Below are 56,773 nucleotides of genomic sequence, written 5' to 3'. Positions count from 1 at the left end.
ACATCCTCCTGTTACTGGGCGATGCCGGCAAACAGCAAGGCAGGCGAGCATCTGACCGACCCGCAAAAGGCGGCGCTGCGCTTCAATGAACAAGCCGAATACCTGAAAAAGACACAGCTCTATCCGATCCCGTCGACCGAACTCGATCAGCAGTTCCAGGATGCCTGGACCGAGATGCTGCAGCAATAACGCCGGATGGCCGGGGGACGCATGCAGCGTTCGCCGGCCCTTCAGCCTGATCGCCGCCCGCCAGGCCGCGGGACGGTGGACTGCGCCCAACACTCGGTCGCGGCACGCAAATCTGGAGCCTTCATGACTGCGACAACCCTTGAAGATGCCGACCGTCGAAAGGCCTGGGGCTTTGCAGCGCCGGCGCTGTTGTGGACGCTCGCCTTCTTCGTCGTCCCCTTCCTGTTCATGGCGGCGATGAGCCTGTGGAAGCGCGAGGGGCGGGAGATCGTCCGCGTCTGGAACCTCGACAATTATCTGCGTTTCTTTTCTGAAAGCGCGTTGTTGCAGGGGCTCATCAATTCCCTCGAAATCACCGTCATCGTCACGGTGCTTTCGGTGCTGCTTGCCTATCCGCTCGCGTGGATCATCGCCGAGCGCGTGCCCAAGCGGTTTCAGCGCATGGCGCTGATCCTGGCGATCCTGCCGTTCTGGACCTCCTATGTCGTTCGCTCCTACTCCTGGCTCCTGGTGCTGTCGAAGAACGGCGTCATCAACCAGATGCTGACCAGCGCCGGGCTGATTGCCGAGCAGCTCGCGATCGCCAGCACGCGGACGGCAACCGTGATCGGCTTCGTGCATTTCTTCGTCATGCTGTTGACGCTGACCATCTATTCAAACCTGATCCAGCTCTCGCCGAATTATCGTCGCGCGGCCGCCGATTTAGGCGCCAACGCCTTTCAGACCTTCTGGCATGTGGTCTTGCCGCTGACGTTGCCCGGCATCATGACCGGCGCGTTCCTGACCTTCGTGCTGTGCATCGGCGACTACGTGACCCCGCAGATCCTGGGCGGCAACAACGAGCTGGTTCTGCCGCAGATCATCATGCTGCAACTCGGCAGGCGTGCCGATTTCCCGATGGCCGCGGCGCTTTCGATCATCCTGATGCTGGCCGTCACCGTCGCTTACGTGCTCTGTGCCCGTTGGCTGAAGATCGAGAGGGCGTGATGCTGCGCAGAGTTTTCATCGGCAGCGTGTCCTGGGCCTACCTTGCCCTCGTTTACGCCTTCATCTTCCTTCCGGTCGCGGTGCTGGTGCTGTTCTCCTTCCAGGACGGGCGGCTGCCGGTGCCGCCGTTCAACGGCTTTTCCACGCAATGGTACGAGGCCGTTTTCGCCGACCGCAAGCTGATGGCAGCGCTCGGCAATTCGATGCTGGTCGCCATTTCGTCCTCCATGGTCTCCTGCGTGCTCGGTTTTCTCGCCGCCTATTCGCTGGCGCGCTACAAGCTGCCGGGCTCGGCCCTGCAAAGGGGCCTGCTGATTGCGCCGATGACGGTCAGCTATCTGATCATCGCGCTCGGGCTGCTGGCGCTGCTCAACGCGCTGCATATGCCGCTGTCTCTCCTGACGGTCGGCATCGGCCACGTTGTGATCAACCTGCCGCTCTGCTTTGCCATCATCTATGCCTCGATGGGCGATCACCAGATCAACATCGAGCGGGCAGCGCGCGATCTCGGCGCCAGTGATTTCAAGGTGATGGCCCTGGTGACGGCACCGATGCTGATGCCATCCATATTGGCGGCCTTCTTCCTGTCGGTCACCTTCAGCTGGGACGAGTTCATCATCGCCTTCCTGCTGTCGCGCTTCGACGTGACCTTGCCCGTCGAGATCTGGAGCATGCTGCGCTCCGGCCTCAACCCCAAGACCAATGCCATCGGCTCGCTGGTTTTCCTCGCGTCGGTGGCGCTGCTGCTGATCCTCGAGTTTTCCCTGTTCGGAAGGACGAAGAAACAATGACCGCTCCCGTCTCGATCGAAAACGTCAGCAAAACGTTCGGCCACTTCACGGCGCTCGACAAGGTTTCGCTCGATATCCGGGCAGGGGAATTCATCGTGCTGCTCGGCCCCTCGGGTTGCGGCAAGACCACGCTTCTTTCCATTCTCGGCGGGTTCCTGTCGCCAAGCTCGGGCCGCGTCGTCATCGGCGATCGCGACATGACCTTCGTGACGCCGGCCAAGCGCCCGACGACGACGATGTTTCAGGACTATGCGCTGTTTCCGCATATGCGCCTCGTCGACAATGTCGGCTTCGGGCTCCGCATGCGCGGCCTCGGCAAGGCGGAGCGGGACGAAAAGGCGCTCGGCTTTCTCGACCTCGTCGGTCTCAAGGCGTCCGCCGGCAAGCGGCCGCACGAGCTTTCCGGCGGCCAGCGTCAGCGCGTGGCGCTTGCCCGGGCGCTGGCGGTCGACCCGGAAGTGCTGCTGCTCGACGAACCGCTCGGCGCCTTGGACCTGAAGCTTCGCCGCCAGATGCAGGACGAGCTGAAGGCGATCCAGAAGCGGGTCGGCACGACCTTCGTGCATGTGACCCACGACCAGGAAGAGGCGATGGCGATCGCCGACCGCATCGTCGTTATGAACCAGGGCCGGATCGAGGATTTCGGCCCGCCGTCACAGATCTACATGCGGCCGCGCTCGCTGTTTTCGGCGGGTTTCATGGGTGAGGTCAATTTCGTTCCCGGTCGCGTGCGCGCCGCCGACGCATCGTCGGCCGAGGTCGAAACCACGCTCGGAAGCCTGGCGCTTCCCGCGGCCAATTTCACCGCGAAGGCACCCAAGGCCGGTGACGCGATCACGCTCACCATCCGGCCGGAGCATTTTCGCGGTGCGGAGAAATCGGACGATCCGATGTTCGCCCTCGGCGATGCCCGAGTTGCCGGCAGCGCCTTTTTCGGCACGCACTACCGTTGCCACCTCCAGCCCTGCGCCACCGACGGCGATGCGCTGGTGGCGCACCTGCCGCAATCCTCTGATGTCCGCGACGGCGAGATCGTCCCCCTTGCGGTGCGGGCCGCCGACGTCGTAGCCTTGCCGGCCGCAAGCGCAACCCTGTAGCAAAATGCGGCGAATTGCTTCGAAAGACTGGTATCAGGTGAAGCGTCTCGGCGCCGATGTCACCTACATCTGCGAACCCTTCATCCAGGAGTTCTATCGCTGCAACATCTGGCATGTGCGCGGACGCGACCGTGACATGCTGGTCGACAGCGGCATGGGCGTGGTGTCGCTGCGCGAATGGGTGCCGCTGGTCACCGAACGCCCCCTGACGGCCGTCGCCAGCCACACGCATTTCGACCATATCGGCTGCCACCACGAATTCGAGTGCCGCTGCGTGCACGCGGCCGAGGCGGATTTGCTGGCGCATCCGACGCGCCGGAACACGCTGGCCGACCCCTATGTTGCCGACGAGATCTTCGACGCGCTCCCGCCGGAACCCTACGTCTCGACCAGCTATGCCGTGAAGGCGGCGCCGGCGACGCGGCTGCTCGAAGACGGCGATCATATCGATCTTGGCGACCGGACCTTCGAAGTGATCCACACGCCCGGCCATTCGCCCGGCGGCATCGCTCTCTGGGAGGAGAAGACCGGTGTGCTCTTTTCCGGCGACATCCTCTACGACGGGCCGTTGATCGAGGACACCTACCACGCCAATGCCGACGACTATCTGGCGTCGATGGAACGGTTGCTGCGCATTCCGGCGCGTATCGTCCACGGCGGACATTTTCCGAGCTTTTCCGGCGAGCGCTATCACGCGCTCATCAAGGACTGGCTCGCGGAGAAAGAAAAGACAATCTGACGGGAAGGAGGAGCGCATGCTCGACAAGAGGAAGTTTTACATCGATGGCCAATGGGTTGATCCGATCACGCCCAACGATCTGGAGGTGCTGAACCCGGCGACCGAGAAACCTGTTGCGGTGATCTCGATGGGCACAGCTGCGGACATCGATCATGCGGTTGCCGCTGCGAAAAAGGCGTTTGCCACCTATAGCCGCACCAGCGTCGACGAGCGGCTGGCGCTGCTCGAAAAGCTGCTTTCGATCTACAAGCGCCGCTATGACGAGATGGTCGCTACCATCACCATGGAACTCGGTGCGCCCAAGACGATGACGCGCGAACAGCAGGCGGATGTCGGCGTCGGCCATCTTCAGGGCTTCATCGATGCGTTGAAGCGGCTGAAGACACGCGACACGTTGCCGAACGGCGATGTGATCCTGCGCGAGCCGATCGGTGTGTGCGGCCTGATCACGCCTTGGAATTGGCCGATCAACCAGATCGCGCTCAAGGTCGTGCCAGCCCTTGCGACCGGCTCGACCTGCGTCCTGAAGCCGAGCGAATTCACGCCGCTCAACGCCATGCTCTATGCCGAGATGATCGACGAGGCAGGCTTTCCCGCCGGCGTCTTTAACCTCGTCAATGGCGACGGCATCCATGCCGGCGCGGCGCTGTCTAAGCACCGCGATATCGACATGATGTCGTTCACCGGCTCGACGCGCGCCGGCATCGCCGTCAGCAAGGATGCGGCCGAAACGGTCAAGCGCGTGACGCTGGAACTCGGCGGCAAGTCGCCGAACATCGTCTTTGCCGATGCCGACCTCGAAGATCGTGTCGCCGGCAGCGTGCTCGAATGCTTCAACAATTCCGGGCAGTCCTGCGACGCCCCGACGCGCATGCTGGTCGAGCGTAGCGTCTACGACAAGGTCGTCGAGATCGCTGGCCGTGTCGGCCGCGAGGCCGCGGTCGGTGATCCCACCAAGGAGGGCAGCCACATCGGTCCGCTCGTCAGCGACGTGCAATTCGGCCGGGTGCAGACGCTGATCGAGGCGGGCATCGCCGAGGGCGCGCGTCTTGTCGTCGGTGGTGCCGGCAAGCCGGAGGGTTTCGAGACCGGCTACTTCGTCAAGCCGACGATCTTTGCCGACGTCAACAACACCATGCGCATCGCCCGCGAGGAGGTGTTCGGACCGGTGCTGGCGATCATCCCCTTCGATACCGAGGAGGAGGCGATCGCGATCGCCAACGACACCAATTACGGCCTTGCCGCCTATGTGCAGACCGGCGACCCGAAGCGGGCCGAACGGGTGGCGTCGCGCCTGCGCGCCGGCATGGTCCACATCAATGGCGGGCCGCATCGCTACGGCAGCCCGTTCGGCGGCTACAAGCAATCCGGCAACGGTCGTGAAGGTGGCATGTTCGGCCTTGAGGATTTCCTCGAGGTCAAGACCGTGCACATTCCCGACGCTGCCTGACACGGCGAAGCATCGCGCCGGAAGGCGCGAGATGAAGCAAGTTTGCGGCTGCCGGTGCTTCTGCACGGCGGCCGCGTTTGTTGCATCGGGTGATTTCTAGCGACTGTCGCCGATGCCGGTCTTCTGCTAGCTGCCTTTCTAAGGGCCTTGATCGCCCGCCAGCAGAATAGCGACATTGCCGTGACCCCAGTATCCGCCACCGCCTCATCCCATAACCGTCTTGCCATGGCCGCTCTGCTGATCGGCGGGGCTGCGATCGGCGGCTCGCCGATCTTCGTGCGTCTGTCCGAGGTCGGGCCGATGGCGACGGCTTTCTGGCGCGTGGCGCTGGCGCTGATCCCCCTTCTTGCCTGGTCCTGGTTTCGCGGCGCGCCCGCGTCGGATCGGCGGCCCGAGAAGCTCTCGGAATATGCGCTGCTGGTGCTGCCCGGCGTATTCCTGGCGATCGATCTTGCCGCCTGGCACTATGCGCTGACCAAGACGTCGGTCGCCAATGCCACGCTGCTTGCCAATCTTGCCCCTGTGTTCGTGACGCTTGTGAGCTGGCTGCTTTTCCGCGCCCGCATCAGCGCCGTCTTTGCCATCGGGCTTGTGACGGCGGTTGTCGGCGTCATCACGCTGAAGGGCGGGCCGATGGCGCTTGGCGACGGCAACCTGCTCGGCGACGGCGTCGCCGTTATCGCGGCCATGTTCTATGCCGGCTATATCCTGGCGATCGGCCGGCTGCGCAGCCTCTTCAGCACCATCCGCATCATGGTCTGGAGCACGGCCTCGGCCGCCATCTGCATGCTGCCGATCGTGCTTTTGTCCGAACCGACGCTGATACCGCCGACGCTCTTCGGCTGGTCGATGCTGTTCGGCCTTGCCTTCGTCAGCCACGCGGGCGGGCAGGTGGCGATCACCTATGCGCTCGCCTATCTGCCGCCGGCGTTTTCGTCGCTGACGCTGTTGCTGCAGCCGGTGGTCGCAGCCATCCTCGCCTGGATCCTGCTGTCCGAGCCGGTCGGGCTGATGCAGGCAATCGGCGGGGCGATCGTGCTCATCGGCATCCTGATCGCCCGCCGGGGCTAGTCCCTGTTACAATCCGGGCAGGTTGAAGCCGGCGAGCCGTTCTTCCAATTGGCGGATCGTGTCCGCATCGGCGTTGGCAAAGGCGAAGCGCAGATAGTTTTCCTGGCCCTCGCCAAAATAGTCGCCCGGCAGGCAGACGACGCCGGCGAGTTTCGCCAGCTTCTCGGCCACGAACTGCGAATCGATATCCGGGAAGGGATGGCGAATATAGGCGAAGTACGCGCCGATCGCCTGCAGCTTCCATTGCGGCAGCCGGCTCATGACGTCGCGCAGCGCATCGGCACGTGTGGCGATCTCGGCACGATTGCCAAGGCGCCAATCGGCAAGTGCCGGAATGGCTTTTGCGACCGCGGCCTGGGCCGAGCGCGGCGCGCATATCTGCAGATTGTCCATGATCTTGGTGACCTGGTCGACGAGTGCCGACCCGGCCGTGATCGCGCCGAGCCTATGGCCCGGAATGCAGAAGGATTTGGAGAAGCTGTAGAGGCCGATGAAGCTGTCCTGCCAGCCTTCCGTCTGCAGCAGACCGTGCGGTGCCGCGCCGGCGTCGGGCAGGAAGTCGCGATAGGTTTCGTCGAGGATCAGCCATGTACCGTTGGTGCGGCAGGCCTGGTGGATGCGCGACAGAAGCTCCGGCGGATAGATCGCGCCGGTCGGATTGTTCGGCGAGACCAGCGCAAGCGCGCGAATACCCGGCCGCAGCGCAGCAGCAATCGCGTCTACCTCCGGCAGGAAGCCGTGACCGGCGTCGCACGGCACCAGCTCGACATTGATGCCGAGCATGGAAAGCGTTGTTTCCTGGTTGAAGTAGTAGGGGTTGGTCATCAGGATCGTGTCGCCGGCCGAGGCAATTGCCATCGCGGTACAGATGAAGGCCTGGTTGCAGCCCGAGGTGACGTGGATGTTGTCGGCGGTGATCGCTGCCCCATAGAGGCCTGCCACATGTTCGGCATACGCCTCACGCAGCACCGCTTCGCCCTCGATCGCGCCATAGCCGGTATAGGCGGTCGAGGCGGCCGCTTCGCCGAGCCAGGCCAGCATGTCCGGATGCGCAGGATAGCCGGGTACCGCCTGCGACAGGTCGATCAGCGGCCCACGGGAGCCATCATAGCTTTTCGCCCAGGCGAGCACCGAGGGGACGGGCGGCGGCGAGAGCTTTTCGACGAGCGGATTGAAATGCGGCATGGCGGAGTTCCTATGGCTCAGGCTTTGTTCTTGCGTTTCTGGGGGCGTTCCATACGCCGGCCGCGGGCCGGAGCTGAAACCGGCTGAAAGCCGTCCTGCACCGATTTACGATCTGTCGGCTCGGATTTCGAGGCTCGGCTGCGAATAATCGTGCGCGCCGAGGTCTGCAGTTCCGGCATCGGGTCGTTTTCGAGCGCCGAGAACATCCAGTCGATGAAGATGCGCACGATCGGGGCGGCCAGCACTTCGTTGCGACAGGCGACGTAGAAGGCATCGTTGGCCGGAACCGTCAGGTCGAAGGGGGCGATCAGTTCGCCGCGGGCGATCAGGCTTCCGGCGGTGATGGTGTCGCCAAGGGCGACGCCCTGATTGTGAAGGGCCGCCTCGGTCGAAAGCCGGGCGTCGCTCATGAAGTGCTGGCGGCCGCGCTGCAGGTCGCTGGCGTCGGCGGCTGCCAGCCAGGTGTTCCATTCGCGTCCGTCGTCGCCGTGCAGCATCACGTGGTCGCGCAAGTCGCGCACGGAGCGCAGCGGTCGCATGTTAAGCAAAGTCGGGCTGACCACCGGGAAGAGGGCGAGACGGCTCCAGAGTTTCGACCAGCAGCCCGGCCAGTTGCCGTCGCCATAGATCAGGCAGACGTCGACATCCGACGCATCGAGATAGGCTGCGTCGTTGGAAGCGATCAGCGTCAGGCGCACGTCGGGAAACTGCTCGGTGAAGAGATGCAGGCGCGGGATCAGCCAGAACGAGAGAAGGGCGGGCACGCAGGTGATGCGCAACTCGCCGCTGGTGGTCGGTCGCGTCATGGCGGCGGTCGCCGCCGCGATCTCGGCAAAGGCGTGGGTGACGGCCGGCAGCAGCAGTGCGCCCTGCGGCGTCAGCTTCAACCGCTTGCCGCCGCGTTCGAACAGCGTGGCATTGATCGACAGTTCGAGCGCGCGGATCTGGTGGCTGATGGCGCCGTGCGTCACATTGAGTTCGCGGGCGGCCGCCGACACCGAACCACGGCGCGCCGTCGCCTCGAAGGCACGCAAGGGGTTCAGGGGTGGCAGGCGGCTGGACAAATCTGCGGGTTCCGGCGAGGTCAAGTGATGTGAATTTTTCTCACACGAAACGCTATAACAATGTCAATTGATTTTCCAGCGGATTTGTCACCTAATGGTGTTCAACAAAGGCAAAAAGCCTGGGGAACTTGATAGCGCCGGACAGAACCGGCCCCATCCGCAGATGCTGATCTGTGGCGCCTTTGCGCGCATTCCCCGGCTGACATGACGGAGGATTGTGGATGGCCTGGGACGATAAGAAGCTTGGCGAACTCAAGGCGAAATACGGCGAAAGCCATGGCGGCGAGCTGTTCGACCCGACTTTCCGCCGCGTTGCCGACAAGATCTTCACCAAGAGCGGCACCCGCCTTGCGCCCTATTCCGGCATTCCGACCTTCCTGACCGCCCCGCACATGGCCATCGATGCCGACGAGCCCGATTTCGGCAATCTGCAGGTCGCGATCGTCGGCATTCCCATGGATCTCGGCGTCACAAACCGCCCGGGCTCGCGCTTCGGACCGCGGGCGCTGCGCTCGATCGAGCGGATCGGCCCCTACAATCATGTGCTCGGCTGCGCGCCGGTTCATGAATTGCGCGTCGCCGATATCGGTGACGTGCCCTTCCAGAGCCGCTACCGGCTGGAGCTCAGCCATGACGATATCGAGAAGCGCATCAACCAGATCGTCGATGCCGGCGTCATCCCGTTGTCTGTCGGTGGCGACCATTCGATCACCCACCCGATCCTGAAGGCCGTCGGCAAGAAAAAGCCTGTCGGCATGATCCACATCGATGCCCATTGCGACACTGGCGGCGCCTACGACCTCACAAAATTCCACCATGGCGGCCCGTTCCGCAACGCGGTGCTCGACGGTGTGCTCGATCCGACCCGCGTCGTGCAGATCGGTATCCGCGGCTCGGCCGAGTATCTCTGGGAGTTCTCCTACGAGTCCGGCATGACCGTGATCCATGCGGAGGAAGTGACCGGTCTCGGCATCCCGGCCATCATCGAGAAGGCGAAGAAGATCGTCGGCGACGGCCCGACCTATCTCTCCTTCGACATCGACAGCCTCGACCCGAGCTTTGCGCCCGGCACCGGCACGCCTGAAGTCGGCGGCCTCACCACCCGCGAAGTGCTGGAACTGATCCGCGGCTTCAAGGGCGTCAATCTTGTCGGCGGTGATGTCGTCGAGGTCGCGCCGCAATATGATGCGACGACCAACACGGCGCATGCTGGCGCCCAGGTACTGTTCGAGATCCTCAGCCTCATGGTGTTCAGCCCTGCCGTGACCGGCAAGTCGGCCTGACACATAAGAGAAAGATTCGTCGGCTGCCGGACTGGAAGCGGCAGCCGGCCAGAAAATGCCCACAATCAACAATGCTTCCAGACAGGGGAACGACAATGACACTTCAGAAAACAATGAAAACAGCCTTCGCCGCCGCCCTGATGCTGGGCGCCGCAACCGGTATCGCGCGTGCCGACGCGCTCGCCGACATCAAATCGGCCGGCGAGATCAAGGTCGGCATCTTCTCGGATTTCCCGCCCTTCTCCTCGGCCAGCGCCGACATGAGCATCAAGGGTTATGACGTGGACGTTGCCCAGCAGATCGCCGACGGCCTCGGCGTCAAGCTGAACCTCGTCAGCGTTACCGGCCAGAACCGCATTCCCTATCTCAACGACAAGCGCGTCGACATCCTGATGAGCGTCGGCTTCTCCAAGGAGCGCGCCGAAGTGATCGACTTCGCAGCCGCCTACGCGCCTTACTACATCGCCGTCATCGGCCCGGCGGACCTCAAGGTCGCCGGCAAGGAAGATCTTGCCGACAAGACCATTGCCGTCAACCGCGGCACGCTGGAAGATACTTCGTTGACCGAGGCCGCGCCGTCGAGCGCTGCGATCCAGCGCTTCGACAACTACAATGCCGTGATCCAGGCGTTCATCTCCGGCCAGACCCAGCTGATGGTCGTCGGCAACGACGTCGGCGCGCAGGTGCTTGCCCGCCAGGAAGCGCTGAAGCCGGAGCAGAAGTTCCAGCTCCTGACCTCGCCGTCGCATATCGGCCTCAACAAGAACGAGGAAGCGCTGAAGACGGCCGTCAACGACGCCGTTGCCAAGATGCTGGCCGACGGCAAGCTGAACGCCAGCTCCGAGGCCTGGCTGAAGACGCCGCTCAACCCCGAAAACCTCAAGGACTAATCCGCTCTTGACGCCCACGGGGACTTGGCGTCTCCGTGGGCCTTTCGGGGAAAGGTTGCGACGATGGGTTACAGCCTCGATTTCGGGTGGCTTCGGGATGCCGCGGGCGCAATTGCCCACGGCGCCGCGATGACGCTCTTCCTGATCGCCTGCACCACGGTGTTCGGCATCGTGATCAGCATTCTCTTCGCTGCCGCCCGCCGCAGTCGCTACGGCATCCTGCGCAAGGCGGTTGCCGTCTATGTCGAAGTGATCCGCAACACGCCGTTTCTGGTGCAGCTGTTCTTCATCTACTTCGGTCTGCCGAGCATCGGCATCAGGCTCGATCCGGTCGTTGCCGCGATCCTGGCGATGACGCTCAACATGGCGGCCTACACCACCGAGATCGTCGGTGCCGGCCTCGACGCCGTGCCGAAGGGCCAGGGCGAGGCGGCCTTTGCGCTCGGCCTCAGGCCACGTCAGGTGTTCGTCAAGATCATCCTGCCGCAGGCGCTGAAGGTCATCTTTCCGGCCCTCATCAGCCAGGTGATCATCATGATGCTGGAATCGGCCGTCGTGTCGCAGATCGCGGTGCGCGAGCTTGCCCATGAGGCCGACCTCTTGCAGGCACGCACTTTCCGTTCCTTCGAGACCTATTTCGTCGTCACGCTGATCTATCTCGCTTTGTCGATGGCGATCCGGCGCCTGTTTGTCGCCGGCGGCAGGCGCGTGCTGGGAGCGGGCGTGTCATGATCGAATTCACCTTCTGGGACATCCTGCGCAACCTGGTGTTCGCCACCCGCTGGACGGTGCTTCTGTCGGCTGTCGCCTTTGCCGGCGGCGCTGCGGTCGGCCTGCTGATCCTGTTTGCCCGCATCTCGAAACAGAAGTGGCTGCGCCGCTTCGGCTCGGGCTACATCGCGCTGTTTCAGGGCACGCCCTTGTTGATGCAGCTGTTCCTGATGTTCTTCGGCCTGCCGATGCTCGGCTTTCGCATCGAGCCGTGGACGGCTGCGGCCCTGGGGCTGACCTTCTATGCCAGCGCCTATCTCGCCGAGATCTGGCGCGGTGGCGTCGAGGCACTGCCGCTCGGCCAGTGGGATGCCGGCGCCAGCCTCGGCCTGCACCGCCTGCAGGAACTGCGGCTCGTGATCCTGCCGCAGGCGTTTGCGATCACCCGGCCGCCGATCGTGGGCTTTCTCGTCCAGCTCATCAAGAGCACGGCGCTGACGTCGATCATCGGCTTCGAGGAGCTTCTCAGAACCGCGAATGCGATCAATAATGCAACCTTCGAACCTTTCACGGTCTATGGGCTGGTCGCGGTGATCTTCTTCGTGCTGTGTTATCCGCTGACACAATATGCACGCATGCTGGAGCGCAAAATACCCGCGCACTGAGACCGAAAATGTGCAAGAAATCAACGAGAACAGGGAACAAGGCGGATCACCGCCGAAACAAAGGAGACAGACGATGATCACAACTTCCATCAAGCGCCGCACGCTGCTTGGCGCAGGCCTTGCCGGCGCCTCGATGCTGGCGATGCCCTCGGTGCTGCGCGCTCAGGACAAGTCGCTGAAGGTCGGCGTTTACGGCGGCTACTTCAAAACCTCGTTCGACAAGAACATCTTCCCGGAATTCACCAAGGCGACAGGCATCGCTGTCGAATCGATCGCCGAGCCGACCGGCGAAGCCTGGCTCGTTCAGCTGGAACAGGCCGCTCGCGCCGGCCAGGCGCCTGCCGACGTTTCTATGATGTCGCAAGTGGCGATGCTGAAGGGCCAGTCGACCGAGCTGTGGACGCCGATCGACATGGCGAAGATCAAGAACGCTTCGAACCTGCTCGACCGCTTCGTCAACAAGTACCCTGACGGACGCGTTGCCGGCATCGGCGCCGTCTCCTGGTACATCACGCTCGTCACCAACACCGACGTCTACAAGGAAGCGCCGACCTCCTGGGCCGCGTTCTGGGATCCGGCAAACGCCGACAAGCTCGGCCTGCTGGCGCTCGTTTCCAACTCGTTCCTGCTCGAAGTGACGGCCAAGACCTTCTTCGGCGGCACCAATGCGCTCGATACCGAAGAAGGAATCCTCAAGGTCTTCGAAAAGCTCGCCGAGGTGAAGCCGAACGTCCGGCTCTGGTATCGCGACGAAGCGCAGTTCGAGCAGTCGCTGAAGTCGGGCGAAATCCCGATGGGCCAGTATTACCACGACGTGACAGGTCTTGCGGCTGCCGACGGCAATCCGGTGCGCTCGACTTTCCCGAAGGAGGGCGGCATACAGGATTCCGGTTGCTGGGCGCTGTCGCGCGCTTCCCAGAAGTCCGAGGAAGCCCATATCTTCATCGACTACATGTGCCAGCCGTCGATCCAGGCGACACTCTCGCGCAAGGTCGGCACGTCGCCGACCGTCAAGCGCGAAGTCACCGACCTGACGGACAAGGAGTTCGCAGCCGTTTCGTCGGATATCGAGCCGATCGTGCCGCGCTACGACCTCTACCAGTCCAAGTCTGACTGGCTGAACCAGAAGTGGACCGAGCTGATCGTCGGCTGATTGCAACGGTCAACCTCCTCGCTTCACGGGGAGGATGCATGATTAACGACGGGGAGGGCCCAACCGGCAACTCCCCGCCCTTACCCCTCCCATGATGAGGCGGGGACTATTGCGCGGAGAAACAATGTCCGGACTTGCCCTTCAAAACGTCGTCAAGGAATTCGGGTCCTTCAGAGCCGTCAACAATGTCGACCTCAACGTGCCGCACGGGACGTTCGTCTGCATGCTCGGCCCGTCCGGCTGTGGCAAGACCACGCTTCTGCGCATGATCGCCGGCCTTGACCTGCCGACTGGCGGGGCGATCCGGCTCGATGGCGATGACATCACCCATGTGCCGACGCACAAGCGCAACCTCGGCATGGTGTTTCAGTCGCTGGCGCTGTTTCCGCATCTGACCGTCGGCGAGAACATCGCCTATCCCTTGCGCATTCGCGGTGCTGCAAAGGAAGACCAGAAGAAGCGGGTCGACGAGCTGCTGTCGATGATCCATCTCACCGGCTATGCCGACAGGCCTGTTGCCAAGCTCTCCGGCGGCCAACGTCAGCGCGTGGCCATCGCACGGGCGCTTGCGATCTCGCCCAAGCTTTTCCTGCTCGACGAGCCGCTTTCCGCACTCGATGCCAAGCTGCGCGAGGCGATGCAGGTGGAACTGCGCCAGCTGCAGCAGAAGCTCGGGATCACCACCATCGTCGTTACCCACGACCAGCGCGAGGCGATGACCATGGCCGATACGGTCGTCGTCATGAACGGGGGCGAAATCCGCCAGGCCGCATCGCCGATCGAGATCTATCGTCGACCGGCCGACAGTTTCGTCGCCGACTTCATCGGCCAGACCAATCTTCTGGAGGTGCAGGCCGATAGCGCCGGCCGCGTCGAGGTGCTGGGCCAGCCGATTGCGGGCCTCGCCTTGCCTGCGGGTTCCTCCAAGGGAACGCTGTCGGTTCGCCCCGAAGATGTGCATCTGACGGCGCCCGGTGCCGGTTCGCTTTCCGGCAAGGTCACCTTCGTGCGCGATCTCGGCGGCACGATCGAAACCTTTGTCGACATTGCCGGCCGGCAGATCGTGGCTGTCTCGACGCCACGTGCACGGCCAGACGTTACGGTCGGCCAGGAGGTCGGTATCGCGCTCACCCCTGACGTCTGCGTGGTCCTGAAGAAATGAGACGCGAACCGCCCCAAACCCTTGGCGACTATGCGCCGCTCCTCTTTCCCGCAGCGATGCTGACGATCTTCTTCGTCGTGCCCTTCGGTACGATGATAGCCGTCAGCTTCTTCCAGCGCCAGCAGGGTGGCTTCTATACGCCTGCCTTCGTCTTCGACAATTATGCCCGCTTCCTTTCCGCCTTCTTCGGCGGTGTGCTCGGCTTCTCGCTGCTGCTCGCCATCACCGTGGCGATCTGCTGCGTCGTGCTGGCGCTGCCTTTCACCTACATGCTGACACGCATGGGGCGAAAGGTGCAGGTGGTCTGGCTGGTGGCACTGCTGTCGATCCTGTCGCTATCGGAAGTCATCATCGGCTTTGCCTGGTCGACGCTGTTTTCGCGGACTGCAGGGATCACCAACATTCTGGTCGCGCTCGGCATCATGTCGGAAGCCAAGGCGCTGACCCCAAGCTTCGGCGCGGTTCTGACCGGCATGGTCTATCAGGCTTTCCCCTATACGGTGCTGGTGCTTTTCCCGGCGCTCGTGCGGCTTGACCCGACGCTGACGGAGGCAGCCCGGACGCTTGGCGCGTCGCCGCTCAAAGCCTTCTTCACCGTCGTCGTTCCGGCACTCAGAAACACCATTACGGCCACGCTGATCATGGTCTTCATCTTCGCGCTCGGCTCCTACTTGCTTCCGCAGTTGCTCGGGCGACCGCAGCATTGGACCCTGTCGGTGCTGATCACCGACCAGGCGATCTACCAGTCGAACATGCCTTTTGCCGCGGCGATGGCGGTGTTCCTGGTGCTGGTGACACTCGGGCTCGTGGCGCTGACCGTGATTGCCGGACGCAAGGGAGAAGCGGCATGAGTTCGATCTTCCGCAAGGCTTATTTCTTCCTGATCGGACTGTTCCTGGCGCTGCCGCTGATCGTCGTTGCCGGCGTCTCGGTCAATCAAAAGCAGACGCTCGCCTTTCCGCCCCAGGGCTTTTCGCTGTCCTGGTACGGAGAGATCTTCTTCAATCCGGAATGGCGCAGCGCGCTTTTTGCCTCGGTCACGCTGGCATTGCTGTCGGCGGCACTTGCGGTTGCCATCGCGCTGCCGCTCGCCTGGTTTCTCTGGCGGCGCATCGCGCCCTGGGCCAACATTTTCCAAGTGCTCGGTGTTGCGCCGTTCACGCTGCCGCCCGTCATTACCGCGCTTGGCATGCTCACATTCTGGGCGACGGTCGGTTTTTACGGTCAGCCGTGGACCGCGGTCGTCAGCCATGCGATCTTCTTCGTGACGCTGCCGCTGGTGACCCTGTCGCTCGGCTTCACCTCGATCGACCGGTCGCTGGTGGAGGCGGCTTCGACCATGGGCGCCGACGAGCGGACGATCTTCCGCACTGTCGTGCTGCCTCTGATCCTGCCCTATATCGTCTCGGGCTATGCGTTCGCCTTCGTGCTCTCGCTCAACGAGTACATCGTCGCCTACATGACCGTCGGCTTCACCATGGAAACGCTGCCGATCAAGATCTTCAACGCGCTTCGCTACGGCTACACGCCGACCATGGCGTCGGTGACAGTGCTGTTCGTCACCACGGCCGCCGTGATCTTCGGCCTCGTTGCCCGCTTCGGGGACCTGCCGAAACTGCTCGGCGCCATGTCATCGGACGGAAAATGATGATGCTCGCGGCTCTCCAGATGCAATCTGCCTGTGGCGACGTGGCCGCCAATCTCGACCGTCTTGCGCGGGCGGCGAAGGATGCGGCGTCGAAGGAGGCGACGCTGCTGATGACGCCGGAACTCGGGCTGACCGGCTATGGCGCCGGGGACACGATCCGCGACCTCGCCGAACCGGTCGACGGGCCAATCGGCAAGCGCCTGGCGCGGATATCGGGGGAAACCGGTATCGCACTGATTGCCGGTTTCGCTGAGCGGGATGGCGACGTCGTCTACAACAGCGCCATCTATGTCGATGGCGATGCGCCGCCGACCGTCTACCGGAAATCGCATCTCTACGGCGACTACGAGCGCTCGCTGTTTACGCCCGAGACACCGTCGACGAAGCTCTTCGTCCATCGCGGCGTCACCTGCGGCATGTTGATCTGCTACGACGTCGAGTTTCCTGAGAATGTGCGCCGGCTCGCATTGGCAGGCGCCGAGGCGGTGCTGGTGCCGACGGCGCTGCCGGCGGGGTGGTCTGGCACCTTCATCACCGACCACATGATCCAGACACGCGCTTTCGAGAACCAGGTTTTTGTCGCCTATATCAACCATTGCGGCTCCGACCCGCTGTTCTCCTTCGCCGGCCTGTCGCGGATCGCATCGCCGGACGGACAGGTCCTTGCAAAGGGCGATGCCAGCCACGAAACACTGATGTTTGCCGATATCAATCCTGCGAGTTTTGCCATCTCGCGGCTGGAAAATACCTATCTTGGCGATCTGAACCGCGCCTGAGATCGTTCACTCCAGAAGAACAATCCGTTCCTTATCGTCTCTTTTTGATAGTGCCGTGCCCACCCATATTGTGCTCAACGGAAAAGCCACACATGGAGGCAATCATGAGTTTGCAACTGACGGGCATTCATCATCTGACGGCGATCACCGCGAACGCGCCGGAGAACCTGCGTTTCTACACCAAGGTTCTCGGGCTGCGGCTGGTCAAGAAGACCGTCAACCAGGATGACACCACCGCCTATCACCTCTTCTACGCCGATGGCCAGGCCACGCCCGGCACGGACCTGACCTTCTTCGACTGGCCAGTTGGGCGCGAGGGTCGCGGCACGCACAGCATTTCGCGCACCGGCTTGCGGGTCGGCAGCGGCGATAGTGTTCACTGGTGGAAGGGCCGCCTCGACGAGATGAAAGTCACTGCCGGTGACGTCGTCGACATCGACGACCGCACCTCGCTCGACTTCGAGGACGGCGAAGGCCAGCGTTTCCGGCTGATCGACGATGGCGGGCTTTCGCCTTCGCACCCGTGGGAAAGGAGCCCGGTTCCTGCGGAGCACCAGATCAAGGGTCTCGGACCGATCACCATCAGCGTGCCCGACATCACCAACACCGAACTGGTGCTGACCAAGGTGATGAACATGACTGAAGCCAGACGCTATCCGTCGCCGGATGGCGAGGGCCAGGTGCATGTGTTCTCGATGGGCGAGGGCGGTCCGGCGGCTGAGCTTCATGTCGCGGTCCAGCCGGGCCTCCCGATTGCCCGGCAGGGCGCAGGCGCGGTACATCACGTCGCGTTCCGTGCGCCGGACACCGACGCGCTGACGGCGTGGACCGAACGCCTGCAGGGCTTCCGGCTGCCATCGAGCGGCGAGGTCGAGCGCTACTATTTCCGCTCGCTCTATTTCCGCGAGCCGAATGGCGTGCTGTTCGAGATCGCCACCGACGGACCGGGCTTTGCGGTGGATGAGCCGATGGAGACGCTCGGCGAAAACCTGTCGCTGCCGCCGTTCCTGGAGCCGAAGCGAGCCCAGATCGAGGCACGGCTGAAGCCGCTCGAGTAACGATGAAATGCAGAAAGCCGGGGCTCGTCCCCGGCTTTTGGAGTTTTATATCCCTCTGTTCCCATTGGCTTTCCCGCCGTGCCGACCCATGATGGCGGCAACGTGCAACAAGGGGTCAGATCATGGTGAAAATCCTAGGCATTTCAGGAAGCCTCAGGAAGGCGTCGTTCAATACCGGCCTGATGAAGGCTGCTGCCGCCGACGTGCCCGAGGGGGTGGAGTTCGACACCGCGACGCTCCACGGCATTCCGCTTTATGACGGTGATATCGAGGTGAAGAACGGAATTCCCGAAGCGGTCACCGCGCTGAAGCAGAAGATCATGGCCGCTGACGGCGTGATCCTGTTCACGCCGGAATACAACAATTCGATGCCCGGCGTCTTCAAGAACGCGATCGACTGGCTGAGCCGGCCGTCTGCCGATATCGCCAAAGTGTTTCGCGGCCGGCATTTTGCGCTCGCCGGCACGTCGCCGGGCAATTTCGGCACGATCCTCAGCCAGAACGCCTGGCTTCCCGTGATGCGCACGCTCGGTGCCGAGCTCTGGTCGGGCAAGCGGCTAATGCTGCCGCGCGCGGAGACCTTGTTCGATCAGGATGGGGCGCTGAGCGATGCCGACGCGGCTGACCGGCTGCGGGCCTTCGTCAAGGCTTTCGCCGACTTTGCCGGAGCGCAGAACGGCCGTTAAGGCCGTCGCTTCTGAAACGAATTCTTCAGGTCCTGCCTATGGCGAAAGACAGAATTTTGTCATCCTCGGGCTCGACCCGAGGATACATAGTGGTTGCACACACGGCCCTGCTTTACGTTCAGCCTCCGGAGGTATGGATCTGGGGTCAAGCCCGAGCATGATGTTGAGCGTGGGTCGGCCGTGGGCCATAGCACTGGAATCCTCCGGGAGCCTGCGATCCCTCAGAGGCCCTTCTCTGCCAACCACTGCTGGATGGCGGCGATGTCGGGGGCGCCGATCTCGTGACCCATGTCGAGATCAAGGGCCGTGAGGCTCGCGCCGGTTTTCGCAAGCTCAGCTTTCAGTCGCGGCGCAAACTGGCCGTAGCCGTCGGACTTGCCGGTCAGGAGCAGAATGTCGGTGCCAGTGAGGTCCGGCGTCGGCATGTCGTCGAGCACGAGCATGGAGCGCATCAGCACCACGTTCCGGATCAGACCCGGATGCAGCGTCATCAGCGCGACCAGCAGGTTGGCGCCGTTGGAGTATCCGATGAACACGGTTTTCGCGAGATCGATGCCATAACCGTCGCGCGCACCTTCGAGAAAAGCGGCAAAGGCATCGGCTTCGGCGCGCGCGTCTTTCTGGTCGAAGGTCGTCGAAGAATAGCGCCGGAACCAGCGCGGCGAGCCTTCTTCGTTGGAGCGGCCACGAACGCCGAGCAGGGTCGCCCGGCTGTCCACCTGATGGCCGAGATGCAGGAGCTGCGTCTCGTTGCCACCGCTGCCGTGCAGGAGCACGAAGGTGCGGTCGTCGGGCGTCTCGGGATGGTAGAAGCGGTGAACGAAAGGCAGGTCGCGTTCCGTCAGGCGCGGCTCGCCCGGCAGCGCGAACTGCGGCAGGCTGACCAGCGTTTCCGCAGTCCGGTCGGCGAAATGCGCCGGGATGAACAGCTGCGTGCCGAGCGTTTCCTTCGGTTCGTCGAGGGTGAAGCCGGGCTTGTCGGTTGCAAACTCGTAGAGCGAGCCGCCGGGTTCGCGGACATAAAGCGAATAGAAGTATTTGCGATCGTGGGCGTTGACGGTGGCATCGTCGCGCTTCAGGTCGTCGCGCAGCTTCAGCACAGCTTCCTTGTCGGGGGCGCGGAAGGCGATGTGGTCGATCGTGCCAGTGCCGGGGGCTGCGGTCCAGAAGCCGGTGGCGTCGCGCACGTCGATGATGTCGCCCGATTGCGAGGTAAAGCGGTGGATCGTGTCGGTGGCGCCGGTTTCGACATAGACGAAATGCTCGGCCAGGAAGCGGGCGGTTTCGGCCGGCTGCTCGGTCAAGATCGTCGCGCCGCGCAGACGCCGGATCGCGTCCGCCTCGGGAATGTCGCGCGTGCTCCAGGGCGCCGCGGAGGAAAGCGCTTGTGTTCCAACGAGCTTGACGATGATCCCGTCGGGGTCTTTCAACCTCAGCACCGGCTCGCCGAATTCCTGGGCCGGGCCGGAGATCTTGATGTTGTGCTGGAGCGCCCGCGTCAGCCAGAAGCCGATGCTTTCCGGCGCGATGGCAAAGGCGATCTCGCTTGGCTGGCCGTGGCCGACACGGCCGGGCGCACCGTCTTCCCACATCAGAAACGTCACGAGCGAACCGGGAGACCCTTCGGCGTCGCCATAGAAGAGATGAAGCTGGGTGGCATCCTCGTAACCGCCGGTGCGCTTGACGAGGCGCAGGCCGAGGAAACCGACGTAAAAGTCGACATTGGCCTGCACCTTGCGGGCAATCAGCGTGATGTGGTGGATGCCGCTCGTCATCGTTCGTCTCCCTGTATGATGCGCTCACAAACCACATGCGGGTCGTCCGCGCCAGAACTCCGCCGGAGAACGCTGTGTTCAACCCAGACGGAAAATCAGTATCGGTCCTCGGAGAGAAAGGCTTTGAAAGCGTCGGCATAATCCGGATGCCAGCGCGACAGCGGCGGCCGGTTCTCGACGATGTCGCCGGCTGCCCACAGGATGCGCTTTTCGTCGGTTGACCTGCTGACGTCGTTGTCGGGGCAGAGAATGTAGAAGTCGCCCCGCTCAAGGCTTTCCATCATGAAGTCGACGGTCTGATCCGGCGTCCAGGCGCCCTCGGGCTTTTCCGTGCGGCCGTTGGCGGTGAGCGACGTATAGACGAAACCGGGAATGAGCAGATGGGCGTGAAGCTTGCCTCCGGCGATGTTGCGCAACTCATGTTCGAGCGCCTCGGTGAACGCCTTCACGCCGGCCTTCGAAACATTGTAGGCGGGGTCGCCTGGAGGCGTGGTGATGCCCTGCTTCGAGCCGGTGTTGATGATCACGGCCGGTTGCCCGTGAGCGGTCATGTGCGGCGCGAACACACGCGAACCATTGATGACGCCCCAGAGATTGACGGCGAGCACTGCCTCCCAGTTTGCCTGCGGGCCGAACATGGCGCTGCCCGGCTGAATGCCGGCATTGTTCATCAGCACGTGGACGGAACCGAAGCGCTCGCGCGCGGCGTGCTGCAGAGCTTCGATATTCTCAAGACGGGAGACATCGGTGGGAATGGCGACAACGTATGTCGTGCCATGCGGCGAAAGCTCCGCGACCTCCGCTGCGGCTTGCGTCAGGCGCTCACCCTCGAGATCGGCGAGCACAACGCGCATCCCGAACCGCGCAAAGCGCCGAGCGCTGGCAAGGCCGATGCCGGAGGCGGCACCGGTGACGACGGCAAGGTGATCGGCGGCAAAGGCGGGATGAGACATGGCGGCGGCTCCAGCGGGCAGGATCTGATGCAAGAGATAGGGCACGACCTGACGGCTGTCCATCGTGGCGGTCATTTGTTCGAAACGAGGAAGCACCTGAAATCTATCCGTTTTTGGCAGGGCAAACCTTGCCGCCCCGGCCCGGCACGCTAGTTCCGATCAGGACCATGGTAGCCGAGGTGGACTGCCGCAACATGTATCGGATGGATTGATGGCCGGAACGGCAACGCGCAACGACAAACGTACCCCGTGTGAAAGCTGTCCCTTGCGCAAGCTCGATCACTTCCGGGCATTTACCGCGGACGAGCTGGCGTTCATTTCGGAATTCAAGACCGGAGAGCTCGCAGTCGACAGCGGGGCGACGATCCTGGTGGAAGGCTCGCACAGCGCGCATCTGTTTACCGTGCTGACCGGCTGGGGCTTTCGCTACAAGATGCTCGACGATGGGCGGCGGCAGATCCTCAACTACATCATGCCCGGCGATCTCGTCGGGCTACAGGGTAGCCTCATGGGGGAAATGCAGCACTCGATCGAGGCGCTCTCCCCTGTCACGCTTTGCGTCTTCGAACGCGGCAAGCTCAATCGGCTCTACAGCAGCTATCCCGACCTCGCCTACGATCTGACATGGATTGCAGCGCGTGAAGAGCGCATCCTCGACGAGAACCTCCTGAGCATCGGGCGGCGGTCCGCACTGGAGCGCGCCGCCTATCTTATCGCCTTCCTTTACCAGCGCGCCAAGGCGCTCGACCTCTTCAACGGCAGCCGCGTGGCCATCCCCATCACCCAGCAGCACGTGGCCGATACGCTTGGCCTTTCGATCGTCCACACCAACAAGACGCTGAAGAAGCTGGCCGAGCGCGGCATGATCCGTTGGGCCGACAAGGGCTGCAATGTCCGCGACATCGACGGCCTGCTGGCTATCGCCGGCTGGGAAGGTTTCAGCGAGACCAAGCGGCCGCTGATCTGACATTCGGCGGTGGAGAGTAAGGCACAGTTAGCCGGAATGGTGCCGAGCATACGGCGACCGGCGCGGTGTTGGCCATCTGCGTCGAACGGAGGTTGAGTTCGGGAGCGGTCCGGACCCCGCCGCATGGCGGGGCCCAGGGCAAGTCATGGCGGTGTCGTCAGGCCGCGACGATCGCTCGCAGCATCCACAGTGCCTTTTCGTGGAACGTGAGGCGATCGGTCAGCATGTCCGTCGTCACAAGGTCGTCGTTCTCATCGGCTTTCACCCCGGCTTCGCGCATGCGCCGGACCGCTGCCTCGTGGTCGGCAATGAGGTCTGCGACCATATCGGCCGCCGTCGTGTGGTTGACCGACGCGCTCGTCGGAGCGAACTGGTTGGCCTCGCCGAGTTTTGCCGGAGCGAGATGGCCAAGCGCGCGGATGCGTTCGGCGATGATGTCGGTCGCCTTGAAAAGGGTATTGTAGTGTTCTTCGGTCAGCTCATGCAGCGGCTTGAACAGCGGGCCGACGACGTTCCAGTGATAGATGTGGCTCTTGATGACGAGCTTGTAGGTGTCGGCGAGAATGTCGGAGAGGGCGGCCGCCATCTGCTGACGATAGGCCTTCTTCAGCCCGATGTCGAATTCCTCGTCCTTGACCTTCGGTTTCAGCACGGAGGCTGCCTGTGCCATGATCTTTCTCCAATCTGCTTCGGGAAATCATATTCGTGACGTGGTGCGGGCACGCGGCTGCCATCCGCCCCTGCGCCGCTTTCCATTGAACGCCCGGCCGCGCGCGTTGTTCCTTCGCGCGCACTCGAAGAGAAGATGTGATCAGGCTGCGGCAGGGATGAAGGGCAACATGTCTTTTTTAAATGCCCCAAAGTCTTATCGGGCCTATAGCTCATTGCTTCATTGCGCAGGTCGTAAACGCCTTCGCAAACAGGCCTGCGTGAAAGGTGGACCGAATGCCAACGATCGAGATTCCACCGTCGATCAGAACTGTGCTCGTTCTGGAAGACAATTTCATCATCGCCATGGATGCGGAGGAAATCCTGACATCCATCGGCATCTCCAACGTGCAGATCGCGACCAACGCCGAGCAGGCGATGCAGCTCATTTCGGCACAGACGTTCGATTTCATCATGCTCGATGTCAATCTCGAGAATGAGACGAGCTTTGCGGTTGCCGACGCGATCATTGCCCGCGGCCTGTGTTTCGGGTTCACCAGCGGCTACGGCAATGCGGACATCTTTCCTGTGCATCTGCGCGGCGTCCCCAGGATCGACAAACCGTTCAACGAGATCTCGATCGGTCATCTGATCGCCACGGCTACCAGGCGCGAGGGCGTTTAACCGCCTCACCCTGAGCTTCTTTCCTGCGTGTGTCGAGCAGCGCTGCCACCATCGGTCGCAGCGCTGTTTGCAGACTGAGGACTTCCAGACACCGGCCAAGTATGCGACTTTGTTGGCATCCTCGCCACGGAGGCGAGGCGCATCTTGTCTGTTGGCGGGCATTTGAAAGTGCCCCGACCATTGCTGGAGCCGGGTGGAGCGTATGGCGCAGTTCACATGCAGCGTGCGGCACTGTGGTTGGGCGATCGTGCTCGCCTCCACGCTTCTGCTGGCCTCGTGCGAGAAGCAGGAGGCGGAGGCCGCAAGGCCGGAAACAACTGTTCGGATCGTCGAAGCTGCGCTCACCGATTACCAGCAGACCGTCACCCTGACAGGTGAGGTCGTGGCGCATGTGCAGGCGAACCTTGCCTTTCGCGTCAGTGGCCAGGTGACGCAATGGTTCGCCGACGTCGGCGCTCATGTCGATGAAGGCGAGCTTCTGGCGAAGATCGACCCGCGCGAACAGGAAGCCGATGTTCAAGCTTCCGAAGCGGCGGTAAAGGCCGCAGAAGCGCAGGTGCGGCAGGCCTCAGCGACTTTGGCACGGCAAAACACGCTGATGGCGCAAGGCTTTACGACGCGCCGTGATCTCGACCAGGCCGAAACGGCCGCGCGCACCGCTACAAGTGCGCTCGATGCTGCCAACGCGGAACTGGAGAGTGCGCGAACCGCCCTGTCCTATACGGAGCTGCGGTCGAGTGCTGCCGGCATCGTCACGGTGCGACATGCCGAGGTGGGACAAGTGGTACAGGCGGCGCAAACCATGTTCTCCGTTGCCAAGGACGGTCCGCGGGACGCCATCTTCAATGTTCACGAGGGCCTGTTGTTCATGCGGCCCGCGAGCGAGGACGTGACGCTGGCGCTGGTCAGCGACCCCTCGGTCACGTCGATCGCGCGGGTGAGCGAGATTTCCCCGACGATAGACGACAAGGCAGGCACGGTGCGGGTGAAGCTGGCGATGCAGGAGACGCCGGAGCGTATGACGCTCGGCTCGTCGGTGACGGGTGTCGCCCGTTTCGAGCCCGCCAAGGTGATCGCGCTGCCGTGGACGGCGCTCACTGCCGTCGAGGGCAAGCCGGCGGTGTGGATCGTCGATCCCAGGGACAGCACGGTCAGTCTCAAGCCGATCGAGGTGAAGTCCTATGAAAGCGGCAGGGTGCTGGTCGCGTCCGGGCTTTCGGTCGGCGAGAAGGTCGTGGCGGAGGGCGGCAAATTCCTGCGCCCGGGCCTGGTGGTGCATGCGGTGGCAGAGGAGCAGGCGAAATGAGCTGGTCGAGATTCCCGCACCTGGTCCTGCCTATTGCCGTATTGTTGCTGCTCGCAGGGTGCCAGAAGGAAGAGGAGCAGGCGACCGAGGTCGTTCGTCCTGTCCTGTCGATGATTGTCAGCGAGCGCATTGACGCAGCTGCGAGCTTTGCGGGAAAAGTGCAGCCCAAGGTGCAGACGGAGCTTGGCTTTCGGGTGATCGGCCGGCTTGTCGCCCGCGATGTGACCGTCGGCGATGCGGTGGTGGCAGGCGCCGAGCTTGCCGCCCTCGACCCCACCGCCTTCGAACTGGCGCTGCGGTCGGCAAAAGCCGATCTGGCAAGCGCAGAAGCGACGCTTTCCAACGCAACCGCTGCCGAAGAGCGCCTGACCGCACTGCTGAAAACCGATACGGAAAGCCAGGCCACGGTCGACAGCGCCCAGCAAAGCCGCGAAGCGGCGCAGGCATCGCTTATACGGGCGACGGCTGGGCTGGCGAAGTCCGAAGAACAGCTCTCATACACCAAGCTGAAATCCAACTTTGACGGCATTGTCACGGCGACCGGGGCCGAGGTCGGCCAGGTGGTGTCGGCCGGCGAGATGGTCGTGACCGTAGCTAGGCCCGGCGAGCGCGACGCGGTCGTCGACGTGCCCGACGGTATCGCGCTGTTTCCGATCGGCACGCCCTTTTCGGTCGCGCTGCAGATCAATCCGGATCTCAAGGTCAACGGCACGGTGCGCGAGATCGCGCCGGCCGCCGACCCTGTCACCCGAACCCGGCGCGTGAAGATTGCGCTCGACAATCCGCCAGTCGGGTTCAGGTTGGGAACGACCATTACGGCGACGCGACAGGGCGCCGAGCATGAACTCATGCTTATTCCTTCGACCGCCGTGTTCGAGCGGGAGGGCAAGCGTTTTGTCTGGATCGTCAATGAACGGGGTGGCGATGTCACGGCACGCGAGGTCGAAGTTGGTGCGGATGTCGGGGGACTGAGACCGGTGACCGCCGGGCTCAAGCCGGGAGAGCGCATCGCCACCGCCGGCGCGCACAGCCTTGAGGAAGGCCAGAAGGTAAAGATTTCCGACGGAGCGCGTTCATGAAGAAGTTCAATCTTTCGGACTGGGCGCTCGATCACAGCTCCATGGTCTGGTACTTCATGATCGTCTTCGTCGTGCTCGGCGTCACGTCTTATGTCGAGCTCGGGCGCGAGGAAGACCCGTCCTTTACCATCAAGACGATGACGATCTCGGCCGCCTGGCCGGGCGCCTCGGTTGAGGAAACCACGCTTCAGGTCACGGAGCGCATCGAGCGCAAGCTCGAGGAACTGGAATCGCTCGACTACACCAAGAGCATGACGACGCCGGGCCAGACGCTGGTCTTCGTCAATCTGAAACCGGAGACGAAAGCGCGCAATGTGGCGGCGACCTGGGTCACGGTTCGCAACATGATCAACGACATTCGCGGGGATTTTCCGTCGGGTGTCATCGGACCTGCCTTCAACGACCGCTTCGGCGACGTTTTCGGCAACATCTATGCCTTTACCGGCGACGGACTGACCCCGCGGCAGCTGCGCGACTATGTCGAGAATGCGCGCCGCGATATCCTGACGGTCCCGAACGTTGGCAAGATCGATCTGATCGGCGCGCAGGACGAGGTGATCTATCTCGAGTTTTCGCCGCGCCAGCTCGCAGCACTCGGCATCAACCAGCAGCAGGTGATCGAGACGCTGCAGGCCCAGAATGCGGTCTCACCCTCTGGCGTCATCCAGACCGAAGGCGAGCGCGTCAGCATTCGCGTCGGCGGCCAGTTTTCATCGGAAGACAGCATCCGTTCGGTCAACCTGCAGGTCAATGATCGCTTCTTCCGTCTCAGCGACATAGCAACGATCAGCCGCGGCTATGTCGATCCGCCGTCCGCCCTGTTTCGTTTCGAGGGCAGGCCGGCGATCGGGCTGGCGATCGGCATGAAGCAGGGTTCCAATCTGCTCGATTTCGGCAAGGCGGTGGAGCGGAAGATCGAGCGCCTGGAGCAGAGGTTGCCTGTCGGCGTCGACGTTCACCTGGTGTCCGACCAGCCGCTCGTGGTCGAGGAGGCGGTCTCCGGCTTCACGCGGGCGCTGTTCGAGGCGGTGATCATCGTTCTTGCCGTCAGCTTCGTCAGTCTGGGCATGCGCGCCGGCCTGGTCGTGGCGCTCTCCATTCCGCTGACGCTGGCGATCACATTCGTCTTCATGTCCTATTGGGGCATCTCGCTGCAGCGCGTTTCGCTCGGCGCGCTGATCATCGCGCTTGGCCTGCTCGTCGACGATGCGATGATTGCGGTGGAGATGATGGTAGCGCGGCTGGAGGTCGGCGATTCGCTGCGCAAGGCGGCGACCTATGTCTATACCTCGACGGCCTTTCCGATGCTGACGGGCACACTCGTTACCGTTGCCGGATTCATCCCGATCGGCCTCAACAACAGCGCAGCCGGCGAGTTTACCTTCACACTGTTCGTCGTCATCGCCATTTCGCTGCTCGTCTCGTGGATCGTTGCGGTGATCTTCGCGCCGCTGCTCGGCATCACCATCCTGCCGAAGACGATGAAGCAGCATGCCGGAGAAAAAGGTCGGGTCGGGCGACTGTTTTCAAGGCTGCTCGATCTCTGCATGCACTGGCGCTGGACGACGATCATCGCCACGGTCGCGATCTTCTGTCTTTCGGTCTTCGGAATGGGTTTCGTGCAGCAGCAGTTCTTTCCGTCCTCGGACAGACCCGAGATCATCGTCGATTGGTCGCTGCCGCAGAATTCCTCGATCGAGGAAACCAATGCACAGATGGCGAAGTTCGAGAAAGAGAAGCTTGCCGGCAACCCGGATGTGTTGCGCTGGTCGAGCTATGTCGGCGAGGGGGCGGTGCGTTTCGTGCTGTCCTTCGACGTCCAGCCGCCGCATCCCTCCTTCGGCCAGATGATCATCGTCACCAAGGGGCTCGACGTCCGCGACAAGGTGCGCGCCGACCTGCAGGCCTATCTCAAGCAGACTTTCCCGGGAACGGATGCCTATGTGAAGCTGCTCGACATCGGACCGCCGGTCGGGCGACCGATCCAGTACCGCGTCAGCGGGCCGGATATCGAACAGGTGCGCAAGCATGCGCTCGATCTCAGCGCCGTGCTCGGCCGCAACCCGCAATTGGGCGAGATCGTCTACGATTGGAACGAGCCGGCGCGCATGATCAAGGTCGACGTGCTGCAGGACAAGGCGCGCCAACTCGGCGTGACCTCACAGGATATCGCGAATGCCCTCAACGGCATCGTCGGGGGAACGACTGTCACACAGGTGCGCGACGACATCTACCTGATCGACGTGATCGGCCGGGCGCGCGACTCCGAGCGGCAATCGATCGAAACGCTGCGTGATCTCCAGCTTCCCGGCGCCAGCGGCAATTCCGTGCCCTTGGCAGCTGTTGCCAATTTCCGCTACGAGATGGAGCAGCCGGTCGTCTGGCGCCGCTCGCGTCTGCCGACGATCACGGTCAAGGCGGCGATCAACGGCACGGCACAACCCTCGACGGTTTCCGCACAGTTGGAAAAGGACGTGGCGGCCTTTGGTGCCGGACTTCCGGACGGTTACAAGATCGAGATCGGCGGGACCATCGAGGAAAGCGCCAAGAGCCAGGCGCCGATTGCCGCTGTCGTGCCGCTGATGCTGTTTGTGATGGCGACGATCCTGATGATCCAGTTGCAGAGTTTCTCGCGGCTGTTCCTGGTCTTTGCCGTGGCGCCACTGGCGCTGATCGGTGTCGTCGCGGCGCTGCTTCCAAGCGGTGCGCCGCTCGGCTTCGTCGCGATCCTGGGCGTGCTGGCGCTGATCGGCATTCTCATCCGCAACTCGGTGATCCTCGTCGTGCAGATCGAGGATCTGCGCAAGGAAGGGGTGGCCGCCTGGGATGCAGTGCGCGAGGCGACCGAACACCGCATGCGGCCGATCATGCTGACGGCCGCGGCCGCGAGCCTCGGCCTGATCCCGATCGCGCGGGAAATCTTCTGGGGGCCGATGGCCTATGCGATGATGGGCGGCATCATCGTTGGGACGGTGCTGACGCTCCTGTTCCTGCCGGCGCTTTATCTCGCCTGGTTCCGCATCAAGCCGCCGGCTGAGGATGGCGGTGCCGATGGAGAGATTGCACGAAGCGATGGCGAGGCGGTGCCGGTCTAAGACGGGCGCTGACGGTTCAAGCTGACGGTGGTCTCAGACCTTCCCGCGCGAGACGAACCAGGGATTGGCAAAATCGCTGTCGGTTGCCTGGTTTCGCTTGCCATAGGTGAGTGGCATGCCTTCCATCGTCAGGGTCTCGCCGCCTGCCGCCCGCAGGATGGCGTCGCCGGCCGCCGTGTCCCATTCCATCGTACGGCTGAAGCGCGGGTAGACATCGGCAAGTCCCTCGGCCAGCAGGCAGAACTTGAGCGACGAGCCGACGGCCTCGTAGTCGGTGATGCCATGCTCGGCGAGATAGGCGACGGTCTCGGCGCTGTTGTGCGAGCGGCTCGCCAGCGCCACCAGCCGATCGCCGCGGCTGCGACAGCCGATCACGGTTTCCGGCTCGACCATAAATGTTTCGGAGACGACCGATTTCAGTGCCCTGCCACCACTGGCGGCATAGAGGATGCCGAGCGCTGGCGCATAGACGACGCCGGCTACCGGCGCGCCGCTTTCGATGAGCGCGATGTTGACGGTGAAGTCGTTGTGGCGGCCGATGAATTCCTTGGTGCCGTCGAGCGGATCGACCAGGAAGAACGTTTTGCCCGAGATATTGGGTATGGAGCCGGCAGCCACCGATTCTTCGGCGACGACGGGGATATCAGGAAAGGCGGCCGCGAGATCGGCCAGGATGATGCGCTCCGCACATTCGTCGGCATCCGTCACCGGCGAACAGTCCGGCTTGTAAACCACTTCCGGCCCGGAGTGGTAGATGTCGAGAATGGCGCGCCCGGCGGCGATCGCGGATTTCTTGAGAATGTCGAGCATTGCTTGTCGTCTTTCAGGCCTTTCTCGCGCCATAGCACACTCGGCGACGGAAGTTGCCCATAGTTTTCGACGGTTCGCGCGAAATGTCCTGTCGAAGGCGCGTGTGCGAAAGGATTTCGGCGGTTGCGGCAAAAGGCCGACTTGATTTTTGCACCTGCGAGAAGCTTGCATCTTTGCTCCTCGCGCCGGCTGTGCAAATGTGCCGACGCAACTGAACTGGATGCCTTCATGCGTTATTCCGCATTCTCGATCGTCAGGAACGCCCTCTCCGGAAACCTGAACTGGAAGCAGCAATGGCGACAGCCGCAGCCGAAATCCCATTATGACGTGATCATCGTCGGCGGTGGTGGCCACGGTCTTGCGACCGCCTACTATCTCGCGAAGGAATTCGGCGTGAAGAACGTCGCGGTGCTCGAGAAGGGTTATCTCGGATCGGGCAATGTCGGCCGCAACACCACGATCGTGCGCTCCAACTACATGCTGCCCGGCAACGAGCCCTTTTACGAGTTTTCGATGAAGCTCTGGGAAGGGCTGGAGCAGGACCTGAACTACAACGTCATGCTGTCGCAGCGCGGCGTGATCATGCTCTATCACAGCGACGGGCAACGCGACGCCTATATCAGGCGCGGCAACGCCATGTGGATGGAAGGGGTGTCGGCGGAGCTGATCGAGCGCGAACAGTTGAAGAAGATGATCCCCTTCCTCAATTACGACCATGCGCGCTATCCAATCCTCGGCGGCCTTCTGCAGCGGCGCGCGGGCACCGCCCGCCACGATGCCGTCGCCTGGGGGTATGCCCGCGGCGCCGACCAGCACGGCGTCGACATCATCGAACATTGCGAAGTGACCGGCATCCGCCGCGAGAACGGCGTCGTTACCGGCGTCGAGACGTCGAAAGGCTTCATCGGCTGCGGCAAGCTGGCGCTGGCGGCTGCCGGCAATTCTTCGCAGGTTGGCGAGATGGCGGATCTGAAGCTTCCGCTTGAAAGCCATGTGCTGCAGGCCTTCGTAACCGAGGGGCTGAAGCCCTGCATCGATCACGTCATCGTCTATGGCGGCGGCCATTTCTACATTTCGCAGTCGGACAAGGGCGGGCTGGTCTTCGGCGCGGAGATCGACGGCTACTCCTCCTATGCCCAGCGCGGCAATCTGGCGACGGCCGAACACGTGATGGAGGAGGGGGTGTCGATGATCCCCGGCCTGTCGCGCGTGCGGGTGCTGCGCGCCTGGGGCGGCGTCATGGACATGAGCATGGACGGTTCGCCGATCATCGACCGCACCTCGATCGACAACCTCTACCTCAATTGCGGCTGGTGCTACGGCGGCTTCAAGGCGACGCCGGCGTCCGGCTACTGCTTCGCGCATCTGATCGCCAGAAACGATACGCATCCGGTGGCGCGGGCCTTGCGGCTCGATCGTTTTGCGCGCGGCTATGCGGTCGACGAGGCCGGTGCCGGACCGCAACCCAATCTTCACTAGAGCATCCCGCTTTCAAGTGGAATCACTGAAAGCGGATAAGATGCTCTAGAGCGGCGCCTGCCGGATGACGACCATCCGGCTGACCAGGAACATGAGCGAGCCAGGTTGAGGCTCCAGGATACGGAAGACAATGGCAAGCCTGATCACCTGTCCCCATTGCGGGGTCCGCCCGAAGGAAGAGTTCGCAGTTCGCGGCGATGCGTCGCTCATTCGGCCGGCATCGTCGGCATCGGACGCGGCCTGGCATGACTATGTCTATGTGCGCGTCAATCCGCGGGGCCGGACGCTTGAGCATTGGCATCACGTTGCCGGCTGTCGCCGTTTCCTCGTTGTCGAGCGCGATACCGTCACCCACGAGGTCTATTCGGTTGTCGATGGTGCTGCCGCGGCGCGGGAGGTACGGCGATGACCGCCTATCGCCTGTCCTCCGGCGGTCTTCTCGATCGCAGCAAGGTTTTGAGCTTCACCTTCGACGGTCGGCCACTGCGCGGTTTTGCCGGCGACACGCTTGCCTCAGCGCTTCTTGCCAACGACCAGTTGCTGGTCGGCCGCAGCTTCAAGTACCACCGTCCGCGCGGCATTGTCAGCGCCGGGCCATCGGAGCCGAATGCGCTCATGACCCTTGGCTCGGGCGCCCGCAGCGATCCGAACACCAAGGCGACCGTGGCCGAGCTTTATGCCGGCCTGACGGCGAAGAGCCAGAACCGCTGGCCCTCGCTCGGCTTCGATGTCGGTGCGGTCAATGGCCTGCTTTCGCCGTTTCTCGGTGCCGGCTTCTACTACAAGACCTTCATGTGGCCGCGCCAGCTCTGGGAAATGCTTTATGAGCCTGTGATCCGGCGGGCGGCCGGTCTCGGCCGGGCGGTGCTCGAGCGCGATCCGGAGAGCTACGAAAAGTCCTGGGCCTTTTGCGACCTGCTCATTGTCGGCGGCGGCCCGGCGGGTCTGATGGCTGCCCTGACGGCCGGCCGCGCCGGTCTTCGGGTCATCCTTGCGGATGAAGATTTTCGACTTGGCGGATCGCTGCTCGGCGAAACGGAAACGATAGATGGTTCGCCTGCACCGGCCTTTGCCGAACGGGTCGTTGCCGAATTGCTGTCGCTCGACAACGTCACGCTTCTGCCGCGCACCACGGTCTTCGGCTGGTATGACGACAATGTCTTCGGCGCGGTCGAGCGGGTGCAGAAACATGTGGCCGAACCCTCGGCCACGCTGCCCACCGAACGCGTCTGGCGCATTGCCGCCAAGCGCGCGCTGCTCGCCACCGGTGCCGAAGAGCGGCCGCTGGTGTTCGGCGGCAATGACTGTCCCGGCGTCATGATGGCCAGCGCGATTGGGACCTATGCCCAGCGCTATGGCGTATCAGCAGGCAAGTCGGTGGCGATTTTCACCAGCGGCAGCAGTGGTTATCGCACCGCGCGCGGCCTTGTGGCCAGGGGCGTGACGGTCTCGACGATCGTCGACAGCCGGCCTGAGGCGACTGAGGCAGCGCCCGATGGCGTGCGGGTGATCCGCTCCGGCGCGATCGTCGACACCAAGGGCCGCAAGCGGCTTTCCGGCATCGTCATCGAGCGCTCCGGTTTCGAGGAACTGATTGCCTGCGATGCGCTCGGCATGTCCGGTGGCTGGAGCCCGGTCATTCATCTCGCTTGCCAGCGCGGTGCTCGGCCGGTGTGGTCGGAGGATTTGAAGGCATTTTCAGCACCGGATGTCGGTGGCGGCCTTCGTGTCGTCGGATCCGCCAATGGTGTCTACACGCTTTCCGGCTGCCTGCGCGACGGTGCCGAAAAGGCGACGACGATTGCCGTCGAGCTGGGCTTCAACGCCGCCGAAGCGTCGCTGCCGGTCATCGAGAACGAGGCAGAGCCTTCGTTTGCAGCGCTCTGGTATGTGCCAGGCGCCAAGTCGAAAGCCTTTGTCGATTTCCAGAACGACGTGCATGCCAGGGATCTCGGCCTCGCGTTGCGCGAAGGTTTTGGCCATGTGGAGCATGCCAAGCGCTACACCACCAGCGGCATGGCAACCGACCAGGGCAAGCTTTCCAATGTCAATGCGGTCGGTATTCTCGCCGGCATGCGCGGCGTGAGCCCGGCCGAGGTCGGCACCACCACGTTCCGGCCTTTCTATACGCCGGTGTCTTTCGGCGCTCTGGCGGGCACTTCCCGCGACGGCCACGCGACGCCGACCCGCAAGTCGCCCTTGCATGAATGGGCGAGGAAGAACGGTGCGACCTTCGTCGATTCCGGCCTGTGGTTCCGCTCGGCCTGGTTCCCGCGCGCCGGCGAAAAGACCTGGCGGGAAAGCGTCGACCGCGAAGTGCTCAACGTTCGCGCCAATGTCGGGCTCTGCGATGTCGCCACACTCGGCAAGATCGAGGTTTTCGGAGCTGACGCGGCGGAATTTCTCAACCGGCTATATTGCAATCCCATGCTCAAGTTGCCGGTCGGCAAGGCCCGCTACGGGCTGATGCTGCGCGAGGACGGCTTCGTCTTCGACGACGGCACCGTGAGCCGGTTGGCGGAAGACCAATTCTTCGTGACGACGACCACCGCCATGGCCGGCGCCGTCATGTCCCATATGGACTATTGCGCGCAGGTGCTGTGGCCCGATCTCAAGGTCCGCTTCTGCTCGGTGAGCGATCAATGGGCGCAGATGGCGATTGCCGGGCCGAAAGCGCGCGACGTACTGCAGCAGTTGATCGACGAGGATATCTCGGAAGCGGTTTTCCCGTTCCTGGCGGCGCGTTCGATGGTGCTTCGCGGCGGCATCAATGCCCGGTTGTTCCGCATCTCGTTTTCCGGCGAACTCGCCTTCGAGCTGGCCGTTCCCGCCGGCTACGGCGAGGCGGTGGCCGAGCAGATCATGGAAGCGGGACGTGCGCATGGTATCTGCGCCTACGGCGTCGAGGCGCTGAACGTTCTGCGGCTCGAAAAAGGACATCTGACCCACGCGGAGTTCGACGGCCGGGTGACGCCCGACGATGCCGGGCTCGGGCGCATGGTTTCGGCGCAGAAACCCGATTTCATCGGCAAGCACCTGTCGGCACGCTACGGCCTGACGGCAGCGGACCGAATGCAGCTTGTCGGACTGAAGCCGGTCGATAGGGACAAGGATATGCGTGCCGGGGCTCATCTTCTGAAAGAGGGCATGAAGCCGTCGACGCTCAACGATCAGGGCTGGGTCAGCTCCGCCGGTTACTCGCCGGTGCTGGGACATCACATCGCGCTCGCCTTCCTCAAGTCCGGGCGCGAGCGCTATGGCGAGAAGATCGTCGTCTGGGACAAGCTGCGCGATCACGAGATGATCGCGGAGGTCTGCGACCCGGCGTTCGTCGATCCTGAAAACAAGAAGCTGAAAGCCTGAGGAGGCGGTGATGGTTCGCGACTACAACAACCGCCATGCGCTCGACCAGAAGCTGCGCGGCACACCCAAGCCCGCAAATGCGGATCACCTCGAAGTTGGCCATTGGCAGGCGATTGCCACGGTGCTTGCCAGTGTCGGGCTTGAGGCAGCGGTGGAGCGGGCGCTTTCGTCGACGCCCGATCTGTCGTTGCGCTATTGCGGTCCCGGCGAGTGGCTGGTGGTGTCCGGCGTCGACACGCCCCTTGGCCTCATGCGCCGTCTCGACATGCTGTGCGGCACGCAGGCGCATGTGGTCGACCAAAGCGACGGCCGCGTTCTCATGCGCCTTTCCGGGCCGTCGGCGCGACAGATCCTTGCCAAGGGCATCGGCGTTGATCTTCACCCCTCAGCCTTTGCGCTCGGCGGAAGCACCAACGTGCTTTGCGGCCATATCGCCGTCAACCTTTCGCGCATCGGTGAGGATGTCTTCGAGCTGATCGTTTCGCGCAGCTTTGCCGAATCGCTGTTCGAGGACCTGATGACGATGGGTCGTCCGTTCGATCTCTCGGCTGCCTTTTCCGACTAAAAACAAATGCGGCATCGAATGCCGCATTTGGGTCGCCGATCCGCCAGCGGATGGCGGAAACGGACAAGCGTCCTTCGCAGCCACGTCTTTATCGCAGCCGTCTTTCTGACTAGGCTTTTGCCTGTTCGCCACTTGCCGTTCCAGTACAGAACGGACCTCGGCGGACGGCAGTCGTGCCTGATCCTTTTTCCCTGGAAACTGAGCCGCGCCTCGCCCCGAGGCGCGGGAAAGTGGAGTGTGCGCATGAAAAGCCATGCCAGAGTTGTCGTCATCGGTGGCGGCGTTGTTGGTTGTTCGATCCTCTATCACCTGACGAAGTTCGGCTGGACCGACGTGGTGCTCCTGGAGCGCTCGGAGCTGACCTCCGGCTCGACCTGGCATGCGGCCGGCGGCATGCACACGATCAACGGCGACCCCAACGTCGCCAAGCTGCAGAAATACACCGTCGAACTCTACAAGGAGATCGAGGAGTACTCCGGCCAGGATATCGGCCTGCACATGACCTCGGGCATGATGCTGGCCGCTACGAAGGAGCGCTTCGACTGGATGAAGTCGATCCTCGCGAAGGGCCGGTACATGGGGCTCGAGGCCGAGCTGCTGACGCCGAAGGAAGCGCATGACCTGATGCCGCTGCTCGACCCCGATCAGTTCGTCGGCGCGGTGTTCGATCCCGTCGAGGGCCATCTCGATCCCTATGGCACGACGCATGCCTATGCCAAGTCGGCCAAGAAGAATGGCGCCGAGATCTATCTGCACACCAAGGTCGAGGATCTGGTGCAGCGCGACGACGGCTCCTGGCGGGTCATCACCAATCAGGGTGAGATCATCGCCGAGCATGTGGTCAACGCCGCGGGCCTCTGGGCGCGCGAAGTGGGCCGCATGGTCGGGCTGGAGCTGCCGGTGCTGGCGATGGAGCACATGTATCTGATCACGGAGGACATGCCCGAGGTGATCGAATTCAATCAGACGCGCGGCAAGGAGCTGATGCACTGCGTCGATTTCGACGGTGAGATCTACCTGCGCCAGGAGCGTAACGGCATGCTGATGGGCACCTACGAGAAGGCCTGCCGCCCATGGTCGCCGGTGACCACACCCTGGGATTTCGGTCATGAGCTGCTGGCCGAAGACATCGACCGCATCTCGCCGGAGCTCGAAGTCGGTTTCCGGCATTTCCCGGCTTTCAACAAGGCCGGCATCAAGAAGGTCATCAACGGCCCCTTCACCTTTTCGCCGGATGGTAATCCGCTGGTCGGGCCGGTCAGGGGCTTGCGCAATTTCTGGTCTGCCTGCGCCGTCATGGCCGGCTTCAGCCAGGGCGGCGGCGTCGGCCTGGCGCTTGCCAACTGGATGATCGACGGCGATCCGGGCTTCGACGTGTTTGCCATGGATGTGGCACGCTATGGCGACTTCGCCACGCTCGCCTACACCAACGCCAAGGTCCGCGAGAACTATTCGCGCCGCTTCTCGATCCGCTATCCGAACGAGGAGCTGCCGGCCGGGCGGCCGCTGTTGACGACGCCGATCTACGACAGGCTGAAGGCGGCCGGTGCCGTGTTCGGCGCCTCCTACGGTCTGGAAACGCCACTCTGGTTTGCCCCTCCCGGCGTCGAGGACCACTTCTCCTGGCACCGGTCGACAGACTTCGACACGGTCGGTGACGAAGCCCGTGCGGTGCGCGCTTCGGTCGGGCTGATGGAGACGTCCGGCTTTGCCAAATACGAGATCAAGGGGGCGGGGGCCGAAGCCTGGCTCGACCGGATGCTGGCCTGCCGTATCCCGGCGCAAGGCCGGATGTCGCTGGCGCCGATGCTGAAGGACGACGGCAAGCTGATCGGCGACTTCACGCTCGCCAAGCTCGATGAACAGGATTTCCTCCTCATCGGCTCCGGCATTGCCGAGGATTACCATATGCGCTGGTTCGAGGCGCACCTGCCGGATGATGGCTCGGTTTCGATCCGCCCGCTGAAGCTTGAACTGATCGGCCTGTCGATCGCCGGGCCGAAGGCGCGGGACGTGCTGGCGGCGCTGACCCATCTCGACGTCGGCGACAGGGCCTTTGCCTTCATGGACATTCGCCGGATGGATCTCGGCATGGCGCCCGTCATCGTCGGCCGCGTCAGCTATACCGGCGATCTGGGCTATGAGATCTGGACGAAGCCGGAGTACCAGCGCTATCTGTTCGATCTAATCCTGGAGAAGGGGGCCGCTTTCGGCATCCGGCTGTTTGGTCTTCGAGCCCTCAACGCGTTGCGCCTGGAAAAATCCTTCGGCAGCTGGTCTCGCGAATATCGGCCACTCTACGGTCCTCTGGAGGCCGGTCTTGGTCGGTTCGTAGCGCTCGGCAAGCCGGCGGACTTCATCGGCAAGGCGGCGGCAGCCGCCGAAAAGATGGAAGGCGGACATCTTCGCCTGCGCACCTTCTTGCTTGAGACGCGCGATGCTGATGTCATCGGCGATGAACCGATCTATTTCAACGGTGCCGTGCGCGGATGGGTGACATCCGGCGGCTATGCGCATGCGAGCGGCGTTTCGGTGGCGCTCGGTTACGTGCCAAAGGAGATCGCTGATCAGGAGACGGGCTGGGCGGTCGAACTGCTCGGCGAGATCCTGACCGCGCGATTGCAACCTTACCCGCTGTTCGACGCGAACGGCGAGCGCATGCGCGCTTGATCGGGGAGATTCGGCAAGCTGGTCTTGTTGCTTGCCGATTCATCCACAGGCGAGATTGCACGCGGTTTTAGACTAAAGTTGACTATTTCGCAGGCGAGGCGTGCATTTCTTTTGTTTTTTATGACTGCAAAAGCGTCAAATCGATTTTATCGGCGAAGATTTTGCCACTCCCACGTTTTTTAGCTTTTCTTTTCGTTTGAAAGAGGTATGGAATCGATCAAACAGAACGCTCAACAATGAGCTCAAAAAACAAGAGACCGGACCTTATGGATCTGGTCCAGGGGAAGATTGATGGAGTATTTCGTCCAGCAGCTCGTCAACGGGCTGACTCTTGGGTCTATTTATGGTATGATCGCAATTGGTTATACCATGGTCTACGGCATCATTGGCATGATCAACTTCGCCCACGGCGATATCTTCATGCTCGGCGGTTTTGCCGCCTTGATTGTCTTTCTGCTTCTCACAACATTCATCGCCGGCGTCCCGGTTGTACTTGCCCTGCTGCTGATGATGGTCGTCGCCATGCTGACCGCAGGTCTCTGGAACTGGACGATCGAGAAAGTGGCCTATCGGCCGCTGCGCGGCTCGTTCCGCCTGGCGCCGCTGATCACCGCGATCGGCATGTCGATTGCGCTGTCGAACTTCATCCAGGTCACGCAGGGCCCGCGCAACAAGCCGATCCCGCCGCTGGTTTCCTCGGTTTACGATGTGTTCGGCATCACGATTTCGCTGAAGCAGATCATCATCATCATCATCACGGCGGTCCTGCTTTCGATCTTCTGGTATATCGTCAACAAGACGCCGCTCGGTCGCGCCCAACGCGCAACCGAACAGGACCGCAAGATGGCGGCACTTCTGGGTGTCGATGTCGACCGCACCATCTCGGTGACCTTCATCATGGGCGCGGCGCTCGCCGCTGTCGCCGGCACCATGTACCTGATGTATTATGGTGTGGTTGTCTTCACCGACGGATTTGTTCCGGGGGTCAAGGCCTTTACTGCAGCTGTTCTTGGCGGCATCGGCTCCTTGCCGGGCGCTGTTCTCGGCGGGTTGCTGATCGGCCTCATCGAGTCCCTCTGGTCCGCTTATTTCACCATCGACTACAAGGATGTTGCGACGTTCTCCATTCTCGCAATCGTCCTGATCTTCAAGCCGTCTGGCATACTCGGACGACCGGAAGTCGAGAAGGTATAAATCAATGGCAAACATTGCTTCTACATCTGCAAGCGCCGGCAGTGACCTGACGGCGCGGGCCCTGCGCGAGGCTGTCTTCGCGGGCCTGATCTCTCTCGGCCTCTTCGTGCTGTTCGTCGGCCTGAAATCCGACCAGAACATCCGCAACGAGTTGGTGCTCAACCAGCGCTGGGGGCTGCTCTCGATCTTCGTGATCGTCGCCGCCGTTGGCCGGTTCCTCATGGTCGCCTATGTCCAGCCGGCCATGGCGCGCCGCAAGGCGGCCAAGGCGGAGGCAGACAGCGTCGTCAAAGAAGAGACCTTCTTCAAGCGTCACTTTTCGAAGATCGCGATTGTGGCACTCATCTTCTACCCACCGGTGATTCTCGCGCTTGTCGGCGTGCAGGGTTCGCTGAAATGGGTCGATAACTTCGGCGTGCAGATCCTGATCTACGTCATGCTCGCCTGGGGTCTTAACATCGTCGTCGGTCTCGCCGGCCTGCTCGACCTTGGTTACGTCGCCTTCTATGCCGTCGGCGCCTACTCTTACGCGCTGCTGTCCACCTATTTCGGCTTGTCCTTCTGGATCCTGTTGCCGGTCGCCGGCATCCTTGCCGCCTTCTGGGGCATGATCCTCGGTTTCCCGGTCCTGAGGCTGAGGGGGGATTATCTCGCGATCGTCACGCTCGCCTTCGGGGAAATCATCCGCCTGGTGCTGATAAACTGGACCGAGGTGACGAAGGGAACGTTCGGTGTGTCCGGCATTGCCAAGGCAACGCTGTTCGGCATCAAGTTCGACGCATCGAAGGATGGTTTTGCGGCGATGATGGGGCTTTCCATGTCGTCGGCCTACTACAAGATCTTCCTGTTCTATCTGATCCTGGCACTCGCCCTTCTGACCGCCTATGTCACCATCCGCCTTCGGCGCATGCCGATCGGCCGCGCCTGGGAAGCGCTGCGCGAAGACGAGATCGCCTGCCGCTCTCTCGGCATCAACACGGTCACGACCAAGCTGACGGCGTTTGCGACGGGTGCGATGTTCGGTGGTTTTGCCGGCGCGTTCTTCGCTGTGCGCCAAGGCTTTGTCTCGCCGGAATCCTTTGTCTTCCTCGAATCCGCCGTCATCCTGGCGATCGTGGTTCTTGGCGGCATGGGCTCGCTCACCGGCATCGCGATTGCGGCCGCCGTGATGATCGGCGGCACGGAAATCCTGCGCGAATTGTCCTTCCTCAAGGCGATCTTCGGCCCGGATTTCACGCCGGAACTCTACCGCATGCTCATCTTCGGTCTGGCGATGGTTGTCGTCATGGTCTGGAAACCGCGCGGCTTCGTCGGCTCGCGTGAACCGACAGCGTTCCTGCGCGAGCGCAAGGCGATCTCCGGCAGCTTCACCAAGGAAGGGCATGGCTGATGGCCCTCGAGACAACGACAATGAAAAAAGACCCCATTCTCTCGGTTGAGCACCTGTCGATGCGCTTCGGCGGTCTCATGGCCATCAACGACTTCTCCTTCGAGGCCTATCGCGGTGATATCACCGCGCTGATCGGCCCGAACGGAGCCGGCAAGACCACGGTGTTCAACTGCATCACCGGCTTCTACAAGCCGACGATGGGCATGATCACCATGAAGCAGAAATCCGGTAAGGAATATCTGCTGGAGCGCCTGCCGGATTTCGAGATTACCAAGCAGGCAAAGGTCGCCCGCACGTTCCAGAACATCCGGATGTTCTCCGGCCTGACCGTGCTCGAGAACTTGCTGGTCGCCCAGCACAACAAGCTGATGAAGGCGTCGGGCTACACCTTCCTCGGGCTGCTGGGCTTTCCGGCCTATAAACAGGCCTCGAAGGAATCGATCGAGCTTGCCCGCCACTGGCTGGAAAGGGCGTCTCTGGTCGATCGCGCCGACGACCCGGCCGGCGATCTGCCTTACGGCGCCCAGCGTCGCCTTGAGATTGCCCGTGCCATGTGCACCGGGCCGGAGCTCTTGTGCCTCGACGAACCGGCCGCAGGCCTTAACCCGCGTGAATCGCTGGCGCTCAACGAGCTCTTGCAGGGCATCCGCGGCGAGACGGGTACCTCGATCCTGTTGATCGAGCACGACATGTCGGTGGTCATGGAGATTTCCGACCACGTGGTCGTTTTGGAATACGGCCAGAAGATTTCCGACGGCAACCCGGATTTCGTCAAGAACGATCCGAGGGTCATTGCGGCCTATCTGGGTGTCGAGGATGAAGAGGTTGAAGAGGTGATTGAAGAGATCGAGGAAATCGAAGGCGGACAGGGAGGCTCCAAGCCATGAGCGCGCCTCTGCTGCAAGTAAAAGCCGTCGAGACCTACTACGGTAATATCCGGGCGCTGAACGGCGTCGACGTCGAAGTGCATCGTGGTGAAATCGTCTGCCTGATCGGCGCCAACGGCGCCGGCAAGTCGACGCTGATGATGACCATCTGCGGCAGCCCGCAGGCGCGCACCGGTGCAGTCATGTTCGAGGGTGAGGAAATCACCCGCATGCCGACGCACGAGATCGCGCGTCTTCGCATCGCGCAGTCGCCGGAAGGCCGTCGAATCTTCCCGCGCATGACCGTGTTCGAAAACCTGCAGATGGGTGCAAGCCTCGACAACCTCAAATACTTCAACGAGGACGTCGAGAAGGTGTTCACGCTGTTTCCGCGGCTGAAGGAGCGTCAGGCACAACGCGGCGGCACGCTTTCCGGCGGCGAACAGCAGATGCTGTCGATCGCCCGCGCGCTGATGGCGCGTCCGAAACTCCTGCTGCTGGACGAACCGTCGCTCGGCCTGGCACCCCTGATCGTCAAGGGTATCTTCGAAGCCATCAAGAAGCTGAACAAGGAGGAGGGGCTCACTGTGTTCCTCGTCGAGCAGAATGCGTTCGGCGCCTTGAAGCTTTCCGACCGCGGCTACGTCATGGTCAACGGACGCGTGACGATGAGCGGCTCGGGCAAGGAACTGCTCGCCAATCCGGAAGTCCGCGCGGCCTATCTCGAAGGCGGCCGCCATTGATGCGCAGCATCTGGAGTTTGTGACATGCAGGGTATTCTCTACGAAGAAGTGTCGATCTGGCAGTTTCTTTTCATCACCTGTGTTCTGGGCGGCTGGACTGCCTGGAGAACGGGAAAGAGCGTCGCCGAAGGCTGGGAGGAGCTTCCGCGCCTCTTTGTCTACGTGGCGCTTCTGGGGCTTGGCATCCGCTTTGTGCACCACGCCCTCTTTGAAGGCACGATGTTCAGTCTGCATTACTATATCGTAGACACGGTCGTACTTTTGTTGTTTGCTACCGTAGGTTTCCGGTACTACCGGACCAAGCAAATGACCAATAACTACTATTGGCTCTATGAGAAGGCTTCGCCTTTCTCCTGGAAAGCCAAATAAAGGGAACAGCGCGCGCCGGCCGCCGCGGCCGGTGCGAAAGAAATACCGGCGCGAATTAAGGTGGGCATTGCGCAGGTTGGTAACGAGACCCGCTCGGATAATTGGGAGTAACAAAATGAAAAAGTCTCTTCTGTCGGCCGTTGCCCTGTCGGCGATGGTCGCTTTCAGCGGCACCGCATGGGCTGATATTCTCGTTGGCGTTGCTGGCCCGCTGACGGGCCCGAACGCTGCCTTCGGCGCGCAGCTGCAGAAAGGTGCCGAACAGGCTGCTGCAGACATCAATGCTGCCGGTGGTATCAATGGGGAACAGATCAAGGTTGTGCTCGGCGACGACGTTTCCGACGCCAAGCAGGGCGTTTCGGTCGCCAACAAATTCGTTGCTGACGGCGTGAAGTTCGTTGTCGGCCACTTCAACTCGGGCGTGTCCATCCCGGCTTCCGAAGTCTATGCCGAAAACGGCATTCTGCAGGTAACGCCGGCTTCCACCAACCCGCAGTTCACCGAGCGCGGCCTCTGGAACACCTTCCGCACCTGCGGTCGTGACGACCAGCAGGGTGCCGTTGCCGGCGCCTTCCTTGCAGCCAACCACAAGGACGCCAAGATCGCCGTCATTCACGACAAGACCCCTTATGGTCAGGGCCTTGCCGATGAAACCAAGAAGTCGATGAACGAAGCCGGTCTCAATGAAGCCCTCTATGAAGGCATCAACACCGGCGACAAGGACTTCTCGGCCCTTATCGCCAAGATGAAGGAAGCCGGCGTCTCGATCGTCTACTACGGCGGTCTGCACACCGAAGCCGGCCTGATCATGCGCCAGATGAAGGACCAGGGCCTCAAGGCGACCCTGATGTCGGGCGACGGTATCGTTTCGAACGAACTGGCCTCGATCGCCGGCGACGCGGTTGACGGTACGCTGATGACGTTTGCTCCGGATCCGCGCAAGAACCCGGCTGCCAAGGAACTCGTCGAAAAGTTCCGCGCTGCCGGCTTCGAACCGGAAGCCTACACGCTCTACGCCTACGCTGCTCTGCAGGTTGTTGCTGAAGCTGCCAAGGCTGGCGGCACCACCGACCCGCAGGCCGTTGCCGAAGCGATCAAGGCCAAGGGCCCGTTCAAGACCGCCATCGGCGAACTCGGCTATGACGAAAAGGGCGACATCACCCGTCCGGACTACGTCATGTACACCTGGAAGAAGGGTGAAGACGGCAAGTACAGCTACTTCGAAAACGAGTAAATCTCGCTTCGAGGTTCGCTGAACCACGTCAGAATTTCGGAAGGCCCGGCGAGTGATCGCCGGGCTTTTCGTTTCTGGAGGCGTGTTATCGGCGGAAGCGACGCTTCGACAGCGTGCCCAATGTCGGCAAGGTATTGCGCAACGCGGCTTTCGGTCGGACAGCACAAGGCTGTCCCCCGCTGCCATTTCGTGCACTATCGCCGAACGATTCTGTTGTTAGAGGCTGCCCCATGAGTCCCACGCCGCGCATTCTCGTCACCCGCCGTTGGCCGCAAGCGGTGGAGCGCGTGCTGGCCGAGCGGTTCGATGTCGTCTTGAACGAGACCGACGTGCCGATGTCGGCTGATCAACTGTCGCAGGCGCTGCGCGACTTCGATGCAGTACTTCCGACGGTTTCCGACCGCCTGCCGGCGAGCCTTTTTGAGGGCGGCGCCGTCAGAACAAGGATCCTTGGCAATTACGGCGTCGGTTACAACCATATCGACGTTGCCGCCGCCAAGGCGGCGAACATCGTCGTCACCAACACGCCGGGTGTTCTGACCGATTGCACCGCCGACATCGCCATGACGCTGCTGCTTGCCGTCGCCCGGCGTGCTGGCGAGGGCGAACGTCAGATCAGGGCGGGCGAATGGACCGGCTGGCGGCCGACGCACATGATCGGAGCCAAGGTGACTGGCAAGAGACTGGGGATCATCGGTTTCGGCCGTATCGGCAAGGCGATGGCAAAACGTTGTCATTTCGGCTTCGACATGGAGGTGGTCTTCTACAACCGCTCGCGTGTCGACGTGGCGGAGGCCGCACGCTATGGCGCCCGCCAGCTCGATACCGTCGACGAGGTGCTTGAGGCCGCCGACTTCGTTTCTCTGCATTGCCCAGGTGGCGGCGAGAATCGCCATCTCATAAACGCCGAACGGCTGGCGAAGATGAAAAAGGGGGCCTATCTCGTCAACACCGCCCGCGGCGACGTGGTCGACGAGCCGGCGCTGATCGAGGCGCTGAAGAACGGCGTCATCAAAGGCGCCGGCCTCGACGTCTTCGAGGCGGAACCGAACGTTCCGGCCGGCCTGCGGGCGCTGGAGAATGTCGTCCTGCTGCCGCATCTCGGCAGCGCGACCGAGGAAACGCGCGTCGCCATGGGCATAAAGGTGGTCGATAATATCACAGCCTTCTTTGACGGGCGCGAGCCACCGGACCGGGTGGTCTGAGGCGCTGGTCGTTTGATGGGCATCCACTGCTCATAAAGCGACCATGTTGCTGATTTTCTTTGCAAAACAATAGCTTGACTTGGCGCTTCAGGATGCCGACGATGGCGGTCGATGAACATGAGCAATGCGGCCATCACCGCCCCGCAGCGGGCGTTCGGAAAAGGACGGCTGGTCGCGAAAGCGGCCGCCGGTCGCACGCGCATTGCCGAGCTTTACCAGGAAGGCTGCGCCAAGATCCGGCTGCCGAAAACCTTCGACAGTTCCATGGAAGCCGTGCTGATCAATTCGTCAGGTGGGCTCACCGGAGGCGACCGCATGGCCTGGGAGATCGAAGCGGGCCCTGCGACGGAGCTGACCGTCACCACGCAGGCCTGCGAGAAGATCTATAAGGCAAGCGCCGGCACGGTCGAAGTCGCGACACGGATCGAAGTGGCGGCCGGGGCGCGGGTCGACTGGCTGCCGCAGGAGACGATCCTGTTCGACCGGGCATCGCTGACGCGCTCACTCGACGTCGAGCTTGACGGCGACGCGACATTGCTGGCCGTCGAGGCCGTGCTTCTCGGTCGCAAGGCGATGGGTGAAGCGATGCAGGCGGGCCTCTTTCGGGACCGCTGGCGCATTCGCGTCGATAACAGGTTGCTGCACGCGGAAAATCTGACCTTCGCCGACGATATCGCGGCGCTTGTCGGCCGCACTGCAGTCTTGGGCGGCAACGTGGCGTTTGCGACGCTGTTCTACACCGGGCCCGATTGCGAATTGCTGCTGCCGCACCTGCGCGCGCTGATCGACACGCAAGCTGGTGGGGGCGTCAGCCACATCCGGATCGCCGGTCGCGACAAGCTGGTTGGGCGGTTTGCGGCGACCGACGGCTTCTCGCTCAGAAAAATCCTCATCCCGGTCATTTCGCACTTGCGCAAGCAAAAGACAGTGCCGAAAGTCTGGGTCCTCTAATCCGCAATCAAACCGGTGGCGACGCATGAATCTTACCCCGCGCGAAAAGGACAAGCTGTTGATTTCCATGGCCGCGATGGTTGCCCGCCGCCGCCTGGAACGCGGCGTCAAACTCAACCACCCGGAAGCGATCGCGCTGATCACCGACTTCGTCGTCGAGGGTGCGCGTGACGGCCGATCGGTGGCGGAATTGATGGAGGCGGGCGCCCATGTGATCACCCGAGCGCAGGTGATGGAAGGGATCGCCGAGATGATCCACGACATCCAGGTGGAGGCGACCTTTCCTGACGGTACCAAGCTCGTCACCGTGCACGAACCGATCCGCTGAGGAGGCTGGAACATGCTGGCACTGCGCCCGAACTGCGAATGCTGCGACAAGAATCTGCCGCCCGAAAGCCGCGAAGCGATGATCTGCACGTTTGAGTGCACCTTCTGCGCCGATTGCGTCGAAGGCAAGCTCGGCGGATCCTGCCCGAACTGCGGCGGCGAATTTACCCGTCGCCCGGTCCGACCTGCCGCGCTGCTTGTGAAATATCCGGCATCGACCGAGCGCGTTTTGAAGCCGCAAGGCTGTGCTGACGCCAACGCGGCTTGAGAGGGGAGCGAGCAACAAATGATCCCAGGGGAAATTATTGCCGCAAGCGGCGAGATCGAGCTCAATCATGGGCTTGAGACCGTGACGATCGAGGTCTCCAACACCGGTGACCGGCCGGTGCAGGTCGGCAGCCACTACCATTTTGCCGAAACCAATGCCGGGCTCGACTTTGATCGCCGTTCGGCCCATGGCAAGCGGCTCGACATTCCCGCCGGCACGGCCGTTCGTTTCGAGCCGGGACAGAAGAGACAGGTCACACTCATTCCGCTTTCGGGCAAGCGCGAGGTCTTTGGCTTCCGCCAATTGGTCATGGGAAAGCTATAGGGATGACGATGCGAACGATGCTTATTACGAGCGCCTTGCTGCTCGCGGCCACCCCGGCCCTGGCGCAGGAGGATGTCGATTGCGCCAATGCGACGACGCAGGCGGATATGAACATCTGCTCCGACAAGGATTATGAGGCGGCCGATGCCGAACTCAACACCGTCTACAAGCAGACCGTTGCGGCGATGCGCGCCAAGGACGTGGAACTCGCCGATATCAGCGCCGACTATGTCGGGGCGGAGGAGGCATTGAAAAAGGCGCAGCGCGCCTGGATCGGTTACCGCGACGGTCAATGCGAACTTGCAGGCTTCGAGGCGCGCGGCGGTTCAATGGAGCCGATGCTCGTCTCCGGCTGCCTGGCGCAGTTGACGACGGCACGGACCGAGGAACTCAAGGCGCTGCTCGAACCCACAGAGAACTAGACCTGATGACTGGCCGCACCATCATGATTGTCGGGAACGGAGACGTGCCGAAAGGGGCCGCAGCAACCATCGACGCGGCCGATGTCGTCATCCGCTTCAACGATTGCCGGTCCGTCGGCACCGGCGGGACGAAAACCGACATCATCGCCGTCTGCAACACCGGCCGGCCGGCACTTGCCATGCTCGGCGGCGGACGCTGGAAGAACAGCGCCGCGGTGCGACAAACCCGCGAGATCTGGAGCGTGCGGTCGGGCGAAAAGTTTGCCGGCATGCGTGCGGAATTGGCTGAAACGCATCCGGACCTCGATGATTTCTGCGACGATTACACCGCCGGTTTCGAGAGCTTTACGATGGCGACCGGTCGCGCGCATCGGATCGTCTCCATTGCCGTGCACGAGCAACTGGATCGGGATTTGGCCCGGTTTTCGCCCAGCCCTTACGTTGTTCCGTCGAGCGGCATGGTGGTGATCGCCGACGTAATCGCCGGGTTTGCCTCGGCCGACGACCACATTGTCATTGCCGGATTCGGTCATGTCGGTTGGGCGCTGCATCCCTTCGGCGCCGAGCGTCGCTACGTCGAGGCCCTTGTGGCCGAAGGCCGTCTTCGTCGACTTTCCCATTCTTCTTCAGACTTGTCCCAAGGAGCCTGAACCCATGCCCTACAAGATGTCGCGCGCGGCCTATGCCAACATGTTCGGCCCGACGGTCGGCGACAAGGTTCGGCTCGCCGACACGGAGCTTTTCATCGAGGTGGAGAAGGACTTCACCACCTATGGCGAGGAGGTGAAATTCGGCGGTGGCAAGGTCATCCGCGACGGCATGGGCCAAAGCCAGGTAACGCGGGCGGCAGGTGCAGTCGATACGGTGATCACCAACGCGCTGATCGTCGACCACTGGGGCATCGTCAAGGCCGATATCGGTTTGAAGGACGGACGCATCGCGGCGATCGGCAAGGCGGGAAACCCCGACATGCAGCCCGGCGTGACGATCATCGTCGGTCCCGGCACCGAGGTGATCGCCGGCGAAGGCAAGATCGTCACGGCAGGCGGCATGGACAGCCATATCCACTTCATCTGCCCGCAGCAGATCGAGGAAGCGCTGATGAGCGGGCTCACCTGCATGCTGGGCGGCGGCACCGGCCCCGCGCATGGAACGCTTGCGACCACGTGCACGCCAGGGCCCTGGCATCTCTCCCGCATGATCGAGGCGGCGGACGCCTTTCCGATGAACCTTGCCTTTGCCGGCAAGGGCAATGCTTCGCTTCCCGGTGCGCTGGTCGAGATGGTGCTGGCGGGGGCTACGTCGCTGAAGCTGCACGAGGACTGGGGCTCGACGCCGGCTGCCGTCGACTGCTGCCTCAGCGTTGCCGACGAGTACGACGTGCAGGTGATGATCCACACGGATACGTTGAACGAGAGCGGCTTCGTCGAGGATACCATTGCCGCAATCAAGGGCCGCACCATCCATGCCTTCCACACGGAAGGAGCCGGCGGCGGCCATGCGCCTGATATCATCAAGATCTGCGGCCAGCCGAACGTCATTCCCTCGTCGACCAATCCGACCCGGCCCTACACCAGGAACACGCTGGCCGAACACCTGGACATGCTGATGGTCTGCCATCACTTGTCGCCGTCGATCCCGGAAGATATCGCCTTTGCCGAAAGCCGGATCCGCAAGGAGACGATCGCTGCCGAAGACATCCTGCATGATATCGGCGCCTTCTCGATCATCTCGTCCGACAGCCAGGCGATGGGGCGTGTCGGCGAGGTGGCGATCCGCACCTGGCAGACCGCCGACAAGATGAAGCGCCAGCGTGGCGCACTGCCGCAGGAAACCGGCGAGAACGACAATTTCCGGGTCAAGCGCTACATCGCCAAATACACCATCAATCCCGCGATCGCTCATGGCCTCAGTCATGAGATCGGTTCGCTCGAAGTCGGCAAGCGTGCCGATCTCGTCCTCTGGAACCCGGCCTTCTTCGGCGTGAAGCCGGACATGGTGCTGATCGGCGGAACCATCGCGGCAGCGCCGATGGGCGATCCGAACGCTTCGATCCCGACGCCGCAGCCGGTGCATTACCGGCCGATGTTCGGCGCCTATGGCAAGAGCCGCACGAATTCCTCGGTCACCTTCGTGTCGCAGGCCTCGCTCGATGCCGGGCTTGCGGGAAGGCTCGGCGTTGCCAAGCAGCTCGTCGCGGTCAAGAACACCCGCGGCGGTATCGGCAAGGCGTCGATGATCCACAACAACCTGACGCCGCATGTCGAGGTCGATCCGGAGACTTACGAGGTGCGTGCCGATGGCGAGCTTCTCACCTGCGAGCCGGCTACCGTGCTGCCGATGGCCCAGCGCTACTTCCTGTTCTGAGCGGCAAACGGCATTGTCTCGAAAACGTGGTTTTTGGCGTGTCCTCAGATGGACCGCGTACGGCGTGTCGGCGCTTGTGTTCGCTGTCATCCTTGGAGCCATCGTGCCTCGGCCCTTGCTGCCGAAGGCGGCGATGGCCTCCCTCCCGGCTGCCGTCGGCGAGCGCATCCTGATCCTCTCCGGGCCTATCCACACCGATATCGCCATCCCGCTCAATGATGAGACCCGCGCGCGGTTTGCCTTTGCCGGAGAGGCGGGCGTGCCTCTCGATCATCCGGCGGCGCGATGGCTGATCTTCGGCTGGGGCGGCCGCTCGTTCTACCTGGAAACGCCGACATGGTCGGAGCTGAAGCCGATGCCGGTCTTCAGGGCTCTGACGGTCGACCGCTCGGTGATGCATGTAGACATTGCCGGTGCGATCATCGAGCCGCAGCCGTCGATCGCAAGCGTGGACTTGGAGCGTGGCGAATTCGAAAATCTGATGACGTTCATAGCCGGCAGCTTTGCCAGGAACGGCAACGCCGTCGTTCCGGTCGAAGGCTTTTCCTATGGATATGCCGATCGCTTCTTCGAAGCGCAGGGCACGTTCAACGCGCTGTTCGGCTGCAACACCTGGACGGCGCGGGCGCTCCGGGAAGCCGGATTGCAGACGGGTTTCTGGAATCCCCTGCCATCGACCCTTGGCCTGTCGTTGCGGCTTCACAACTGAAGGATTGTCGCGCTCGGTACGGCCGCCGGAGACATGCGCCTGCCGCATGGCTGCCATGACCGCGTGTGAATCGCGGCCTTTCGTGCTGCACCGCAGCGGAATTTCCGGTAGGAAGCGGGCTGATAATTTCCTCGACTGCGAATGTTCTCCCAAGGCCGCTCGCAATCGAGTGCCCGCACCGAAGGAGATGACCATGCTCGGCAGAAAAGTACCGTCCGTAACGTTCCGCACCCGCGTCCGCGATGAAGCCGTCGGCGGCTCCAACCCGTTCCGTTGGCAGGACGTTTCCTCCGACGATTACTTCGCCGGCAAGCGCGTCGTGCTGTTCTCGCTTCCTGGCGCCTTCACGCCCACCTGCTCGACTTTCCAGCTGCCCGACTTCGAAAAGCTGACAGCTGAGTTCCGTTCTGAAGGCGTCGACGAAATCTACTGCATCTCGGTCAACGATGCCTTCGTCATGAATGCCTGGGGCAAGTCGCAGAACCTCGAAAACGTCAAGCTGATCCCGGACGGTTCGGGCGAGTTCACCCGCAAGATGGGCATGCTCGTCGCCAAGGACAATCTCGGCTTCGGCATGCGCTCCTGGCGCTACGCTGCCGTCGTCGACAACGGTGTCGTCGTTCAGTGGTTTGAGGAAGAAGGCTATTCCGACAATTGCGACAGCGATCCCTACGGCGTTTCCTCGCCGCAGAACATTCTCGAAACGCTGAAGTCGCAGAAGCTCGCAGCCTGATCAGGTTGGCGAATGGGCCGATTTTTGAAACCCCGGTGCTAGCGCCGGGGTTTTTTGTTGCTACACTGTGAGATGAAAAAGATGTCGAGGGTTCAATGGTTTACATTATCGCTTATCTGAACGCACACCCGGGCAAGGGCCCGGAAGTCCTGCCGCTGGCCGCACCGCTGATCGAGGCCACACGTCGCGAGGCGGGCTGCATCAGCTACGAGCTCTATCAAAAGCCTGGCGATCCCGACACGCTGGTGTTCGTCGAAACCTGGAAGGACAAGGCCGCGGTCGACGCGCATCTCGCCGAACCGCATCTGAAGGCCTTTCAGGCAGCAATGGCGGATCTGCTGATCGAAGCGCGCATCGAGCTTGTACATCCGGAAAAGGTCGAGGTGCTCTAAGATGCCCTATCGTTCGACCGAGGTGCTCTCGCCCGGCCCCAAGGACAAGGAGCCCTTGCACAGCATCACCTTGAACCACGACGCGCGGCATCTGCGCCGCAAGCTGTTGCATCTCGAAAACGACGACGTCGTCATGCTCGACCTCAAGGAAGCGGTGATGCTGGCGGACGGCGACCTCCTGGTGCTTGACGGCGGCGGCTATATCCGTGTCGTTGCAGAGCCCGAAGCGCTCTACGAAATCCGCCCGCGCGATCCGCTACACCTTATCGAGCTGGCCTGGCATCTGGGCAACCGCCACCTGCCGGCGCAGATCGAGACCGGCCGTATCCTGATTGCCCGCGATCCGGTCATCCGGGCGATGCTTGAAGGACTTGGAGCGACGGTTGCCGAAATCGCCGAACCGTTCCATCCGGTGCGCGGCGCTTATCACGCGGCGGGTGGCCACGACCACGGCCATCACCACCATCACCATGGCTGAACGGATCGACACGCAGGCGCTGCTTCGTCTCGCGACCTGGATGTCGCCGGCCTTTCCGGTTGGTGCCTTCTCCTATTCGAACGGGTTGGAGCAGGCGGTTCACGATGGCCACGCCAGCGATGCCGAGAGCCTGCGACAATGGCTCGAGGCGCTGCTTTGCCACGGATCAGGCTGGAACGATGCGGTGCTGCTTGGCGAAGCCTACCGCGCCTTCGATGATCCGCCGCGCCTTGCTTCCGTCATCGAGTTGGCCGAAGCGATGGCAACAAGTCGTGAACGGCATATGGAAATCATGCTGCAGGGCGAAGCCTTTCTGGCGGCAGCGCGGCATTGGCCACATCCGGTGCTTGACCGACTGGGGGAAGGCGTTGCCTATCCGGTCGCCGTCGGTGCGGTTGCCGGTGCCCATGCCACAGGTCTCGAGCTGGCGATCGCCGCCTATCTGCATGCCTCGACCTCAAACGCCGTATCGGTGGCAATCCGCTGCGGCGTTACCGGCCAGCGCGACGGCGTCGGCCTGATCGCCGCACTCGAGCCAGTCATCGGCGCAGTCGCACACAAGGCAGGCGCCGCATCTCTGGAAGACCTTGGCTCGGCCACGATCACGGCCGATATTTCATCGCTCAGACACGAGACCCTGCATTCGCGGCTTTTCCGCTCCTGAAGCGTCAGCTCTGCCTTGAAAAGGAACGTCACATGGCATCGAAGAATGGTCCTCTGCGCATCGGCATCGGTGGGCCTGTCGGCTCCGGCAAGACGGCGCTGACGGACAAGCTCTGCAAGGCGATGCGGGAGAAATACTCGGTCGCGGTCGTCACCAACGACATCTACACCAAGGAAGATGCCGAGGCGCTGGTGCGCATGCAGGCGCTGCCGTCCGATCGCATCGTCGGCGTGGAGACCGGCGGCTGCCCGCACACGGCGATCCGCGAGGATGCGACGATCAACCTGCAAGCGATCGCCGATCTCAACCGGCGTTTCCCCGATCTCGACGTCGTCTTCATCGAATCTGGCGGAGACAATCTGGCTGCCACCTTCTCTCCTGACCTCGCCGACCTGACGATCTATGTCATCTCCGTCTGCCAGGGCGAGGAGATACCGCGCAAGGGCGGGCCCGGGATTACCAAGTCCGACCTGCTCGTCATCAACAAGCGGGATCTTGCGCCCTATGTCGGTGCCGACCTCGACGTCATGGATCGCGACGCAGCGCGGATGCGGGCGGAGAAGCCCTTTGTCTTCACCGACATGAAGCGCGGCGACGGCGTCAACCGGATCGTCGATTTCCTGACCTTGCATGGTGGACTTTGAGGCGAAGACCGAAGCGATGGGGCGCTGACGTCGCGCCATCGGGGCGTTGCCGGATCAAAGACGTCGTGACGCCGAGATTGCCGGCGTCCGCTAGAAACGCTCCAACGCCTGGCGGTCGTGAATCTCGATCATGCGCCCCTTGACGGTGACGCCGGAGCGGCGAAGCGCCGAGAAGGCGCGCGAGAGCGCCTCCGGTGCCAGGCCCAGCTTGCCGGCCAGCACATTCTTCTGGAACGGTAGCCGGAACGAGAACGTGGTCGAGCCGTCCGGGCAATGCCCGAGTATGTAGCTCGCGACGCGCTGTGGTGCCGTCAGCAGGCGGTCTTCCGCCAGGCAATCCTCGGCCATCTGGCCGTGCCGGCAGAGCAGCTCCATCAGGGCCTGGGCGATATCCGGATATTGTTCGGCGAGCTTGCGCAGATTGCGGCTGTCGAGGCGGGCAATGGTCGAGGACCCGATCGCCTGCGCGTTGGCAGTGGCGCGGTTGCCGAGGAACATGGCGTTTTCGCCGAAGAGCTCACCCTTGGGGAAAACGGCGATGTCGGCTTCGCGCCCGTCCTTGCCGAGCCGATAGACGCGAACGAGACCGGACAGGACGCAGAAGACGCTGTCGACGGGTTCGTCCTGCTGAAACAGGATGTCGTGTTCCTCATGGTTGGTTACCACGGCGCCTTCGAGAATGGCATCGGACGCTGCCGCTGACAGCTTCTCGAAGAAGCGGGAGCCGAGCAGCACCGCTTTGTCATTCGAGTTCAATCGCAAGGTCTTCATGGCACCGGCCCTAAACAAAAGTCGCATCAGGGTAGCCGGGCTTTTGAAACGTGAATTGACCTCGATCAAACAATTCTCACAAAAAAGCCCGCACCTGTGGGTGCGGGCCCGATTATCGGGGGATTTGTGACGGCTATTCGGCGGCAAGCGCCGGATGGTTGATCACCTTGCCCGTGGACTTGCCCTTCGGCTGGCCGTCCTCGATCGTCCTCAGGCGCTCTTCCAGCCCCTCGATCGTCTTGCCCTGGTCGTTGACGAGTTCGGTCAGCGCCTCGCGATCAAGCGGCAGGTTTTCCTCGTCCTTCTTGCCGACGAAGCGGCCGAAGATCCAGGCGAGCAGGCGCGACAGATCGTCCATGATCAGGAAGAAGGAAGGAACCACGACGAGGCTGAGCACCGTCGAGACAATGATGCCGCCGATCACCGCGATCGCCATCGGCGCACGGAACGAACCGCCTTCGCCGACGCCAAGCGCCGATGGCAGCATGCCGGCCGACATGGCGATCGACGTCATGATGATCGGACGGGCGCGCTTGCGGCCCGCTTCGATCATCGCCTGCGTGCGTTCCATGCCGTGATGCATCATCTCAATGCCGAAATCGACCAGCAGGATCGCGTTCTTGGTGACGATGCCCATCAACATCAGGATACCGATCAGAACCGGCATCGACAGCGAGTTCTGTGTCAGGATCAGGCCGGCTGCGACACCGCCCATGGCAAGGGGCAGCGAGAACAGGATGGTGAAAGGCTGGATCACATCCTTGAACAGGAGGATCAGCACCACCAGCACCAGCATCAGGCCGAGCAGCATGGCGTTGACGAAGCTTACCTGCATCTCTTCCTCAACCTCGGCGTCACCGCTCTTGAGGAGTTGCACGGTGCTTGGCATCTCGGCTTCGGCAGCTATCTGCTCGAAGCGAGCCGAGGCGGTATTGAGGGCCACGCCGATCGGGAGGTCCGCGCCGAGCGCAACGACGCGGTTGCGATCGTAACGTTTGATCGAGCTCGGGCCTTCGGAATAGTTGATGTCCGCAACACTCGACAGCGGCACTGTCGCGCCCGAAGCGGTCTGGATCTTCAGATTGCGGATCGCGGCGATATCCGTGCGGAAGTCGCGATTGATCTGCACGCGGATCGGGATGAGCCGGCCGTCGAGGGCAATCTTCGTCAGGGCCGCGTCGATGTCGCCGATGGTGGCTACGCGGATCACTTCCGAGATCTGCGCGGTGGTGATGCCAAGGCGCGACATCTGCTCGTCCCGCGGACGGATCTGCAACTCCGGGCGGGGCAGGGCGCCGTCAGGGCTGACATTGGCCAGCAGCGGATCGCTACGCAGCTTGGCTTCGAGAATGGCAACAGCCTGGTCCAGATCCTTCTCGTTGTTCGAAAGCAGGTTGAAGGATAGCTCTCGCTCGCCGCGGTCATTGAGCTTGATCACCCGAACGTCGGGTAGATCGCGGACGCGGGCAAAGATTTCCTTTTCGATCTGCGCCTGAGGAATGATGCGGCCTTCCGGCTCAAGCTTCGGCAGGTATTGGCCGATGACAGGCAGGCGGCCAAGCACATCGTTGACGACCTTGTTGAGAAGCGAGTGATCGCGCTTTTCCAAAAGCACCGTCACCGTGGCCCGGCGCAGTTCCAGGTCACCCTTCGGCGAGGCGCCGCCGAGCACGAAGACGCTTTCGACGCCATCGAGGTCCTTCACCCTTTCATAGATTTGCGCGGTCGTGCGGTCCGTGTCCTCGAGCATGGCGTCCGGCGCCAGTTCGACCGACAGGCTGACGCGCGACGTGTCATCCGGAGGCAGGAAGCCGCCCGGCACGAACATGAACAGTGCGATCACGGAGGCTACCGTTACGCCGATCGCGACGAGGACCGTCAGATAGCGCATGTACCAGCGTTTCGTCGTCGCATGAACCAGACGCGTATATTTGCGCATCAGGTAGCCGTCTTCGAGTTGATGTCCTTCCAGTTTGGATGGACGCATCAGATAGGCCGCCATGACGGGCGTGATCAGCCGCGCAACCAGCAGCGAGAAGAACACCGATACGGCCACGGTCAGGCCGAACTGGATGAAATACTGGCCGACGATGCCCGGCATGAACGACACGGGTATGAACACCGCGATGATGGTGAAGGTGGTGGCGATAACCGCAAGGCCGATTTCATCCGCCGCCTCGATCGCCGCCCGATAGGGCGACTTGCCCATATGGATATGCCGCTCGATGTTCTCGATCTCGACGATCGCGTCGTCGACGAGAATACCGGTTGCCAGCGTCAGCGCCAGGAAGCTGACGAGATTGAGCGAAAAGCCGAGCAGTTCCATGACCCAGAAGGTCGGGATCGCCGAGAGGGGCAGGGCGACGGCGCAAATCAGCGTGGCGCGCCAGTTGCGCAGGAACAGCATGACGACGATGACGGCGAGCAGTGCGCCTTCCATCAGCGTGTGCAGGGCTGCCTCATAGTTGCCGTAGGTGAAGTAGACGGAATCGTCGACCATCTCGATGGTGACGTCAGGGTTGGCTGCCCTGATCTTCTCCAGCGACTTGGCGACGGTCTCGGCAACGCTGACTTCGCTGGCGCCCTTGGCGCGGAAGACGGCGAAGGTCACGCCGGGATTGCCGTTGAACCGCGAGAAGGAGCGGGGCTCCTCATAGGTATCGGTGACGGTGCCGAGTTCTGAAAGCCGCACGAAACGGCCGCTCGGTACCGATATCATCGTG

At 62.5% G+C, this 56,773-nt stretch carries 56 protein-coding genes (2 of these 56 running past the window's edge); 48 read left to right on the top strand and 8 right to left on the bottom strand.

From position 1 onward, the window contains the following. The 7 genes from HT585_RS12565 to HT585_RS12535 form a co-directional block, all read left to right on the top strand. Positions 1–189, top strand: the 3' end of a protein-coding gene (locus HT585_RS12565; protein ID WP_425513738.1) for an ABC transporter substrate-binding protein. 906 nt of this gene lie to the left of the window's left edge; the window shows 189 of its 1,095 coding nt (coding positions 907–1,095); the start codon falls outside the window, past its left edge; its stop codon occupies positions 187–189. 123 nt (positions 190–312) lie between these two features. Further along, positions 313–1,176, top strand: coding sequence for an ABC transporter permease (locus tag HT585_RS12560; RefSeq protein WP_176353185.1), 864 nt, complete (start codon positions 313–315; stop codon positions 1,174–1,176). Beyond that, the gene (locus tag HT585_RS12555; RefSeq protein ID WP_176353184.1) at positions 1,176–1,967 is read left to right on the top strand and encodes an ABC transporter permease; all 792 of its coding nucleotides are present in this window, start codon (positions 1,176–1,178) and stop codon (positions 1,965–1,967) included. Before HT585_RS12560 ends, HT585_RS12555 begins: the two co-directional genes overlap by 1 nt. Continuing rightward, a complete protein-coding gene (locus HT585_RS12550) occupies positions 1,964–3,064 on the top strand; it encodes an ABC transporter ATP-binding protein (protein ID WP_176353183.1) in 1,101 nt (366 codons plus the stop codon). The genes HT585_RS12555 and HT585_RS12550 overlap by 4 nt, the downstream gene beginning before the upstream one ends. A gap of 4 nt (positions 3,065–3,068) precedes the next feature. Next, positions 3,069–3,803: an MBL fold metallo-hydrolase gene (locus HT585_RS12545; RefSeq protein WP_176353182.1), complete on the top strand. Its 735-nt coding sequence runs from the start codon at positions 3,069–3,071 to the stop codon at positions 3,801–3,803. A 16-nt stretch (positions 3,804–3,819) separates the two neighbouring features. Then, entirely contained in the window at positions 3,820–5,253 is a 1,434-nt protein-coding gene (locus tag HT585_RS12540) for an aldehyde dehydrogenase family protein (RefSeq protein ID WP_176353181.1), read from the top strand. Positions 5,254–5,478: 225 nt separating this feature from the next. Continuing rightward, entirely contained in the window at positions 5,479–6,324 is an 846-nt protein-coding gene (locus HT585_RS12535) for a DMT family transporter (protein WP_176353295.1), read from the top strand. A 6-nt stretch (positions 6,325–6,330) separates the two neighbouring features. Here the strand turns inward: HT585_RS12535 and HT585_RS12530 are convergent, their stop codons facing one another. Beyond that, complete coding sequence (locus HT585_RS12530) at positions 6,331–7,509, bottom strand: aminotransferase (RefSeq protein ID WP_176353180.1); 1,179 nt, start codon at positions 7,507–7,509, stop codon at positions 6,331–6,333. Between the two features lie 17 nt (positions 7,510–7,526). Next, entirely contained in the window at positions 7,527–8,573 is a 1,047-nt protein-coding gene (locus HT585_RS12525) for a LysR substrate-binding domain-containing protein (RefSeq protein WP_173423860.1), read from the bottom strand. A gap of 221 nt (positions 8,574–8,794) precedes the next feature. Between HT585_RS12525 and speB the strand changes: the two genes are divergently transcribed. From speB to HT585_RS12470, 11 genes are all read left to right on the top strand, one after another. Next, the gene (gene speB, locus HT585_RS12520; protein WP_176353179.1) at positions 8,795–9,856 is read left to right on the top strand and encodes an agmatinase; all 1,062 of its coding nucleotides are present in this window, start codon (positions 8,795–8,797) and stop codon (positions 9,854–9,856) included. Between the two features lie 95 nt (positions 9,857–9,951). Next, positions 9,952–10,746, top strand: a complete 795-nt coding sequence (locus tag HT585_RS12515; RefSeq protein ID WP_176353178.1) for a transporter substrate-binding domain-containing protein — start codon at positions 9,952–9,954, stop codon at positions 10,744–10,746. 63 nt (positions 10,747–10,809) lie between these two features. Beyond that, positions 10,810–11,478 (top strand): amino acid ABC transporter permease, encoded by a 669-nt coding sequence (locus tag HT585_RS12510; protein WP_176353177.1) that lies wholly within the window; start codon positions 10,810–10,812, stop codon positions 11,476–11,478. Continuing rightward, entirely contained in the window at positions 11,475–12,122 is a 648-nt protein-coding gene (locus HT585_RS12505; protein ID WP_176353176.1) for an amino acid ABC transporter permease, read from the top strand. The genes HT585_RS12510 and HT585_RS12505 overlap by 4 nt, the downstream gene beginning before the upstream one ends. A gap of 73 nt (positions 12,123–12,195) precedes the next feature. Further along, the gene (locus HT585_RS12500) at positions 12,196–13,275 is read left to right on the top strand and encodes an ABC transporter substrate-binding protein (protein ID WP_176353175.1); all 1,080 of its coding nucleotides are present in this window, start codon (positions 12,196–12,198) and stop codon (positions 13,273–13,275) included. Between the two features lie 124 nt (positions 13,276–13,399). Next, a complete protein-coding gene (locus tag HT585_RS12495) occupies positions 13,400–14,437 on the top strand; it encodes an ABC transporter ATP-binding protein (protein WP_176353174.1) in 1,038 nt (345 codons plus the stop codon). Then, on the top strand, positions 14,434–15,288 hold the full coding sequence (locus HT585_RS12490; protein WP_065783651.1) for an ABC transporter permease: 855 nt from the start codon (positions 14,434–14,436) through the stop codon (positions 15,286–15,288). The genes HT585_RS12495 and HT585_RS12490 overlap by 4 nt, the downstream gene beginning before the upstream one ends. After that, a complete protein-coding gene (locus tag HT585_RS12485; protein ID WP_176353173.1) occupies positions 15,285–16,085 on the top strand; it encodes an ABC transporter permease in 801 nt (266 codons plus the stop codon). The genes HT585_RS12490 and HT585_RS12485 overlap by 4 nt, the downstream gene beginning before the upstream one ends. Further along, positions 16,082–16,861, top strand: coding sequence for a carbon-nitrogen hydrolase family protein (locus HT585_RS12480; RefSeq protein ID WP_176353172.1), 780 nt, complete (start codon positions 16,082–16,084; stop codon positions 16,859–16,861). The genes HT585_RS12485 and HT585_RS12480 overlap by 4 nt, the downstream gene beginning before the upstream one ends. A 104-nt stretch (positions 16,862–16,965) precedes the next feature. Next, positions 16,966–17,919, top strand: coding sequence for a ring-cleaving dioxygenase (locus HT585_RS12475; protein ID WP_176353171.1), 954 nt, complete (start codon positions 16,966–16,968; stop codon positions 17,917–17,919). 122 nt (positions 17,920–18,041) lie between these two features. Continuing rightward, a complete protein-coding gene (locus tag HT585_RS12470; RefSeq protein ID WP_176353170.1) occupies positions 18,042–18,605 on the top strand; it encodes an NADPH-dependent FMN reductase in 564 nt (187 codons plus the stop codon). Positions 18,606–18,826: 221 nt separating this feature from the next. Here HT585_RS12470 and HT585_RS12465 read toward each other — a convergent pair whose 3' ends face one another. After that, positions 18,827–20,380, bottom strand: coding sequence for a VOC family protein (locus HT585_RS12465; protein ID WP_176353169.1), 1,554 nt, complete (start codon positions 20,378–20,380; stop codon positions 18,827–18,829). Between the two features lie 95 nt (positions 20,381–20,475). Beyond that, entirely contained in the window at positions 20,476–21,333 is an 858-nt protein-coding gene (locus HT585_RS12460; protein WP_176353294.1) for an SDR family NAD(P)-dependent oxidoreductase, read from the bottom strand. A 211-nt stretch (positions 21,334–21,544) separates the two neighbouring features. Here HT585_RS12460 and HT585_RS12455 point away from each other — a divergent pair, with 211 nt between their 5' ends. Then, a complete protein-coding gene (locus HT585_RS12455; RefSeq protein ID WP_176353168.1) occupies positions 21,545–22,300 on the top strand; it encodes a Crp/Fnr family transcriptional regulator in 756 nt (251 codons plus the stop codon). A 157-nt stretch (positions 22,301–22,457) separates the two neighbouring features. Here the strand turns inward: HT585_RS12455 and HT585_RS12450 are convergent, their stop codons facing one another. Continuing rightward, positions 22,458–22,970 carry a Dps family protein gene (locus tag HT585_RS12450; protein WP_176353167.1) on the bottom strand — a complete coding sequence of 171 codons (513 nt, stop codon included), beginning with the start codon at positions 22,968–22,970 and terminating at the stop codon, positions 22,458–22,460. A gap of 275 nt (positions 22,971–23,245) precedes the next feature. Here HT585_RS12450 and HT585_RS12445 point away from each other — a divergent pair, with 275 nt between their 5' ends. The 4 genes from HT585_RS12445 to HT585_RS12430 all read left to right on the top strand — a co-directional run bounded on the left by HT585_RS12445 (position 23,246) and on the right by HT585_RS12430 (position 29,112). Further along, positions 23,246–23,632: a response regulator gene (locus tag HT585_RS12445; RefSeq protein WP_176353166.1), complete on the top strand. Its 387-nt coding sequence runs from the start codon at positions 23,246–23,248 to the stop codon at positions 23,630–23,632. 202 nt (positions 23,633–23,834) lie between these two features. Beyond that, positions 23,835–24,938, top strand: a complete 1,104-nt coding sequence (locus HT585_RS12440) for an efflux RND transporter periplasmic adaptor subunit (RefSeq protein WP_176353165.1) — start codon at positions 23,835–23,837, stop codon at positions 24,936–24,938. Next, positions 24,935–26,017, top strand: a complete 1,083-nt coding sequence (locus HT585_RS12435) for an efflux RND transporter periplasmic adaptor subunit (RefSeq protein WP_176353164.1) — start codon at positions 24,935–24,937, stop codon at positions 26,015–26,017. The genes HT585_RS12440 and HT585_RS12435 overlap by 4 nt, the downstream gene beginning before the upstream one ends. After that, the gene (locus HT585_RS12430) at positions 26,014–29,112 is read left to right on the top strand and encodes an efflux RND transporter permease subunit (RefSeq protein WP_176353163.1); all 3,099 of its coding nucleotides are present in this window, start codon (positions 26,014–26,016) and stop codon (positions 29,110–29,112) included. Before HT585_RS12435 ends, HT585_RS12430 begins: the two co-directional genes overlap by 4 nt. Positions 29,113–29,145: 33 nt before the next feature. Here the strand turns inward: HT585_RS12430 and cysQ are convergent, their stop codons facing one another. Continuing rightward, positions 29,146–29,922, bottom strand: coding sequence for a 3'(2'),5'-bisphosphate nucleotidase CysQ (gene cysQ, locus HT585_RS12425; RefSeq protein WP_176353162.1), 777 nt, complete (start codon positions 29,920–29,922; stop codon positions 29,146–29,148). Between the two features lie 228 nt (positions 29,923–30,150). On the opposite strand from cysQ, the gene HT585_RS12420 reads away from it, so the two are divergent. The 25 genes from HT585_RS12420 (at position 30,151) to ureG (ending at position 53,279) form a co-directional block, all read left to right on the top strand. After that, the gene (locus tag HT585_RS12420) at positions 30,151–31,401 is read left to right on the top strand and encodes a sarcosine oxidase subunit beta family protein (RefSeq protein WP_176353161.1); all 1,251 of its coding nucleotides are present in this window, start codon (positions 30,151–30,153) and stop codon (positions 31,399–31,401) included. A gap of 130 nt (positions 31,402–31,531) precedes the next feature. Further along, on the top strand, positions 31,532–31,810 hold the full coding sequence (locus tag HT585_RS12415; RefSeq protein WP_176353160.1) for a sarcosine oxidase subunit delta: 279 nt from the start codon (positions 31,532–31,534) through the stop codon (positions 31,808–31,810). Beyond that, on the top strand, positions 31,807–34,764 hold the full coding sequence (locus HT585_RS12410) for a sarcosine oxidase subunit alpha family protein (protein ID WP_176353159.1): 2,958 nt from the start codon (positions 31,807–31,809) through the stop codon (positions 34,762–34,764). Before HT585_RS12415 ends, HT585_RS12410 begins: the two co-directional genes overlap by 4 nt. A 10-nt stretch (positions 34,765–34,774) precedes the next feature. Next, positions 34,775–35,329, top strand: coding sequence for a sarcosine oxidase subunit gamma (locus HT585_RS12405; RefSeq protein WP_176353158.1), 555 nt, complete (start codon positions 34,775–34,777; stop codon positions 35,327–35,329). Positions 35,330–35,572: 243 nt separating this feature from the next. Next, on the top strand, positions 35,573–37,999 hold the full coding sequence (locus HT585_RS12400) for a GcvT family protein (RefSeq protein WP_176353157.1): 2,427 nt from the start codon (positions 35,573–35,575) through the stop codon (positions 37,997–37,999). Positions 38,000–38,290: 291 nt separating this feature from the next. Further along, positions 38,291–39,193 carry a branched-chain amino acid ABC transporter permease gene (locus HT585_RS12395; protein ID WP_176353156.1) on the top strand — a complete coding sequence of 301 codons (903 nt, stop codon included), beginning with the start codon at positions 38,291–38,293 and terminating at the stop codon, positions 39,191–39,193. 4 nt (positions 39,194–39,197) lie between these two features. After that, positions 39,198–40,583 carry a high-affinity branched-chain amino acid ABC transporter permease LivM gene (gene livM, locus HT585_RS12390; protein WP_176353155.1) on the top strand — a complete coding sequence of 462 codons (1,386 nt, stop codon included), beginning with the start codon at positions 39,198–39,200 and terminating at the stop codon, positions 40,581–40,583. Beyond that, complete coding sequence (locus HT585_RS12385; RefSeq protein WP_176353154.1) at positions 40,583–41,470, top strand: ABC transporter ATP-binding protein; 888 nt, start codon at positions 40,583–40,585, stop codon at positions 41,468–41,470. The genes livM and HT585_RS12385 overlap by 1 nt, the downstream gene beginning before the upstream one ends. Beyond that, a complete protein-coding gene (locus HT585_RS12380; RefSeq protein WP_176353153.1) occupies positions 41,467–42,192 on the top strand; it encodes an ABC transporter ATP-binding protein in 726 nt (241 codons plus the stop codon). Before HT585_RS12385 ends, HT585_RS12380 begins: the two co-directional genes overlap by 4 nt. Before the next feature lie 24 nt (positions 42,193–42,216). Next, complete coding sequence (locus tag HT585_RS12375; protein ID WP_173423889.1) at positions 42,217–42,561, top strand: DUF6867 family protein; 345 nt, start codon at positions 42,217–42,219, stop codon at positions 42,559–42,561. A 115-nt stretch (positions 42,562–42,676) separates the two neighbouring features. Next, positions 42,677–43,795, top strand: coding sequence for a branched-chain amino acid ABC transporter substrate-binding protein (locus HT585_RS12370; protein WP_025428142.1), 1,119 nt, complete (start codon positions 42,677–42,679; stop codon positions 43,793–43,795). Positions 43,796–44,025: 230 nt separating this feature from the next. Further along, positions 44,026–45,000 (top strand): 2-hydroxyacid dehydrogenase, encoded by a 975-nt coding sequence (locus HT585_RS12365; RefSeq protein WP_176353152.1) that lies wholly within the window; start codon positions 44,026–44,028, stop codon positions 44,998–45,000. A gap of 117 nt (positions 45,001–45,117) precedes the next feature. Continuing rightward, entirely contained in the window at positions 45,118–45,951 is an 834-nt protein-coding gene (locus tag HT585_RS12360) for an urease accessory protein UreD (protein ID WP_176353293.1), read from the top strand. Between the two features lie 25 nt (positions 45,952–45,976). Next, positions 45,977–46,279 (top strand): urease subunit gamma, encoded by a 303-nt coding sequence (locus HT585_RS12355; RefSeq protein WP_025428139.1) that lies wholly within the window; start codon positions 45,977–45,979, stop codon positions 46,277–46,279. Positions 46,280–46,291: 12 nt separating this feature from the next. Next, a complete protein-coding gene (locus tag HT585_RS12350; protein WP_176353151.1) occupies positions 46,292–46,546 on the top strand; it encodes a DUF1272 domain-containing protein in 255 nt (84 codons plus the stop codon). Positions 46,547–46,564: 18 nt separating this feature from the next. Then, positions 46,565–46,870 carry an urease subunit beta gene (locus HT585_RS12345; RefSeq protein WP_176353150.1) on the top strand — a complete coding sequence of 102 codons (306 nt, stop codon included), beginning with the start codon at positions 46,565–46,567 and terminating at the stop codon, positions 46,868–46,870. A gap of 8 nt (positions 46,871–46,878) precedes the next feature. Next, positions 46,879–47,292: a lysozyme inhibitor LprI family protein gene (locus HT585_RS12340; RefSeq protein ID WP_425513737.1), complete on the top strand. Its 414-nt coding sequence runs from the start codon at positions 46,879–46,881 to the stop codon at positions 47,290–47,292. A gap of 2 nt (positions 47,293–47,294) precedes the next feature. After that, positions 47,295–47,942: a Urease operon accessory protein gene (locus tag HT585_RS12335; protein WP_176353292.1), complete on the top strand. Its 648-nt coding sequence runs from the start codon at positions 47,295–47,297 to the stop codon at positions 47,940–47,942. Positions 47,943–47,946: 4 nt separating this feature from the next. After that, positions 47,947–49,659 carry an urease subunit alpha gene (gene ureC / locus HT585_RS12330; RefSeq protein ID WP_176353148.1) on the top strand — a complete coding sequence of 571 codons (1,713 nt, stop codon included), beginning with the start codon at positions 47,947–47,949 and terminating at the stop codon, positions 49,657–49,659. Positions 49,660–49,672: 13 nt separating this feature from the next. Then, a complete protein-coding gene (locus HT585_RS12325) occupies positions 49,673–50,368 on the top strand; it encodes a TIGR02117 family protein (RefSeq protein ID WP_281410673.1) in 696 nt (231 codons plus the stop codon). Positions 50,369–50,561: 193 nt separating this feature from the next. After that, positions 50,562–51,101: a peroxiredoxin gene (locus HT585_RS12320; protein ID WP_176353146.1), complete on the top strand. Its 540-nt coding sequence runs from the start codon at positions 50,562–50,564 to the stop codon at positions 51,099–51,101. Between the two features lie 95 nt (positions 51,102–51,196). Further along, on the top strand, positions 51,197–51,493 hold the full coding sequence (locus HT585_RS12315; RefSeq protein WP_176353145.1) for a putative quinol monooxygenase: 297 nt from the start codon (positions 51,197–51,199) through the stop codon (positions 51,491–51,493). A 1-nt stretch (position 51,494) separates the two neighbouring features. Then, entirely contained in the window at positions 51,495–51,971 is a 477-nt protein-coding gene (gene ureE, locus HT585_RS12310; protein WP_176353144.1) for an urease accessory protein UreE, read from the top strand. Next, positions 51,964–52,635, top strand: a complete 672-nt coding sequence (locus HT585_RS12305; RefSeq protein WP_176353291.1) for an urease accessory protein UreF — start codon at positions 51,964–51,966, stop codon at positions 52,633–52,635. The genes ureE and HT585_RS12305 overlap by 8 nt, the downstream gene beginning before the upstream one ends. Before the next feature lie 32 nt (positions 52,636–52,667). Then, positions 52,668–53,279, top strand: a complete 612-nt coding sequence (gene ureG, locus HT585_RS12300; protein ID WP_176353143.1) for an urease accessory protein UreG — start codon at positions 52,668–52,670, stop codon at positions 53,277–53,279. A gap of 90 nt (positions 53,280–53,369) precedes the next feature. Here the strand turns inward: ureG and HT585_RS12295 are convergent, their stop codons facing one another. Both HT585_RS12295 and HT585_RS12290 read right to left on the bottom strand, forming a co-directional pair. Beyond that, positions 53,370–54,050 (bottom strand): Crp/Fnr family transcriptional regulator, encoded by a 681-nt coding sequence (locus HT585_RS12295; RefSeq protein ID WP_176353142.1) that lies wholly within the window; start codon positions 54,048–54,050, stop codon positions 53,370–53,372. Positions 54,051–54,183: 133 nt separating this feature from the next. Then, positions 54,184–56,773 carry the 3' portion of an efflux RND transporter permease subunit gene (locus HT585_RS12290; RefSeq protein ID WP_176353141.1) on the bottom strand. 725 nt of this gene lie beyond the right edge of the window, so the window shows 2,590 of its 3,315 coding nt (coding positions 726–3,315); the start codon falls outside the window, past its right edge; the stop codon is at positions 54,184–54,186.

The organism is Ensifer oleiphilus (assembly GCF_013371465.1).
Classification (GTDB): domain Bacteria; phylum Pseudomonadota; class Alphaproteobacteria; order Rhizobiales; family Rhizobiaceae; genus Ensifer; species Ensifer oleiphilus.
The sequence above is the reverse complement of the archived record's forward strand: the minus strand, read 5'-3'. Positions and strand labels throughout refer to the sequence as shown.

Excerpts from the sequence above, each read along its gene's own strand:
- HT585_RS12370 (WP_025428142.1), top strand. The coding sequence starts at position 42,677 with ATGAAAAAGTCTCTTCTGTCGGCCGTTGCCCTGTCGGCGATGGTCGCT.
- HT585_RS12340 (WP_425513737.1), top strand. The coding sequence starts at position 46,879 with ATGCGAACGATGCTTATTACGAGCGCCTTGCTGCTCGCGGCCACCCCG.
- HT585_RS12515 (WP_176353178.1), top strand. The coding sequence starts at position 9,952 with ATGACACTTCAGAAAACAATGAAAACAGCCTTCGCCGCCGCCCTGATG.
- HT585_RS12385 (WP_176353154.1), top strand. The coding sequence starts at position 40,583 with ATGGCCCTCGAGACAACGACAATGAAAAAAGACCCCATTCTCTCGGTT.
- HT585_RS12380 (WP_176353153.1), top strand. The coding sequence starts at position 41,467 with ATGAGCGCGCCTCTGCTGCAAGTAAAAGCCGTCGAGACCTACTACGGT.
- HT585_RS12320 (WP_176353146.1), top strand. The coding sequence starts at position 50,562 with ATGCTCGGCAGAAAAGTACCGTCCGTAACGTTCCGCACCCGCGTCCGC.
- HT585_RS12505 (WP_176353176.1), top strand. The coding sequence starts at position 11,475 with ATGATCGAATTCACCTTCTGGGACATCCTGCGCAACCTGGTGTTCGCC.
- HT585_RS12295 (WP_176353142.1), bottom strand. The coding sequence starts at position 54,050 with ATGAAGACCTTGCGATTGAACTCGAATGACAAAGCGGTGCTGCTCGGC.
- cysQ (WP_176353162.1), bottom strand. The coding sequence starts at position 29,922 with ATGCTCGACATTCTCAAGAAATCCGCGATCGCCGCCGGGCGCGCCATT.
- HT585_RS12475 (WP_176353171.1), top strand. The coding sequence starts at position 16,966 with ATGAGTTTGCAACTGACGGGCATTCATCATCTGACGGCGATCACCGCG.
- HT585_RS12485 (WP_176353173.1), top strand. The coding sequence starts at position 15,285 with ATGAGTTCGATCTTCCGCAAGGCTTATTTCTTCCTGATCGGACTGTTC.
- HT585_RS12445 (WP_176353166.1), top strand. The coding sequence starts at position 23,246 with ATGCCAACGATCGAGATTCCACCGTCGATCAGAACTGTGCTCGTTCTG.
- HT585_RS12500 (WP_176353175.1), top strand. The coding sequence starts at position 12,196 with ATGATCACAACTTCCATCAAGCGCCGCACGCTGCTTGGCGCAGGCCTT.
- HT585_RS12315 (WP_176353145.1), top strand. The coding sequence starts at position 51,197 with ATGGTTTACATTATCGCTTATCTGAACGCACACCCGGGCAAGGGCCCG.
- HT585_RS12405 (WP_176353158.1), top strand. The coding sequence starts at position 34,775 with ATGGTTCGCGACTACAACAACCGCCATGCGCTCGACCAGAAGCTGCGC.
- HT585_RS12365 (WP_176353152.1), top strand. The coding sequence starts at position 44,026 with ATGAGTCCCACGCCGCGCATTCTCGTCACCCGCCGTTGGCCGCAAGCG.
- HT585_RS12530 (WP_176353180.1), bottom strand. The coding sequence starts at position 7,509 with ATGCCGCATTTCAATCCGCTCGTCGAAAAGCTCTCGCCGCCGCCCGTC.
- HT585_RS12470 (WP_176353170.1), top strand. The coding sequence starts at position 18,042 with ATGGTGAAAATCCTAGGCATTTCAGGAAGCCTCAGGAAGGCGTCGTTC.
- ureC (WP_176353148.1), top strand. The coding sequence starts at position 47,947 with ATGCCCTACAAGATGTCGCGCGCGGCCTATGCCAACATGTTCGGCCCG.
- HT585_RS12440 (WP_176353165.1), top strand. The coding sequence starts at position 23,835 with ATGGCGCAGTTCACATGCAGCGTGCGGCACTGTGGTTGGGCGATCGTG.
- HT585_RS12490 (WP_065783651.1), top strand. The coding sequence starts at position 14,434 with ATGAGACGCGAACCGCCCCAAACCCTTGGCGACTATGCGCCGCTCCTC.
- HT585_RS12510 (WP_176353177.1), top strand. The coding sequence starts at position 10,810 with ATGGGTTACAGCCTCGATTTCGGGTGGCTTCGGGATGCCGCGGGCGCA.
- HT585_RS12410 (WP_176353159.1), top strand. The coding sequence starts at position 31,807 with ATGACCGCCTATCGCCTGTCCTCCGGCGGTCTTCTCGATCGCAGCAAG.
- HT585_RS12360 (WP_176353293.1), top strand. The coding sequence starts at position 45,118 with ATGAGCAATGCGGCCATCACCGCCCCGCAGCGGGCGTTCGGAAAAGGA.
- HT585_RS12375 (WP_173423889.1), top strand. The coding sequence starts at position 42,217 with ATGCAGGGTATTCTCTACGAAGAAGTGTCGATCTGGCAGTTTCTTTTC.
- HT585_RS12465 (WP_176353169.1), bottom strand. The coding sequence starts at position 20,380 with ATGACGAGCGGCATCCACCACATCACGCTGATTGCCCGCAAGGTGCAG.
- HT585_RS12395 (WP_176353156.1), top strand. The coding sequence starts at position 38,291 with ATGGAGTATTTCGTCCAGCAGCTCGTCAACGGGCTGACTCTTGGGTCT.
- livM (WP_176353155.1), top strand. The coding sequence starts at position 39,198 with ATGGCAAACATTGCTTCTACATCTGCAAGCGCCGGCAGTGACCTGACG.
- HT585_RS12350 (WP_176353151.1), top strand. The coding sequence starts at position 46,292 with ATGCTGGCACTGCGCCCGAACTGCGAATGCTGCGACAAGAATCTGCCG.
- ureE (WP_176353144.1), top strand. The coding sequence starts at position 51,495 with ATGCCCTATCGTTCGACCGAGGTGCTCTCGCCCGGCCCCAAGGACAAG.
- HT585_RS12460 (WP_176353294.1), bottom strand. The coding sequence starts at position 21,333 with ATGTCTCATCCCGCCTTTGCCGCCGATCACCTTGCCGTCGTCACCGGT.
- HT585_RS12535 (WP_176353295.1), top strand. The coding sequence starts at position 5,479 with ATGGCCGCTCTGCTGATCGGCGGGGCTGCGATCGGCGGCTCGCCGATC.
- HT585_RS12540 (WP_176353181.1), top strand. The coding sequence starts at position 3,820 with ATGCTCGACAAGAGGAAGTTTTACATCGATGGCCAATGGGTTGATCCG.
- HT585_RS12435 (WP_176353164.1), top strand. The coding sequence starts at position 24,935 with ATGAGCTGGTCGAGATTCCCGCACCTGGTCCTGCCTATTGCCGTATTG.
- HT585_RS12555 (WP_176353184.1), top strand. The coding sequence starts at position 1,176 with ATGCTGCGCAGAGTTTTCATCGGCAGCGTGTCCTGGGCCTACCTTGCC.
- HT585_RS12430 (WP_176353163.1), top strand. The coding sequence starts at position 26,014 with ATGAAGAAGTTCAATCTTTCGGACTGGGCGCTCGATCACAGCTCCATG.
- HT585_RS12355 (WP_025428139.1), top strand. The coding sequence starts at position 45,977 with ATGAATCTTACCCCGCGCGAAAAGGACAAGCTGTTGATTTCCATGGCC.
- speB (WP_176353179.1), top strand. The coding sequence starts at position 8,795 with ATGGCCTGGGACGATAAGAAGCTTGGCGAACTCAAGGCGAAATACGGC.
- HT585_RS12450 (WP_176353167.1), bottom strand. The coding sequence starts at position 22,970 with ATGGCACAGGCAGCCTCCGTGCTGAAACCGAAGGTCAAGGACGAGGAA.
- HT585_RS12345 (WP_176353150.1), top strand. The coding sequence starts at position 46,565 with ATGATCCCAGGGGAAATTATTGCCGCAAGCGGCGAGATCGAGCTCAAT.
- HT585_RS12400 (WP_176353157.1), top strand. The coding sequence starts at position 35,573 with ATGAAAAGCCATGCCAGAGTTGTCGTCATCGGTGGCGGCGTTGTTGGT.
- HT585_RS12560 (WP_176353185.1), top strand. The coding sequence starts at position 313 with ATGACTGCGACAACCCTTGAAGATGCCGACCGTCGAAAGGCCTGGGGC.
- HT585_RS12550 (WP_176353183.1), top strand. The coding sequence starts at position 1,964 with ATGACCGCTCCCGTCTCGATCGAAAACGTCAGCAAAACGTTCGGCCAC.
- ureG (WP_176353143.1), top strand. The coding sequence starts at position 52,668 with ATGGCATCGAAGAATGGTCCTCTGCGCATCGGCATCGGTGGGCCTGTC.
- HT585_RS12455 (WP_176353168.1), top strand. The coding sequence starts at position 21,545 with ATGGCCGGAACGGCAACGCGCAACGACAAACGTACCCCGTGTGAAAGC.
- HT585_RS12305 (WP_176353291.1), top strand. The coding sequence starts at position 51,964 with ATGGCTGAACGGATCGACACGCAGGCGCTGCTTCGTCTCGCGACCTGG.
- HT585_RS12545 (WP_176353182.1), top strand. The coding sequence starts at position 3,069 with ATGCGGCGAATTGCTTCGAAAGACTGGTATCAGGTGAAGCGTCTCGGC.
- HT585_RS12495 (WP_176353174.1), top strand. The coding sequence starts at position 13,400 with ATGTCCGGACTTGCCCTTCAAAACGTCGTCAAGGAATTCGGGTCCTTC.
- HT585_RS12415 (WP_176353160.1), top strand. The coding sequence starts at position 31,532 with ATGGCAAGCCTGATCACCTGTCCCCATTGCGGGGTCCGCCCGAAGGAA.
- HT585_RS12480 (WP_176353172.1), top strand. The coding sequence starts at position 16,082 with ATGATGATGCTCGCGGCTCTCCAGATGCAATCTGCCTGTGGCGACGTG.
- HT585_RS12420 (WP_176353161.1), top strand. The coding sequence starts at position 30,151 with ATGCGTTATTCCGCATTCTCGATCGTCAGGAACGCCCTCTCCGGAAAC.